Here is a 56,827-nt window from a genome sequence, read left to right on the forward strand (position 1 = left end):
CCACATGGCCACCCGCGGCCGCGCCGACGATGGTGCCCAGCCCGGTGGTGGTCATCGCCGCCCGCCACGGCACCCGATAGCCGAAGGAGGCGAGCACCGCCGTGCCCGGGATGTTCTGCGCGGCCATGGTGACGATGTACAGCGGCACCGCGACGCCGATCACCGCCTGCCAGGTCCAGTGCGGTGCGGTCAGCACCAGTCGCGGTGTCATGGCGGCCACGTCCAGGTGGCGGTGCGTCACGGCCATATCGATGCCCGCGCCGATCGCCGCCGTCGCGAATGCCGCCAGCACCGCCCAGCGCGCGGCGAACCGCTGCAACAGCAGCCAGACCACCAGCACCGGCACCACCACCGCCGGGCTGACGGTCACCGCGCGCACCGGAGCGAGGCACAGCGGCACCAGCACTCCGGCCAGCATCGCCTGCGCGATCTCCACCGGGATCGCCGCGATCACTCTGCCCAGCCGCGACCAGAATCCGGTGAGCACGATCAGCACGCCGGTCACCACGAACGCGCCGATCGCCGCCGCCCAGCCCCCGGCCACCGCGCCGGTGCTCGCCAGCAGCGCCGCACCCGGCGTGGACCAGGCCAGCGTGATCGGTATCCGGAATCGCCAGGCCAGCAACAACATTCCGACGGCCTGGGTGACACACACCACCGCCAGCCCGGACGCCGCCTGCGCGGGCGTCGCCCCCATCTTGGTCAGCCCGGCCAGCACCACCGCGAACGAACTGGTGAACCCCACCAGCGCGGCCACCACCCCGGCCCCGATCGCATGCCCGGCCCGGCCCGGCGGCGTGCCACCCGCGGATCGCACCGGTGGCCCCGCTTCGGGAGAGAGGGCTGTGCCGGAACTCGCCCCGGGGGGCGCCACGGAATCCGTGGCGACTGTCCCGCCGGACGGCGGCGGCCCGATCGTGCCCGGCGGCGTGCCGAACTGCTCCGGTGCGCTGCCGGACGCGGCGCCGACGGGGGCGGCCTCGCGGGATTCGGCGTCGGCGGAAGTGGTCATCGTGTCATGGTCGACGACCGCCGCCGGTGCGGTCACCGGCCAATTGCTCGAAACTGGCCCGTTTTCGAAGGAAAGGGTGCGGGATTCAGCGGGCCGTGCCGTTGGCGGTGGCCAGCCGGGCCAGCAGGGGAGCGGTGCGCGGGCCCACGAACTGCTGCATCACCAGTGCCATGTTGGTGCGCTCCACGCCGTCGATCTCGAGGATGCGGCCCGCCACTCGATACAGGTCGTCCGCGTCCCGGGCCACCACCCGCACGGTGAGATCGGTCTGGCCGGTGAGCCCGCAGACCTCGATGACCTCGGGGACCCGGGCCAGCTCGGCGACCACCGCGGCCAATTTGTGCTGATCGGCGACGACCGAGACGAAGGCGGCCAGCGGATAGCCGAGCGCGCGCGGGTCGACCCGGCGTTCGAAACTCGCCAGCACCCCGGCGGATTCCCAGCGGGCCAGCCGCGCCTGCACGGTGTTGCGGGACAGCCCCAGCCTGGCGGCCAGTTCCACGCCGGTGGCGCGGGGATTGGCGACCAGCTCCAGCAGCAGTCGCGCATCTGTCGCGTCGACCACGGCCCCGACCTGTTCTGCACTGGACATGTTCCGCAGTATGACAGGGTCCGCACCCTCTTTGTCGAGCATTCTGCGCAGTTACGCGGTTGGTGCTTGCACAATCCGCTCAATGGGGGATGCTGTGTGGTGAAGGACACCATTGCACACCGCGACGGCCGGCGACCCCGGCCCGACCCGGAGGCGGCCGCTGCGTCACCCACGCGGGGCCCCGTGATCGCCCGGATGGGCGAGGAGGCGATGACATGACCGACCCGAGCGCTTATCCGGTGCAGTTGGTCCAGCCCGACGGGCAGCGCGTGCTCGATCGCGAGCACGCCGCGCTGGTGGCCGATGTCGGCCCGGAGCGGTTGCGGCAGTTGTACGAGGACATGGTGGTCGCCCGCCGCATCGATACCGAGGCGACGGCCCTGCAACGGCAGGGGCAGCTCGGGCTGTGGCCGCCGTTGCTGGGGCAGGAGGCCGCGCAGGTCGGGTCCGCGCACGCCCTGCACGCCGACGACTACGTGTTCTGTAGCTATCGCGAGGCCGCGGTGGCCTACTGCCGCGGCGTCGATCCGGCCTCGATCACCCGGATGTGGCGCGGCGTCGCGCACTCCTGCTGGGAGCCGGACGAGATCAACATGACCAATCCGGCGATCGTGGTCGGCGCGCAGGGACTGCACGCTACCGGATACGCCTACGCCGCCCATCTGGACGGCGCCGAGATCGCGGTGGTCGCCTACTTCGGCGACGGCGCCACCAGCCAGGGCGATATCGCCGAGGCGCTGGGTTTCGCGGCATCCTGGAGCGCGCCGGTGGTGTTCTTCTGCCAGAACAACCAGTGGGCGATCAGCGAGCCGGTGGGGGTGCAGAGTGCGACCCCGATCGCACGGCGGGCCTACGGATACGGCATGCCGGGGGTGCGGGTCGACGGCAACGACGCGCTGGGGGTGCTGGCGGTGACCCGGCAGGCGGTGGCGCGGGCGCGGGCCGGCGGCGGGCCGTCGTTCATCGAGGCGATCACCTACCGGATGGGCCCGCACACCACCGCCGACGATCCGGCCCGCTACCGCACGGCCGCGGAGCTGGAACTGTGGCGCCGCCGCGATCCGATCGACCGGATGCGCCGGCTGCTGGAGCGGGAACAGCTGTGGGACGGCGCTTTCGAGCGCCGGGTGCGGGACCGCTCGGACGCCGTGGGCGAGTTGGTGCGCAGCGCCACCATCGGCATGCCCGATCCCGCGCCGGCCGCGTTGTTCGACCACGTCTACGCGACACCGCATCCGCTGATCGACGAGGAACGGCGGCAGTACACCGCATACCTGGAGGGAGTCCGATCATGATGATCACCTTCGCCGCCGCTCTGAACACGGGCCTGCGCCGCGCCCTGGAAGACGATCCCAAGGTGGTGCTGCTCGGCGAGGACATCGGCCGGCTCGGCGGCGTCTTCCGGGTCACCGACACGCTCCAGAAGGATTTCGGCGACAACCGGGTGATCGACACCCCGCTGGCCGAATCCGGGATCATCGGAACGGCTTTCGGGATGGCGCTGCGCGGCTACCGGCCGGTCTGCGAGATCCAGTTCGACGGTTTCGTGTATCCGGCCTTCGACCAGATCGTCTCCCAGGTCGCGAAGATCCACTACCGCACCGGTGGCACGGTGTCCGCGCCGCTGACCGTGCGCATCCCGTTCGGCGGCGGAATCGGTGCGGTGGAACATCATTCGGAGTCGCCGGAGGCGTACTTCGCGCACACCGCCGGCCTGCGGGTGGTCTCGCCGAGCACCCCCGCCGACGCGTATCTGATGATGCGGCAGTCGATTTCGCTACCCGACCCGGTGATCTTCCTGGAACCGAAGCGGCGCTACTGGGACAAGGCCGAGGTCGACTTCGCGGCCCTGGACGCCGACCCGTTCCCGCTGCACCGGGCCCGGATCTGCCGCGCGGGCACGGACGCCACCGTGGTCGCCTACGGCGGCATGGTCCGCACGGCGCTGACCGCCGCGGAGATCGCCGCCGGCGAGGGGCACGATCTGGAGGTGATCGACCTGCGCAGCCTGTCGCCGGTCGACTTCGACACCGTGGAGAGTTCGGTGCGCCGCACCGGCCGGTTGATCGTCGCGCACGAGGCGCCGGTGTTCGCGGGGCTGGGTGCGGAGATCGCCGCCCGGATCACCGAGCGCTGTTTCTATCACTTGGAGGCCCCGGTCCTGCGCGTCGGTGGCTTCGACATCCCCTATCCCCCCGCTAAGCTCGAACGGCACCACCTGCCCGACCCCGACCGCATCCTCGACGCGGTCGATCGAACGTTTGCGTGACACCGTCCGACCGCCCGTTCAGACAGAGGTGCCCCTTGCCGAACGACTCGGAAAACCGTGTGGTGGAAGACCAGCGTCAGATCCAGGAGTTCCGGCTCCCGGATCTCGGTGAGGGCTTGGCCGATGCGGAACTGATCTCCTGGACCGTGGCCGTCGGCGACACCGTGACGCTGAATCAGACCATCGCCGAGGTCGAGACGGCGAAGGCGCAGGTGGCGCTGCCCAGCCCGTTCGCCGGCACAGTGGTGGAGCTGCTGGCCCGGCCCGGCGATACGGTCGCGGTCGGCGCGCCGCTGATCCGGGTGGCGGCGGACGGTCCGGCAGGCGCCGCCGCCGCGCCGCGGAGCGCCGAATCCGGCGGCGCCGCACCGGATTCCGGTGGCCGGCGAGCGGTACTGGTGGGCTACGGCCCGGAGGAGGAGACGGTTTCCCGCCGCGTCCGCCCGGTGGTGAGCGGGTCCGACGGCGCGGAGCTGCCCGCCTATCCGGAGTTCGCCTCGCGGCAGGCCGCCACCCCGGCGGCCCGGAAACTGGCCCGGGAACTCGACATCGATCTGGCATTCGTGACCGGCTCCGGTCCCGGCGGCGCGGTCACCGTGGAGGACGTGCGGCAGGCGGTCCCGGTGTCCCAGCCGTTGCACCGCCCCGAGGATCAGGACACCGGGTCGCGGCCCACGCCCGCGCCGCCGGCCATGCGGCCGGAGGACAGCCCGGCCCGCCCGGCCCCCGTCGAGCGGGAGACCAGGATTCCGATCAGCGGCGTCCGCAAGCGCACCGCCGCCGCGATGGTGACCAGCGCGCACACCATCCCGCAGGCCAGCGCCTTCGTGACCACCGATTTCACCGCCTCGATGGAACTGCTGGACCATCTGCGCAACACCGCCTCGTTCAGCGGTCTGTCGCTGACGCCGCTGGCCCTGGTGGCCAAGGCGACGCTGGCGGCGCTGGCCGAATTTCCGGGCATCAACTCGTTCTGGGACGAGGAGAACCGGGAGATCGTCACCAAGCACTATGTGAACCTGGGTATCGCGGTGGCCACCGACCGCGGACTGCTGGTGCCGACGGTCAAGGAGGCGCAGACCCTGACCCTGCGCGACCTCTGCCGCGACATCGGCTGGCTGGCCGAGACGGCCCGCTCCGGCGCCGCCGCCCCGGCGGATCTGCTCGGCGGCACCTTCACCATCAGCAACGTCGGCGTCTTCGGCGTGGATGTCGGTGTGCCACTGGTGAATCCGGGCGAGGGCGCGATCCTGTGCCTGGGCTCGATCCGGAAACGGCCGTGGGTGTACCGCGACGAGCCCGCGGTGCGCTGGGTCACCACCCTGGGCCTGAGCTTCGACCACCGGATGATCGACGGTGAACTGGGTTCCCGCTTCCTGTCGACCGTGGCGTCGCTGCTGGAGGACCCGCTGACCCTGCTGGGCCGGGTCTAGTCCTGCGGCCGGAGCGCAGCGGAGGCCAGGACTTCGGCGGCCTGCCGGATCACGGCCGGGATCTCGATCGGCTTGCGGGTCGTCTCGTCGACGTAGACGTGCACGAAGGTGCCGGTGGCGGCGTGCTCCAGGCGGTCGCCGTCCACTCGGAAGATGGCCAGGTCGTAGGTGATGCTGGAGCGGCCCAGCCGGGCGATGCGCAGGCCGACGCGGAGGTCGTCGGGGAAGCTCAGCGAGCCCAGGAACCGGCAGGAGGTTTCGGCGACCACGCCGATGGCGGGCAGGTCGCGGATGTCGGTGCCGGTCGCGTGCATCAGCCAGGCGTTCACCGCGGTGTCGAAGTACGAGTAGTACGTCACGTTGTTGACGTGGCCGTAGTGGTCGTTGTCGGCCCACCGGGTGGGGACCGGCCAGAGCACCGGGTAGTCGTCCTGGGTCGTCACCAGGCTGACAATAGCCGCCCGTCGTGGGGCCGCATTGCGTGCCGCGGCGGACAGCGCTAGATTTAGTTTGACGTCCTACTATTGGGATTGCAATCGATGCGCGGTGGAGGAAATATGGCCGACCTGCATGTACCGGTGCATCCGGTGCGCTTCGTCACCTCGGCGGCGCTGTTCGACGGGCACGACGCGGCGATCAACATCATGCGGCGGATCCTCCAGGCGCAGGGCGCCGAGGTGATCCACCTCGGGCACAACCGTGCCGTGCACGAGGTGGTCGACGCGGTGCTCACCGAGGATGTGCAGGGCGTGGCGGTCAGCTCCTATCAGGGCGGGCACGTCGAGTACTTCGAATATCTGGCGGCGGCGCTGCGCGAGGCCGGGGCCGGGCACGTGCGGATCTTCGGTGGTGGTGGCGGCGTCATCGTGCCGGAGGAGATCGCGCGCCTGAACGCCGCGGGGGTGCGGATCTTCTCCCCGGAAGACGGTCAGCGGCTCGGCCTGCCCGGCATGATCAACGAGCTGATCCGGGACTGCGACGTGGACCTGGCGCAGCGTCCGGCGCCGGTGGCGGCGACGCTGGCCGGGGAGCACACCGCGCTGGCCCGCACGCTCACCTGCTTGCAACAGGACACCCTGCCGGCCGAGGATCTGGCCGCGCTCACCACCGCCGCGGCCGCCCGGACGGTGCCGGTGCTCGGCATCACCGGCACCGGCGGCTCGGGTAAGTCCTCGCTGACCGACGAGCTCATCCGGCGGCTGCGCACCGACCAGCAGGACAAGCTGCGGGTTGCGGTGCTCGCGGTGGATCCCACCCGCCGGCGCGGCGGCGGCGCGCTGCTCGGCGACCGGATCCGGATGAACGCGCTGGACGGCGACCACATCTACTTCCGCTCGCTGGCCACCCGCGGCGCGCACGAACTGCCCGCCAATATCGACGCGATGATCCTGGCCTGCAAGGCCGCCGGATACGACCTGGTGATCCTGGAGACCCCGGGCATCGGCCAGGGCGACGCGGCCATCGTCGACCACGTCGACGTCGCGCTGTACGTGATGACCCCCGAATTCGGCGCCGCCTCCCAGCTCGAGAAGATCGACATGCTGGATTACGCGGACGTGGTGGCGATCAACAAGTTCGAGCGGCGCGGGGCCGCGGACGCGCTGCGGGACGTGTCGCGGCAGATGATCCGCAACCGGGAGGCGTTCGCGTCCCGGCCGGAGGACATGCCGGTGTTCGGGACCAGTGCCGCGACCTTCAACGACGACGGCGTCACCGCGCTGTATCAGCATCTGATCGACCTGCTCGGCGAGCGCGGACTGTCGCGGGAACCGGGTGCGCTGCCGCGCGTCGAGGTCCGGGCCTCCACCCGGTTCGCGCAGCTCATCCCGCCCGCGCGGGTGCGCTATCTGGCGGAGATCGCCGATGCGGTGCGCGGCTATCACGCCGACACCGCGCGGCAGGTGGTCGCCGCGCAACGGGTGCAGCGGTTCGAGACGGTGCTGGCGGAGCTCGGTGGCGCCGATTCCGCCGGTGCGGCACCGGCTTTCGGTGCGGTGACGGCGGCGCTGCCCGGGACCACCACTGCGGGGCCGCGGGCTGTTACCGCCGCGGCGCTGCCCGGTGCCGCGGAGGCGGCGGCCGCGGTGTCCACGCTGCTGGCGGCGGCCCGCACCGAGCTGACGCCCGGCAACGCGGCTCTGGTCGAGAACTGGCCCGCGGTGGCCGAGTCGTATCGCGGCGAGGAGCAGGTGGTGCGGGTGCGCGATCGCGAGATCCGGACCGCGCTGCGCCGGGTCACGTTGTCCGGCAACTCGATTCCGCGGGTGGCGCTGCCGCGTTACACCGATCACGGTGAGTTGCTGCGCTTCCTGCGCGCGGAGAATCTGCCGGGCCTGTTCCCGTTCACCGCCGGGGTGTTCCCGTTCAAGCGGGACAACGAGGATCCCGCGCGGATGTTCGCCGGTGAGGGCGATCCGTTCCGCACCAACCGGCGGTTCCGGGTGCTGTCGGAGCACGCCGAGGCGAAACGCCTGTCCACGGCCTTCGATTCGGTGACCCTGTACGGCCACGATCCGGCCGAGCGGCCCGACATCTACGGCAAGGTCGGCACCTCCGGGGTGTCGGTGGCCTCGCTGGACGACATGAAGGCCCTCTACGACGGTTTCGACCTGTCCGCACCCACCACGTCGGTGTCGATGACCATCAACGGTCCGGCGCCCACCGTGCTCGCCTTCTTCCTCAACACCGCGATCGACCAAGCGCTGCAACGGTTCTCCGAGACCGAGGGGCGCGAGCCGAGCCCGGACGAGGCGGCCGCGCTGCGCGCGCGGACCCTGTCGACCGTGCGCGGCACCGTGCAGGCCGACATCCTCAAGGAGGATCAGGGCCAGAACACCTGCATCTTCTCCACCGAATTCAGCCTGCGGATGATGGCCGACATCCAGGAATGGTTCGTGCGCAACGGGGTTCGGAACTTCTACTCGGTGTCGATCTCCGGCTATCACATCGCCGAGGCCGGGGCGAACCCGATCAGCCAGCTGGCCTTCACGCTCGCCAACGGATTCACCTATGTGGAGGCGTATCTGGCGCGCGGTATGCACATCGACGATTTCGCGCCCAACCTGTCGTTCTTCTTCTCCAACGGGATGGATCCGGAGTATTCGGTGATCGGCCGGGTGGCGCGGCGGATCTGGGCGATCACCATGCGCGACAAGTACGGCGCCGACGACCGTTCGCAGAAGCTCAAGTACCACATCCAGACCTCGGGCCGGTCGCTGCACGCACAGGAGATGAGCTTCAACGACATTCGCACCACGTTGCAGGCGCTGATCGCGATCTACGACAACTGCAACAGCCTGCACACCAACGCCTACGACGAGGCGGTCACCACGCCGACCGAGGAATCGGTGCGCCGGGCCCTGGCCATCCAGCTCATCATCAACAAGGAGTGGGGGCTCGCGGTCAACGAGAACCCGTTGCAGGGCAGCTTCGTGATCGAGGAGCTCACCGATCTGGTCGAGGAGGCCGTACTCCTGGAATTCGAGCGGATCTCCGAGCGCGGCGGTGTGCTGGGCGCGATGGAGACCGGCTATCAGCGCGGTCGCATCCAGGACGAGTCCATGCGGTACGAGCAGCGCAAACACGACGGCACGCTGCCGATCATCGGCGTCAACACCTTCCGCAACCCGCACGGTGAACAGCATCGGGAACTGGAGCTCGCGCGCGGCACCGAGGACGAGAAGCAGTCCCAGTTGCAGCGCACCCAGGACTTCCGGGACCGTCATCGCGAGGCGGCGCACGAGGCGCTGGCCCGGCTGGAGGCCGCGGCCCGCAGCGACGAGAACGTGTTCGAGGTGCTGATGGACGCGGCCCGGGTCTGCACGCTGCAACAGGTCACCGACGCCTTCTTCACCGTCGGCGGCCAGTATCGCCGCAACGTCTGAGCAACCCACCGCCGCGCGTACCGCTCGTACCCTGGAGGGTGGCGACCTCGCCATCGGCCCGAGCTGCGGCGATCGGCCACCGGGTCGTGTGACAATCGCCGCAGCGGACGGGTAGCCGGACGAAAGGGGCGGTATGGACCTCGCGGGAATCAGCGTCGTGGACGCCCACATCCACCAGTGGGATCCGCTCGGGACGCCGCGGGAGTTCAGCACCCCGGCGAAGCTGCTGCGCTACCTGCCGCTGCCGGTCGATTTCGCCGCGCGACTGACCCCGAAACGGGATCGGGAGTTCGTCGGCGACCCCACCGCGTACCTGCACCCCTACCTGCCCGCCGACTACCGCGCCGATGCCGGCGCGGTCCCGGTGGAGGCGCTGGTGCACATCGAGGTGGAATGGGCCGGGCGGGCGCCGGGGGCGAAGGCCGACGAGACCCGCTGGGTGGCGAGCCTGCCGTTCGGCGTCGACACGCCCGCGCTCGGGGCGATCATCGGCGGCGGCGACCCGACCCGTCCCGGCTTCGCGGACCTGGTCGATGCGCATCGGTCGGCGTCCCCGCTGGTCCGGGGGATCCGCACGATGGTCGCGCATCACCCGGACCCCGATGTGCGTTCGTTCGCGGCGGCGCCCGGCGTGCTGACCTCCTCGGGATTCCTCAACGGATTCGTGGTGCTGGCCGAACGCGGGCTGCACTTCGAGGCGTGGGTGTACTCGCATCAGCTGCCGGAGGTGACGGCGCTGGCGCAGCGATATCCCGAGGTCACGATCGTGTTGAACCATCTGGGCACCCCCGCGGGCATCTTCGGACCGGTGGGCCGCGCCACCGGATCCGGCCAGAACAGCCGGCACGAATTGTTCGCGCGCTGGCGCGAGGATCTCGCGGCGCTGGCGGCACAACCCAATGTGGTCGCGAAGGTCAGCGGCCTGGCCATGCCGGTCCTGGGCCACCTGGTCCCCGTCCGCGGCAACCCGACCCCGGTCGCGGCGCTGCTGGAACGGGTCGCGCCACTGCTGCACCACGCCTTCGACGTATTCGGCGCGCAGCGGCTGATCTGGGGTTCGAACTTCCCGGTGGACAAGCCGATCACCAGCATCGCCAACAGCGCGCAGGTGGTCGTGGACGTGCTCGCCGATCGCGGCGGCAGCGCCGTCGAACTGGATCAGGTGTTCCGCACCAACGCCCAGCAGGTGTATGCGATCGACGCGGACCTGCTGGCCTAGCCGAGGCTGCGGTGGCCACGTTGCGCCGGGCTTCGACGGCCGATCCCGGTCGAGTCGGCGGCTGCCGAGGCCGGACCCGCTTGGTGCGGAAATGTGTAGCGCACGACCGCGGTGCGGAGGCCGTTGCCCCGGTCACCTCCGGCGATGGCTGGGTAGCGGCGCGGTCGCTGCTCCGGGCCGAGGCCACGGTCGTTGCTCGTCAGCCGGGACTGCGGTGGAGTGCGTGGGACAGGTCGGCGCGGGCCGTCACCAGGGACGGGCCGTACCAGGTGAGCTGGCGGCCGGAGACCAGTGCCACGGGCAGGCCCGGAAATGCTTCCGGGCCATCGGTTTCGGTGAAGACGTAGGGTTCGTCCGGGAGGACGGCCAGGTCGATGCCGGTGGTCAGTTCGGTCTCGGTCAGGGTCGGGTAGCGGTCGGGGCGGTCGGCGTGTACGAGGTGCAGGCCGAGGCGGCGAGCCAGGTCGCCGGTGAAGGTGTCGCGGCCGACCACCATCCACGGGTTGCGCCAGATCGGGATGACCGCGCGCACAGCGGGTTCCGGTGGTGGTGCGGCCCAGGCGCGTTCGGCCTCGGCCAGCCAGGGCGGAGGGTCGGCCGCCAGTGCGGTGGTGAAGAGGTTCGCCAGGGCGGTGCAGGCTTCGTCCACGGTGGTGATCCTGGTGACCCACACCGGAATTCCCGCCGCGCGCAGCCGGTCGACGTCCAGGCGGCGGTTCTCCTCCTGATTGCACACCACCAGGTCCGGGGCCAGTTCCACGATGCGGCGCACGTTCGGGTTCTTGGTTCCGCGGACCCGCTCCACCGCGAGCTCGGGCGGGTGGGTGCACCAGTCGGTGGCGGCGATCAGCAGGCCCGGGCAGGTCGCGGCGATCGCCTCGGTCAGCGACGGGACCAGGGAGACCACCCGTCGCACCGGGCGCGGGATGGGCACCGCGGTGCCCAGATCGTCGATCGGGTGCGGCACGGTCACTGCTCCAGCGTGTGATAGATCGCGCGCAGGTCGCGCAGGCCCGCCTCCGCCGTGCGCTCGTCCTCGGCGGTCGCCCGCAGCGCCTGCCGCAGCGGGATCGGGTCGAGATCGTCGACGGCGGAACGGAATTCGGGGGCCGGCAGGGCGGGCAGGGTGGTGGTCTCACCGTAGAGGTCGTCGGAGACGGTCAGGCCGCCGTCGCGTTCCACCCCGCCGATCAGGGTGTCCAGGTCGAGGCCGCGCAGGGTGAGCATCACCGCCGGTTCCTCGTCCAGGCGCTCGGCGATGATGTAGCAGACGGCGGCCACATGTTTGCAGGGCCAGCCGGAATCCGGGCAGGTACAGGCGAAGTCGAGTTCGGCGGCGGTGCCGGGGAGCAGCAGCGGGCTCAGTTCGGGAGGCAGGGTGCCGGAGGCGAGCTGGGCGAGCATGCCGGGCGTGGCGCGCACCAGATTGATCACCTCGTCGAGGCGATCGTCGCGCAACTGCCGCAGGGTGAGCGCCGCGGTGAAGGGGCGGGGCTGGCTGCCCTGTACCTCCGCGGTGACGGCGCCGGGCTCCAGGTGGTAGCTGACCACCTGGCCCGCGCGCGCGTAGGCGCGGCCCCGGGTCAGCCGGCCCGCGTCGGCGACCTGTTCGATCGCGGTCAGGAAGGCGCGGCCCCACCAGCTGCGGGCGAATGCCGTACCGTGCCGGCTGCGCGACTTCACCCCACCACGGACCGGAATGCGCTTGCCGTACTTGCTGAAATCCTCGAACGGGCTCATGCCGCGCCTGCCTCCCCGGATGCCCGCTCGCTCATTCGCCGACCGCCTCCGAGCCCAGGGCGAACAGATTGCGGATCTCGTCGTTGTTCAGCTCGCCGATCCAGTTCTCGCCGGTGCCGACCGTCAGATTCGCCAATTCCTGTTTGCCGCCGAGCATGTCGTGAATCCGCTCCTCGACGGTGTCGACACACACCAGCTTGCGCACCTGGACGTCGCGGCGCTGCCCGATGCGGAAGGCGCGGTCGGTGGCCTGGTTCTCCACCGCCGGATTCCACCAGCGGTCCAGGTGCACCACATGATTGGCGGCGGTCAGGTTCAGGCCGGTGCCACCGGCCTTGAGCGACAACAACATCAGCGGCGGCCCGTCCTCCTCGTGCTGGAACTGCTCGACCATGGTGTCGCGGCCCCGCTTCGACACCCCACCGTGCAGGAACGGGATCCGGGTGCCGAATCGTTCGCTGAGATACGGCGTGATCAGCTCGCCGAACTCACGGAACTGGGTGAACAGCAGGGCCTTCTCGCCGTCGGCGAGTACCGATTCCAGCACGTCCTCCACCAGCGCCAGCTTGCCGGACCGGTGCTGCCCGCGGCGCAGCACCGAGGAGCCGTCGCCGAGGTAGTGAGCGGGATGGTTGCACACCTGCTTCAGCCGGGTGAGTGCGCCGAGCACCGTGCCCTTGCGCGAAATGCCCTCGCCCTTCGAGGTTTTCAGCTTCGCCACCATGTCGTCGACCACCGCCTGATACAGCGCGGCCTGCTCGACGGTGAGGTTGGCGCGGACCGGGATCTCGATCTTGTCGGGCAGGTCGGCGATCACCGCCGGATCGGTCTTCACCCGGCGCAGCACGAACGGGGCGGTGACGGTGCGCAACCGGGTGATGGCGTTCTCGTCGCGTTCGCGTTCGATCGGGATCGCGAAGCGGGCATGGAACTGCGAGGGCTTGCCCAGCAGCGACGGGGCCGCGAAATCCATGATGGACCGCAACTCCTCGAGCCGGTTCTCCACCGGAGTTCCGGTGAGCGCCAGGCGATGTCGCGCGGGAATCTCGCGGGCGGCGCGGGCCTGGCGGGTGGCGGCGTTCTTGATGTGCTGGGCCTCGTCGAGCGCCACCCGGCCCCAGGACTGCCGTTTCAGCGCCTCGACGTCGCGGGCCAGCAATGCGTAGGTGGTGATCACCAGATCGGAATCGGCCACGGCCGCATCGAATTCCGCGCCCACGCGGCGGCCGGCGCCATGATGCACCGTCACCCGCAGCTCGGGGGCGAAGCGCTGGGCCTCGCGCTGCCAGTTGCCCACCACCGACATCGGGCACACCAGCAGGGTCGGGCCGGGTGCGGCGCCGGCCTGTTCGCGCTCGTGGACCAGCAGCGCCAGCACCTGAACGGTCTTGCCGAGGCCCATGTCGTCGGCCAGGATGCCGCCGCAGCCCATCCGGCTCATGGTGGCCAGCCAGGTCAGCCCGCGTTCCTGATACGGGCGCAGCTGCGCGCGCAGTCCCGCCGGCGCCGGAACCGGCTCCACCACCCGGTTCGCGTCGAGCAGGGTCGCCACCCAGCCGGTGGCGCTGACCTCCTCCAGCGGCACCCGCTTCACCTCGGAGCCGGCCACCTCGGCCAGCAGCTGGGCCATCGTGCCCGTGGTGTCGGTGGTGCGGCCGCCGAGATAGGCGGCCGCGGCGGCGAGCACCTCGTGGTCGGCCTGCACCCATTCCCCGCGCAGCTGCACCAGATCCGATTTGGCCTGCACCAGCCGGGTCATCTCCGCGGGGGTCAGCACGGTGTCGCCGAGCGCCAGTTCCCAACGGTAGGAGACCAATCCGTCGAGGCCGACGGTGCTGTCGGTGGCGGCCGGGCTCTGCACCCGCAGCCGCATGCTCGGCGCCACGATCCGCCAGGCCCGGGGTAGCATGAGTTGTACTCCGGCGCTGCGTAATTCGTTTGCGCCGTGTGCGACCAGATCCTGTACGCCGGTGGTGGTGAGCAGGAAGTCGAGACCGCCGGGCGCGCGCGGCAGGTCGCGCAGCCGCGGGTACGCCTGGATCGCCGCCGTCACCCGGTCGCCCGCCAGGCGCAGCGCCGCCGGTTCGCCGATCGGTGGAACGGGTTGTGGCGCTTCGCCTTCCGCGCGCAGGCAGACCTCCAGCCGCCACAGCGTGTCGGCCTCGATGCCGGCATCGGGGCCCTCCTCGGGCTCCACCAGCCGCAGCACCAGTTCGGGCTCGCCGACGGTCAGGCTGGTCCGCCACTGCTCCAGTGCGGTGGACACCCGGTGCGAGCCCGATTCGACGGGCATGTCGGCGAGCAGCGCCGCCACCAGATCGTGGTCCGAGTGCGCCGGATGCGCCGCGGCGGCCAGCGCCAGCCGCACGATCGGATCGGTCAGCTCGGCGACCAGATCCTCCAGTACCGCCGCGGGCCGTCCGGCCACCCGCAGCGCGGGCGGGGTGGCCGCGACCAGTTCCGCCAGCCAGGCCCGCTGTCGCTGCCCGCCGACCAGCCGCCAGCGGGCCCACCACTCGCCGTCGGCCCGGGTCAGCTCCGGCACCACCCGGCCGCCGCGCGCCCAGCGCTGCACCCCTTGCGCGGCGTGCCCGAGGAAGCGCAGGTCGGCGGAGACCGCGGCGGGCGGCAGCCGCTGCAACAACACCTCCGCCGCCCGCGCCGGCGCCAGCGCGTGCGCCGGGACCACCGCCTCCACCGGCCCGTCCGGCCCCGCGTGCAGGACCCGCGCGCGGTGCCGGAAGCGCGCCGACGTCAGCACCTCACCGAGCGGGCCCGGTACCGCGGCGGCGGGATCGCCGTCGCGCCACAGCAGCAGGCCCGACCCCGGCGTCCACAACCCGTGCAGCATCCGCCCATCAAATCAGCCGGTACCGACATCTCCGCCACCGCCTGCCACCGGGCGAATGCGGGCCGGTGCGAATTACTCCGGCGCAATTCGATACCGGCCGCGAGCCACGAATCCGTCGCACCCCACCGCTGCCCCTTTATTTCCGGCTGCGCGCGGAACATACTGGGATATCCGCTGGTCACCGCACGAGCGACGGGCTCGCTCGTGTATTGCGACAACCCGCCGACCGGGTGTTCCCGGCGAGCCCGAATCCGCGGCGCAGCCGGCGTCGCGCAGAGCAGGGGAGGGCAGTGAATCATGACAATTCTGCTCCAGGTTCTCGAGCAGAGTTTCACGCCGACGACGTCGTGGGAGCGCCGAAAATTCACGTTCGTCGACACCTCGAAGATCGTCGGCATGCGCCTCGACGGGCAGTCCGGTGTGTGGCTGGATCTGTCCCGGCCGGGCGAATCACAACGACTGGCGCGGACGGCCGATCCGCATCAGGCGATCACCTTCCTGCTCAGCACGTTCGCGAAGATCGCCGAATGTGAGGAGCGGGGCGGTTCCTGGCTGATCGGCCACGACGGCGTGCACGTCGAATCGGTGCAGGCCATGCGCTACCCGCCGCAGGACGCGGAACTCCCCGCCGACGACCTGCTGGCCCGCGCCTGGCTGTAGCGACGCGCCCGGAACCCTGACACACCGGCGCGAGCGGAGTTGTCGGCCGCCCGGTGTAGAAGTGAGCCGTGCGATCGAGCAGGGGTGGATCGAGGGCCACGCGGGGACACCGTCCCCCGCTATCGCGTCGTGGCCTGGTCACGGCGGTCGTCGCCGTCCTGCTGGCCGGTTGCGCCCTACTCGCGGGTTGTGCGCGCACGCCGGCGACCCCCGCCCCCGGCAGCCCCACGCGGGCCCGGTTGGAGCAACTGCTCACCGAGGTGCGCGTGGTCGAGCACCGGACCCGCCCCGGCGGTTACGACCGTGGCTGCCTGGCCACGCAGGCGTGCGTCTTCGGCCCCGCGTGGTCCGACGGCCGGCACGACTGCGACGCCCGCAACCGGGTGCTCGGCGCCCAGCTGACGGCCGTCCGCTTCCGTCCCGGCAGCCGCGACTGCATCGTGCTCACCGGCACCCTGTCCGACCCGTACACCGGCCGCCGCATCCCCTTCGACCGCGCGCGGGCCCGCGCGGTCCAGATCGACCACGTCTACCCCCTGGCCGCCGCCTGGGATCTCGGCGCCGCGAATTGGTCACTGCCGCAACGCATCCGATTCGCCAACGACGTCGAGGTCAACCTGCTCGCCGTCGACGGCGGCAGCAACGAGGACAAGGGCGACCGCACCCCCGCCGACTGGCTCCCGCCCGCCCCCGCCTACCACTGCTTCTACGCCGGCAAATACCTCACCGCCGCCACCCGCTACGACCTCCCGCTCACCACCGCCGACCACACCGCACTCGCGGCCGTCGCCCGCCACTGCCCCTGACCTGCCGGAATCATCACCGCACCGGAGTTCCTGTGGCTGCTCCGGTCCTGTTCACGGGGCTATGGACTATCTCACAGCAGGCTGTGATGCATGGACATCCGACTATAGATTTATTCATTCAGTGAGAATGTGGCCGGGTGCAGCCTGCCCGCGGTAGGAAGAGGGTGGCCGATGACCGACGATGTGCTCATCGAGAAACAGGACGGGCTGGGGGTGATCACCCTCGCGCGGCCGCGGGCGATCAATGCGCTGAACCACGCGATGGTGCTGGCGATGCTGGCGGCATTGCGGGCGTGGGCCGATGATGGCGAGGTGCGGGCGGTCGTGCTGACCGGGGCGGGGGAGCGCGGGCTGTGTGCCGGTGGCGATCTCGTCGGCATGTACGCGGATGCCAAGGATCGGGTGGGTGGGCCCGATTCGCCGAGCGGGCAGTTCTGGCGGGACGAATACACGCTGAACGCGCTGATCGCCGCGTACCCGAAGCCGTATGTCGCGATCATGGACGGGCTGGTGCTCGGCGGTGGCGTGGGCGTGTCGGCGCACGGCAGTCATCGGGTGGTCACCGAGCGGTCGTCGGTCGGGATGCCGGAGACGGGGATCGGGTTCATCCCCGATGTGGGCGGCACGTATCTGTTGTCGCGGGCGCCCGGCGAAACGGGGACCCATCTGGGGCTGACCGCGGGCCGGATGTCCGCGGGCGATGCGATCGCGGCGGGGTTCGCCGACCATTACGTGCCGTCGGATCGGTTGCCGGCGCTGCTGGCGGCGTTGCGTGTCACCGAGGCGGATGTCGCGATCGCGAAATTCGCCGAGGCCGCACCGGAATCCGAACTGCTCGGGCAGCGTGACTGGATCGACGCCTGTTACGCCGCCGGCAGTGTCGAGGAGATCGTGGCCGCGTTGCGGGTGCATCCGGCGCCGCGGGCCGGGCAGGCCGCCGCGGACATCCTGGCCAAATCGCCGTCCGCGCTGAAGGTGACGCTGCGGGCGCTGCGCGAGGCGCGCGGCGACGCCGGACTGGCCGACGCCCTGAACCGGGAGTTCCGGGTCTCGGTCGCCGGGCTGCGCAGTCACGATCTCGGCGAGGGCATCCGGGCGCAGGTGATCGACAAGGATCGCTCGCCGCAGTGGTTGCCGCCGGACCTGGCCGACGTCAGCGCCGAACTGGTCGACTCCTATTTCATCCCGCTCGGCGATCGTGAACTGGGTCTGGTGGATTCGGGCGCCTCCGCTATCGTCACGAATGTCCGCACCCGATCGGAGGAGCAGTCGTGACCGATTTCGAGACCATCCTGCTGGAGCGCAAGGGCCGCGTCGCGCTCATCACGCTGAACCGGCCGAAGGCCCTGAACGCGCTGAACTCGCAGGTGCTCGTCGACATCACCGCCGCGCTCGACGAATTGGAGCCCGACGAGGGTATCGGCGCGGTCGTGCTGACCGGTTCGGAGAAGGCGTTCGCCGCCGGCGCCGACATCAAGGAGATGCAGTCCAAGTCGTACATGGACATGTTCCTGGCCGACCAGTTCGCGGGCTGGGACCGGTTCACCGCGTTCCGCAAGCCGATCATCGCGGCGGTCTCCGGCTTCGCCCTCGGCGGCGGCTGTGAACTGGCCATGATGTGCGACATCCTGATCGCCGCCGATACCGCGAAGTTCGGTCAGCCGGAGATCAAGCTCGGCATCATCCCGGGTATGGGCGGTTCGCAGCGGCTGACCCGGGCCGTCGGCAAGGCCAAGGCCATGGACCTGGTGCTGACCGGGCGCACGATGGACGCCACCGAGGCGGAGCGGGCCGGGCTGGTGGCCCGGATCGTCCCGGCCGCGGAACTGCTGGCCACCGCGCTCGAGGTGGCGGAGACCATCGCGTCGCTGTCGCTGCCCTCGGTGCTGGTCGCCAAGGAGGTGGTCAACCGCTCGTACGAGACCACCCTGTCCGAGGGGCTGCGTTTCGAGCGGCGGGTCTTCCATTCGCTGTTCGCGACCGAGGATCAGAAGGAAGGCATGGCGGCCTTCGTGGAGAAGCGCGCCGCGAACTTCGGCAATCGCTGAGGTCACGACGAGAAACGGTGCCGATCAGAGCGAGCGGCGGGATTCGAACCCACGTGAACGGATTTGCAATCCGGTACCTCACCACTCGGCCACGCCCGCATCGTCGTGATCATCATGCCGGAGGTCGTCGGCGATACCGAGGATTGCGGTCAGGATGATCGGAATCAATAGACTCGCCGTATGGCGACACCACGTCCACTTCCACTGGATCCGATCGGGGAGGCCCACCGGCAGTGGGACGCGCACGGCTGGGGTGACGTGGCCGACGGCATGGCGGCGGTCACCTCGCTGGTGCGCGCGCAGCAGATCGTGATGGCGCGAGTGGACGAGGCATTGCGCCCAACGGGCTTGACCTTCTCCCGATACGAGTTGCTCATGCTGCTGAGTTTCAGCCGTTCCGGCGCCCTGCCGATGGCGGTCGCCAGCGCGCGATTGCAGGTGCATCCGACAAGTGTGACGAACACCGTGGATCGGCTGGAAGCCGCGAACCTGGTGAAGCGCGTGCCACATCCGAGCGATCGCCGGGCAACGTTGATCGAGATCACCACCGCGGGAAGAGATCTGGTAGGCCGGGCGACCGCGGACCTGAACGACCGGGTTTTCGCCCGCCCCGGCCTGCCGCCGGATCGCCTGCGGCTGTTGCTCACGCTGCTGGCGGAATTCCGCCGTGCCGCGGGCGACTTCGACAGTGGCGACACACCGGCGCGATGGTCGTGACACGCCGCCGTTGATACCTGTCCGATAACTATTGAGCTTCCACCCAGCGACTTTCCCGCGACGCGCTTGGCATTGCGCCGCAAAAGGTTCACCATTGAGCCATGGTGCTGGTCCTCGGGGTATCAGCAGGTGCCGGGGGTGCGCGCGCAATGCTCACGCACTCCGATCAGCCACACCTCCCCCCCATCGATCACTGCACGGTGCCGCGCCCCTCCGGCGCCGGCGTCGACGAAGCGGTTTTCCATGCGATCGAGCTGATGCGCGAGGCCGCTACCAGCCGTGACGAATTCGTCACCGGTATCGCCGTGACGACCCGCTGCCCGACACACGAGGAAGCCGTCCGCGCCGCGGCGGGCCGCAGCCGCCTCACGATCGTCGACGAGCCGTTGGCGCAGTTGCGCTATCTCCGGTTCAGCGGCCGGCTGCCGGCCGAGGGCACGGTACTCATCTACGACCTCGGCGCCTCGGGCCTCACCGTCACCCAGGCCGACTGTCGCACCGATGCCATCCTGGCCGGCCGGCACAGCACCGTCGTCGGCGGCGACGGGCACGACGCGCTGTTGCGCTGGCGCCTGGCCCACGACGGCGTCGCGATCGACCGGCCGACCAGTTGCGCGTACAAGGAGGCCCTCACCGCCTCGCCGGTGGTCACCGCCACCGACCCGCGCACCCATTCGCGAGTCGTGCTGACGCGCAGCGATTTCAACGAGCTGGTCACCGCCGGCATCCACCACTCGGTCTCGTACGTGCGGCAGCTGATCGAGGAGACGGGGGTGCAACCGCAGGCGGTGGCGCTGCTCGGCGGCTGCACCCGCAACCCGGGCATCCGCACGACGGTGGAGGGCCTGCTCGATCTGCCCTCGATCTACGACCCCGAACCGGAATTCGTCTCGGCGCGCGGGGCGGTGCTGATGGCGACCCAGCTGCCCTCGGCGCGCCGGGTGCGCGGGGTGCGGTTCGCCGGGAAGCCTGCCGTGCCCGGGCCCAACGGCGTGTCCAAGCGCAAACTCGTCGCCGCCGCGGCGGTCACCGCCACCCTCGGCGCCACGGTGGCGGGACTGCTGGTGCTGGACCACACCTCGGCCCCCGGCGGCACCCACGGCGGGACCAATCCGAGCCCGATGGAGGTCGCGGGTACGCCCGCGAATCCGCTGAACTCCAAGTAGTCCGGGTTCAGACACCGTCGACGGACAGGGTGGCCTGCATCAATCCCATGGCGGCGGCGCACGGATCCGGTTGTGCGGCATGGTCCCGGTTCTGCACCCACCAGGTGACGGTGCCGGTGTCGGCGGTCGTGACGGCGCAGCTGCCGGGATCGTTGGGATCACGCCAGTACATGCCGCCGAACTTCTTCAGCACCAATTTCTCGATGCGATAACCGAATTGCGCCGCCACCTGGAGATCCTGCTGCAAGGTGTCCTCGCGCAGCCAGGCGTAGGTGAGGTCGATCGTGCCGCCGCCGGGCAGGTCCGCGGTCCAGGTGCAGATGGTCGGCTGGGTCTGCGGCCGCACCTGTGCCACGTGCAGTTGACCGGCGATGACCTGATCGGCCAGCGGCCCGCAGCCCGCCAGGAGATTCGGATCCGCGGCCGACGGCGCCGGGTGGTCGGAGTGGCTGCCGGAACAGCCCGCGAGGGTGGCCGCGAGAATCGTCGCGGCGAGTCCGGCCCGGATCGCCGTGCGGACGAGAATCGCTGTGCGCACGAGATCAGCCTGCCTTCGTGAGGGTGTCGGCGGCGAGCTGCGGCAGGACCGCGCACTGCCGGTCCCGGTCCGGTCCGGCGCCGAGCAGCGTCCAGTCGATGAAATCCCGGCCCCCGGAGTCGACGGCCAGTTCGCACGAGGCCGGGCCGGACCAGGCGATACCCGATCGGCCGGATACGGTCACCGTGGTCGCCTGCCCGGTCACCTGGCCGCGCCGCTCGGCCAGCGAACTACCGCGGAACCAGGCGAACACCACCTGATATCCCGCCCCGGCGGCGCTCCCGGCCGCCCAGGCGCAGCGCAGCGGATTGACCGAAACCTGTTCCAGCCCAGCGATTCCGAGCGTCCGGCCGAGCTCGCCGGTATCGGCGGACCCGCAGCGGCCGATGTCCAGCGCCGGGGAAGCGGCCGGAGCGGCCGTGGTCATCCCGGTCGTGGACGTGCCGCCGGAGTGCGCGCACCCGGCGACCCCGATCGCGATCGCGGCAACCGCCGCCACCCGCTTCCACACGCGGCCCAGGTTACGGGACCCGACGCCATGGGTTCCTGGGAGCCGCCGGGCCCGCCGCGACGCGCTGGTTCAGGCGGCGGTGAGGCCGGACAGGTCGCGCGTCACCACGTAGTTGCGGTCGGCGGTGCTGCCCAGGGTGTATTCCGGTTCCAGACCCAGGTATTCGCCGCGGCTGCGGGTGCTCCAGCGTTTCGCCGCCTCGGTACGGGTCTTGTAGAAGTTCAGCATGTAGCCGCCCTCGTACAGGCGCAGTATGGCGTAGCCGCCCGGATATTCCTTCACCGCGCCGACTTCCACGAAGTCGACCGGGATCGGGAGGTCGGGGCGGCTGCGGTGGTTGCGGTGGCTGTGGCCGGCGTGGTGCAGGAACACCCCGGGTGCGGAGCGGTACAGCGTGTGCAGGGTGGCCGCGTCGCCGCGGTCGAGGATGAAGTCCATGCCGCTCATGTTGGTGGCGCCGGATTCGGTGGTGACCGGATGATGGCCGTAGACCAGCGTCGGGCGGTCGGGATCGGCGGTCAGCACGCCGCGCAGGTGATCGAGCTGTTCCGGTTCGATACTGCCGCCGGCGATGTCGAGTTCGGTGGTGTCCAGGCCGAGCAGGCGCAGGCCGCCCACCGTGTGCTCGGCCAGCCGGCCGCGCGGGGCGAAGCGGTCGCCCCAGCAGTCGTGGTGCCGGTCGTCGGTGTCGGGGGTGCAGCCGTCGTAGTCGTCGCCGAGGTGCGGGCGGTCGTGGTTGCCGCGGACGGCGAACCAGTCGCGGTCCGCGGCGCCCCAGGCGTCCAGCGCCGACCGGACCGTGGCGACCTGGTCGGGCCTGGCCTCGGCGGTCAGGTCGCCCGCGACCAGCAGGTGGTGTACGCCCCGGTCGGGACGCCGCAGATCGTCGAGCAGCGCGGTGAGCATCACCTCCGGATACGGGGGCAGACCGGGTTCCTGGCCGACTCCCGGCGGCAGGTTCTGCCGGATCAGGCCCGCCACCGTCTCGCCGATGTGCACGTCGTTGGACAGCGCGACCGTGCGCAGGTAGCGGCCCGGCGGCGGGATCAGGGTGGTGACCACGCCGAGCGCCTCGGGGGTGCCGGGGCGGCCGGTGATCAGGTTCGGGGCCGCGACCGCGAGCAGGCCGCCGGAGCGCGCCTCGAACCGGTAGCTACGGCCCGGTTCCAGACCCCGGATCTCGGCGTAGTGGTAGGGCGTCGGGGCCGGATCGGCGTAGACCGGCCGGGGTGCGGCGGGTGAATCCGCCGGTGCCAGCGCCACTTCCGTATCGGCGGCCACCGGGGTGCCGTCGGGGGCCCGGGTGGTCCAGGTGAGGATCACCGCGGTGTCGGTGACGGTGACCACCTCGAGGTCGGTGGCGACGACCGGGCCCTGGGCCCGCGCCGGGCCGGTGCCGGTCAGGGCCAGCACGGGCAGGGCGGCGACGGTGGTCGCGAGCGCGCCGAGCACTCGGCGGCGGGTCGGTCCACAGCAACTCATGTCACAGATCCGTTCTCGCTCCTGCCCGTCCAGGCTAGCCGCGGTCCGTGCCGGGCGGGTGCAGTACGTTGGGCAACCGATGCCGATGACGGGCGCGGCTCGGAAGGAGTGTGCGGTGACGCCGGTGCGATGGAGGGCGACCACCGCGGTGGCCGCGGTGCTGACGGTGCTCGCGGCGGCGACGGCGTGTGCGCGTCCGGGGGCCGGCGACGATCGGATCCTCGTCTACGACGGTGGGCCGGAATCGCTGGTCCAGGACTGGGCGCATGCCTTCACCGCGGCGACCGGTATCAAGGTCACGCTGCGCACCGGGGACGACACCGACCTGGGCAACCAGATCGTCGCCGAGGGCGCGGCGTCGCCGGCCGACGTGTTCCTGGCCGCCGACGCTCCGGCGGTGGCGCAGGTCGAACACGCCGGGCTGTTCGCCGCCCTGGACAGGGACACGCTCGCGCAGGTGCCGCCGCGGTACCGCGCCACCACCGGGACCTGGACCGGAATCGCCGCGCGCACACTGGCTTTCGTCTACGACCCGGCGAAGCTCCCGGCCGACCGGCTGCCCGCCTCGCTGCTGGAACTGGCGCAGCCGCAGTGGCGGGGCCGCTGGGGTGCGGACACCGGAGGCGCCGAGTTCCGGGCGGTGGTCGCGGCGGTACTGGCGCAGCAGGGTGAGGCCGCCGCCCGCACCTGGCTCCAGGGTGCGCGGGCGGATGCCGTCACCACCCAGAGTCCCGGGGCGGCCATGGCCGGTGTCGACGCCGCGCGCTACGACGGCGCCCTGGTCTTCGCGGACCACTGGTTCCGGGATCGGGCCGGCGGCGACGATCGCGTGGCCGACCGCTCCGCCGCCGCCGAGCACAGCGACCACACCGCCCCGCACTTCTTCGCGAGCCCCGATCCCGGTGCCGTCGTCTCGGTATCGGCGGGCGGGGTGCTGAAATCGAGCCGGAATCAGGCGGCCGCACAGCAATTCCTGCGGTTCGTCACCGGCGCGGCGGGTCAGCAGCTGTTGCACGACGGCACCGCGATGGAATATCCGGTCGCCGAGAACGTCCCGGCCGCCGGGGCGCTGCCGCCACTGGATCCGCAAGCGCCACAGCTGGATCCGGGCGTCATCGACGCGGCCCAGGTCGCCCGGCTCGTCGCCGTACCCGCCCCGAAGTAGATTCAGATGCCCAGGGGCAGTTGGAGTTGCGTCATGGACGGCCAGAGAACGGGCCAGGGGGCGGTCGGCCATCGGCAGACGAACACGGCGACCCCGCGGTTCACACCCGGGTAGCCGAGCGGGTCGTCGATCCGGCCGGCCGGTTCCACCGATTCGAACTGCCGCCGCAATGCCGGTGCGGCGCTGTCCAATCCGATGTAGAGGACGGTGCGGGCGGTCGCCGGTGGCGGGCCGAAGAAGCCGTAGCCGCGGTTGGGGCTGTAGGTGGCCGGTAGCCGGTAGCGGGGCCCGAATTTCTCCAGCGCGCCTGCCTGCCAATAGTTCTGGGCGATGAGGACGGTGTGGTCGTGGTCGCCCGGCGGCAGTTGCCGGTAGGCCGCCGCGACGCCGGCGGTGAGGTCCTGCCAGCCGCTGGGGCCGTACAGGTCCGACCGCACCGCGAAACCGCTCGGCGAGGTGATGGGCTCGCGCACTCCCGATCGCGGCAAGGGCAGCGCGGCCAGCAGAACCGCGATGATCGCCAGCGATCCGGCGGCCGCGACGACCGCGCCCCGGCGCACCCGGTCCCGCCATCGGGTGTCGTAGAAGGCCGACAGGCCGACCGCGCCGGCGGCGAACACCGCGGGCATCAGCCCGCCGACGTAGTACGGCCGGCCGTGGCCGATCAGGACGACCGCGATCATGGACACGGCGGTGACGAACAGGAATCGGTAGGGCCGCAGCGGCGGCCAGCGCAGCAACTGCCACAGCCCCCAGCCGCCCAGCAGCCCGCCGAGCAGTCCGGCCAGGCCGATGATCTGCGGGATGCAGGCCAGCGGACCGCCTCCCGCGGCGTCCTGTTCGGCGCCGACCACGTGACTCATCGCCAGTTCCGGCCAGCCGTGCGTGGCCTGCCAGTACAGATCGGGTGCGGCCCCGGCGCCGAACACCAGGGCGCCGAGCCAGAAGGCGCGTCGTGTCCACAGTCGCCGGGGCCCGGCGACCATCAGCCCGGCGAGCAGACAGCATAGGGTCACCGGGATCAGCCATTTCACCTGGATGTCCCCGGCCGCAACCAGTCCGACCAGGATCAGCAGACGGTCGTCGCGGGTGCGGATCCAGCGGATCAGCAGCCATACCAGGGTGGCCTGGAGGGTCGCGTCGAGGGAGAAGGTACTCAGCTGTGCCGCCTGGGTCAAGGCCAGCGGCGAGGTGGCGTAGGCGACCCCGGCCAGCAACTGGGTCCGCCGATGGCCGCCGAATTCGTAGGCGATGGCCGCGCTGACGACCACGGCGAGGGCGGCCATGACGATCGCCGGAATCCGGAGCGCCACCGCCGATCCGGGTGCGAGCAGATCCGTGAACCGGGCGAGCAACGGCACCAGCGCGCCCTGATCGGCATAGGCGATGCCGGGCCGGGAACCGGCCGCGACGAAATACAGTTCGTCGCCGAAATAGTCGTAACGCAGGCCCGGAATGGTGAGTGCCGCGGCGGTGAGCACGGCCAGGACCGTCACGCCGGTGCCGCCGAAGCGGGCGCGTGCGGTTTCGGATTCCGTGTTCGGCGTGGCGACGGCAGCAACAACGAGAACCAATTTCCCCCCTATGACCCGGAATTGATCAACCGAAGAGCATATCGAGAGTTACCTCCCATGTCAGCATTCCTGGAAAATATTCATTTCACATTCACCTCGGTACGGCTCTCCACTCCGGGTGCGTCCGGGCGCGTCGACGGTAGCCGGTGTCCGCGATCGCGGGCCCGCCGTTCTCGCTGAACGCAAGGCGCGCGCCCGGCTTGCCTTGCGCCGCCGCCGGGAACGCCTAGGGTGGGTGCCGTGCGAAGGCCGGGAGCGCCCTCGCCCGACGGAGAGGAGCCCGGTGCGCCGCCCGCTGTTCGTCCTGTCCCTGCTCGCCTGTGCCGCATTGGTGATGCCGCTGACCGCGTGCTCGCATGCGTCCGACAATTCCGGGTCCGCGACCGCGGCGACCCCTCAGGAAGGCGCCGGTCCGGCCGCCGGCCAGGGCACGCTGAAGGTGCAGGCCACCACTGGAGCCGAGCAGTACCCGGCCTCCGGCCTCGGGGTCGGGGTGTCGAAGTGCGATTCCAGCGCGTCGCTGGCCACCCTCACCACCGCGGGCCACGAGGGCGCCGCCACCCACGATCTGCCCGGTGGCTGCTATCAGGTGGCGGCGACCGGCGTGCCCTCCGGATGTATGCTCGGCAGCCCGTCACCGGTGAAAGTCGATGTCACACCCGGAAATACCAGCACCGCCAGCTTCCAGCTGAAGTGCGCGTAGCGGCCGGGCCGGTTCACCGTCCTGGACGCCGATGTTCATGCCCGGGCCACCGGCGGGGCTGTGGACATGGGCGGCGTCGCCGGGATCGATTTCTCCCTGGTGATGCGCTGCCACGGCAACAAGGAGGGGCCGTTCGCCGCCGCCGATGTCGATCTCGCCATCCCCGCTCTCGCGGCGGTGGCCTCGGAGACGTTGGGCGAGTTGGTGATCCGGCACTTCGTGCGACTGTGGGAGACGCCACCGGGCGACGAGGTGCTGCGGACGCTGCTGCGGTCGGCGGTCACCGACGACGTGGTCGGCGACCGGGTCCGGGAGGTGTTCGCCGGGCAGGTGATGCCCGCGGTGCTGCGCGTCGGCGATCCGGGCGGCGCTGACGGTGGCGCAATTGCTCGGCACCGCGCTGTGCCGGTACATCCCGCCGGTCGTCGGACTCACCGTCGACCAGCTCGCCGCCGATGTCGGGCCGACCTTGCAGCGCAATCCGACCTCGCCACCACCGGCGTGAGCGCCGCCGTCGGAGTGCCCGGCGCCGGTCTCGCGTGAGTGCCGCCGCCACGGTCCGCGTTGCGCGGAATCAGGCCCCACCTCGGGTGCGCGCTGTCGCACCGGTAGTCGGCTGGGTTCCGAAACTCACTGCGCCACAGGTGGATCCGGTTCAGCGCGGCGCGAGGTACAGGGTCTGGGTGCTGCGGCCGAGCGGGCCCTTCTCGTCGTACAACCGGGATTCGGCCAGTCCGATGCCGGTGCGCTCCGGATAGGTCGCCGCGTCCAGGCATACCCATTCGCCCGCCGGTTCCCGGTGCAGGGTGACGGTGAGGTCGGTGTTGATGAACAGATAGCGGTCCCAGTCGAGGACCGAGCTCACGCCGTTGCCGGAGTCGGCCGCGGCCAGGGCACGCTCCAGCGGGCTGGGTGCCGTGCCCGCGACGATCGGATACCGCAGCCGGATCCAGCACACCGCCGGTCCCGGATCGCGGAACGATCCCGAGACGAACCGGTAGTCGATGCCGGTGTGGAAACCCACCGCCTGATCGGAGGGGAACGGCGTGCGTTCGGTGACGGTCTCCGGGCCCGGATGCGCGCCGGACGGCAGCACCTCGGTGGGCAGGTCGAGTTCCGGGGCCGCCGTGCGCAGTCGCCAGGCGCGGGCGCTGAGCACCGGTCCGCGCTCGGAACTCAATGTGGCGGTGAGCAGTTCGACATTGCGCCCGGAGCGCACCACCTGCGTCTCGGCGGTCAATGGCGCGATCGGCACCGGGCCCAGGATCTCCACCGCCAGCCGCCCGATCCGGAACCCCGCCCGCGGCTCACAACGCTCCAGCACATGCGCCAGCAACGCCGACGGCGGTCCGGCGTGTTGTGCGTCCGGTGACCACGGTCCCCGCGTCAGTTCGGTCGATTCGAACCGGTTCGGGTCCGCCTGGTCCGGGTGGTAGAACGCGTCCATAGTGCCCTCGAACCTACGGGACACCCGGGCCGGCCCGGACAGCGGCACGGCCGGGGAGCGGGCCGCCGGGCCGCACGAGAACCGGCGTCGGACGGTTGATGAACAGTGGCCGAACTGCCTTAACGCCGACCGCTACCGATCTCGAAGATTGTCGGACACAACATTATTCGTCAGGGGCGGGATTCGGTGGACAACAGTCTTCTCGGCGTCATCGTGGCCGTGGCCGGCGTGGTGGTGCCGGTCGGTATTTTCTTCTGGGATTCGGTCGTGCGCGGCCTGAAGCGACTCGGCTACCGCGTGCAGATGGACACCCCGGTGACCGGTGAGGTGGAATCCCGATATTCCGGGGTGCTGACCCAGTTGCGGCCCGCCGCCGCGGCCGGTGGCAAGAGCCCGAAGCTCGGCGATCTGTCCATCGTGCTGATCCGGATGGAGAACAGCGGCTTCACCACCATCGACACCAGCGACTACAAGGTCCCGGACAACGATCCGGTGGGCCTGCACATCGGGTTTCCCCGGCGTCGCGTGATCGGCATGGCCGTCACCGAACTCAGTGATCCCGGATTGCAGCAGAGCCTCGGCCGGGACTCCGGCATCGGCACCCGCGAGGACGAGCAGCGCGACACCGGCTACATCGACCTGCCGCGGGTGCCGCTGAACCGCGGTGAGCACTACAAGGTGCTGGCCATCCTGGAACGGATCTCCGGCGACCGGCACTATCCGCCGCCGGTGGTGTCCGGCGGGCTGAAGGGCGGCAGCCTGCACGAGACCCGCAGTCGCACCGGGCCTTCGGGGCCGGCGCTGGGCCTGGTGGTCTTCTTGATCGCGGTGATCGTCGCGGAGGTCACCTTCTTCCGGCCGGCCCGTCCGCCGCTGGATTGCGCCTCGGGCAGGATCACGGTGACCGGCTCCACCGCCTTCGCGCCGGTGCTCGCGGATGTGGCCCAGTCGTACCAGCACACCTGCGGGAAGGCCACCTTCGGCTTCGACCCGCAGAGCAGCGGCAGTGACGCCGGGCTGACCAGCCTGAACGAGGCCGGAACCCGCAGCGGGCAGACGCCGCCGATCATCGCGTTCTCCGACGGCGAGAAACGCTCCGGCTTCCCGGATCTGCTGGCCCGGCCGATCGCCTTCGTCTTGTTCGCGGTGGTCGTCAATCCGAAGGCGCGGGTGCTGGATCTGACCCGGGCGCAACTACAGGATCTGTACGCGGGCCGGATCACCAACTGGTCGGAGCTCGGCGGCGCGGATCTGCCGGTACGGCTGGTCTCGCGGCAACTGGGCTCGGGCACCCGGACCACCTTCGAATCCCGGGTGCTCGGCGCGGTGGAGGCGGGGGTCAATTCGAAGGATTGCGAGACCGTCTACAACAAGGCGATTCCCGGGCCGCCGCACTGCGAACAGCTCACCACCGACAAGCTGCTGGACACGGTGGCCGCCTCGGACGGTGCGATCGGCTACAGCGAACTGGGTACGGCGACCCTGCGCAGCAAGGATGTGGCGGTGGTCCGCATCGACGGCCAGCCCGCCGATCGTGAGCATGCGCTGCACAACGCGTATCCGTACTGGGAGACCGAATACGCCTACACCTACGGCGAACCGAAGGCCGATTCGCTGATCGCGAGTTTCCTGCGGTATCTCACCGATCAGGTGGGCATCGACATCATCCGGTCGCACGGTGATCTGCCGTGCAGCGAACTGGACAATCCGGTGCTCTGCCATCCGGCGCAACCGTGACACCGGGCCGGTGAACGACAGCGGCCCGGACGGGCTTACGCCGGTCCGGGCCGCTGCTCACCTGTGCCCTCGGCAGGATTCGAACCTGCGGCCTTTTGCTCCGGAGGCAAACGCTCTATCCCCTGAGCTACGAGGGCTGGGTGGACCCGCTCGTCGATCGTTCTCACGTCGTCCGATCGGGCTCCGAAAGCGTATCCTATCCGGCGGCGTGCACCAAAAAGCGGGTCCGACCTGCGTTTCAGCTCATCGGCAGGGGAGTGGCGCCGCGGGCGGTCAACATCCCGGAGATCAACTGCATCTCACTGGTCTGGCTGGCGCTCATGCTCTGGGCGAGGGTGCGCACGGCATCGGTGACGGCGTGATCGATCGCGTAGTCGATCATCGACACCCCACCCTGGTGATGACGCAGCATCAACTGGAGGAACAGCGTGTCCTCGGCCGTGCCGGTCCGGGTCCGCAGCTGTTCCATCTCCTGATCGCTCGCCATTCCGGGCATGGTCGCCATCGGACCCGGCATGGCGTGGGTGGCGCCGTGGTCGTGCTCGTTCATCGCCTCGGTCATCCAGCCCATGTAGCCCTTGGAATCACCGAGCAGCGGCTTGCCCCACAGCTGTAGCCAGCCCTGCATTCGGCCCACCTGGTTCTGCTGGGTGGTCACGATGTCGTAGGCCAGCCGCTTCACGTCGGCGTCGCTGCCGTTGGACAGCTCGAACGCGGCCATCTGCACCGCCTGGGTGTGATGCACCGACATGTCCTGGCAGAAACCGACGTCCACCGCGCTCGGCGCGGCGTCGTCGCCCTTGTCCTGCAACGGCATCCGGGCGATGAGGCCGATGGCGAAGCCGGCCAGCAGCAACCCGACCGCGGCGAGGATCAGCAGCGCGGTCCGCTGCCGCCCGGCCGGATGGCCGGGGGCAGCGGTCGTCACGTCGTCGTCGGAGAGCTCCTCGGACATCTACTGGTTCGATCCGGGCTCGGCGGGCGCGGGTTCGCCGGGCGCGGGCTGGGCGGGCGCCGGCTGGCCGGGGGCGCCACCGGGAACGCCCGGCATACCCGGCAGGCCGGGGATACCGCCGGGCAGCCCCGGCATGCCACCGGGTGTGCCGCCGCTGAGCTCGGTCTGGTCCTGGCTGAGGCCCTTGCCGTCCATCGGGATCGCGCCGGGGCCCGGCGGGGTCGGGTCGAACGGCGGCGGGTTGTCGGTGTTGAAGGTCGGATTCGCGCAGTCCGCGCCGACCTCGGGGTACACGCCGTACTGGTTCAGCCGCAGCGCGCTGATGAATTCGCCGACGCGCTTGTCGTCGGCGCTGCTCAGCTTGAGCTGATGGCCCCAGGACTGCAACGAGACCGCCGAGTCCAGGCCCGGATACGGCGACATCAGCATGTAGGGCTTGCCCTGTACCTGCTGCTTCAGGGTGTCGAGGGCCCCGCCGGAGACCTTGTCCGGGTTGTAGGCGATCCACACCGCGCCGTGCTCCAGCGAGTGCACCGCGTTCTCGGTGCGGATGGCCTTGCCGTAGACCTTGCCGGTGCAGTCCGCCCAGGAGGCGTCGTGCGGGCCGCCGAACGGCGGGCTCTGGTCGTAGGCGACGCGCTGGGTGGCGCTGACGTGCAGCGCGCCCTTGTACTCCTTGGTGACCACGCCGGGGATCTGCAACGAGGGATCCTTCTTCTGCGCGGTCGGGGTGAACTTCTCGGCGTCGGCCTTCTTCTGGTACATCGGCACCAGGTAGACCGCGAGGGCGGCGATCAGCGCGACGATCACCACGGCGGCGCCGATCGTCGGCCAGGGGATCTGGCGCTTGTTGGGTAACTTGCCCCCGCCGCCACCGCCCTTGCGGGCAGGTGACGATTTCGCGGCGGCGCGAATCGCCTTGGCCGATTTGGCGCTGGTGTTCGGCATCGCTTCTGTGCTGCCTCTCGAATGTGCTCTCTGGAGTGCTCGGACAATCCGCGGTGCGGCAACCCGGTGCTGCCGGCCGTGCCCGGACGGTTGCCCGGGAGGTGGCCGCTGGCGGCGCCCACCTGCTCAGACCATAGGATAGAGACTCGTGACTCCAGCTGACCTTGCAGATCTCCTTCGCGCTACCGCGGCGAAGGTGCTCGTCGAACGCGGATCGGACCCCGCCGTTCTGCCCGACGAGGTCAAAGTGGAGCGCCCGCGCAATCCGGAACACGGTGACTATGCCACCAATCTGGCCATGCAGGTGGCCAAGAAGGCGGGCCTGAATCCGCGTGAACTGGCCACCGCGCTGGCGGAGGCGCTGTCCGGCGCCGACGGTATCGAGACCGCGGAGGTCGCCGGGCCGGGCTTCCTGAACATCCGGCTCGCCGCGGCCGCGCAGGGCGCGCTGGTGGCGCAGATCCGGGCCGCCGGGGCGGCCTACGGCACCGGCGACGCGCTCGGCGGCACCCGGATCAATCTGGAGTTCGTGTCGGCCAACCCGACCGGCCCGATCCACCTCGGCGGCACCCGCTGGGCGTCGGTGGGCGACGCGCTCGGCCGGATCCTGGCCACCCAGGGCGCGGACGTCACCCGGGAGTACTACTTCAACGACAACGGCGCGCAGATCGACCGGTTCGCCAATTCGCTGGTCGCCGCGGCCACCGGGCAGCCGACGCCGGAGGACGGGTACGCGGGCGCCTACATCGAGGAGATCGCGGGCACCATCGTCGCGGCGCATCCGCAGGCGCCGGAGCTGCCCGCCGGCGAGCGGCACGAGCTGTTCCGGCGCGAGGGCGTCGAGCTGATGTTCGCGCACATCAGGGCGAGCCTGCACGATTTCGGCACCGACTTCGACGTCTACTTCAACGAGAGTTCGCTGTTCGCCTCCGGCGCGGTCGAACAGGCCGTGGAGCAGCTGAAGGCGTCCGGGAAACTGTACGAGCAGGACGGCGCCTGGTGGCTGGCCTCCACCGAATACGGCGACGACAAGGACCGGGTGGTCATCAAGAGCGACGGCAATTCCGCCTATATCGCCGGTGACATCGCCTATTTCCAGAACAAGCGGGGCCGTGGTTTCGACCTGTGCATCTACATGCTCGGCGCCGACCACCACGGGTACATCGGCCGGTTGAAGGCCGCCGCGGCCGCCTTCGGCGACGATCCGGACACCGTCGAGGTGCTGATCGGCCAGATGGTGAACCTGGTCCGCGACGGGGTGGCGGTCAAGATGAGCAAGCGGGCCGGCACCGTCGTCACCCTGGACGATCTGGTCGAGCTGATCGGCGTGGACGCCGCGCGGTACGCGCTGGTGCGCAGCTCGGTCAACTCCTCGATCGATATCGATCTGGATCTGTGGACCACGCAGAGCAACGAGAACCCGGTGTACTACGTGCAGTACGCGCACGCTCGCACCTGCGCCGTCGGCCGCAATGCCACGGAGTTCGAATTCGCCGGTGTCGCACCGGATTACGGCTTGCTCACCGCCGACGAGGAGGGTGAGCTGATCCGCACCCTGGGCGAGTACCCGGCGATCGTGGCCGGCGCCGCCGCCCTGCGCGAACCGCATCGCGTCGCGCGTTATCTGGAGGAGCTGGCCGGCGCCTACCACCGTTTCCAGACCAACAAGACACTGCGCATCCTGCCCAAGGGCGACGACCCGGTGACCCCGGTGAACGCGGCCCGGCTGGAGTTGGTCGCCGCCACCCGTCAGGTGCTGGGCAACGGCCTGGGCCTGCTCGGTGTCGGCGCGCCGGAGCGCATGTGAGCCCCACGAGAAAGGACCGAGCGTGAGCGCCCACCCGGCGGGACCCCGGCATGCCGAGATCCCGCACGCCCCGAATCTGCCCGAGCGGCCCGACGATCCGGCACGGATGATCGAGCTACCGCCGAATGTCTGGCCGCGCAACGCTTCTCGCGATGCCGACGGCGAGGTCCGGCTGGCCGGCGTGCCGGTGACGGAACTCGCCGAACAGTTCGGCACGCCGCTGTTCGTGGTCGACGAGGACGACTTCCGGTCGCGCTGCCGCGACATGGTCCGGGCCTTCGGTGACAATTCGCGAGTTCACTACGCCTCCAAGGCTTTCCTGTGCGGCGAGGTGGCGCGCTGGGTGCGCGACGAGGGGCTGTACCTGGACGTGTGCTCCGGCGGCGAACTCGCCGTGGCGCTGCACGCCGGCTTCCCGGCCGCGCGAATCGCCTTGCACGGCAACAACAAATCCGTCGCCGAGCTGGAGCAGGCGGTGGAGGCGGGCATCGGGCACGTCGTCGTCGACTCGCTGATCGAGATCCAGCGGCTGGAGGCCGTCGCCGGCCGGCTCGGGGTGGTGCAGGACGTCCTGGTCCGGGTCACCGTGGGCGTGGAAGCCCATACCCACGAATACATCTCGACCGCGCACGAGGACCAGAAGTTCGGCTTCTCGATCGCCGGCGGCGACGCCCTGGAGGCGCTGGCGATGGTGTTCGAGGCGGACAACCTGCGCCTGGTCGGCCTGCACAGCCACATCGGCTCGCAGATCTTCGACATCGACGGTTTCGAGATCTCGGCGCGGCGCATGCTCGGACTGCTGCGCGACGCCAGCGACAAGTTCGGCGTCGAGCGCACCGCGCAGATCCACACCCTGGATCTCGGTGGCGGACTTGGCATTTCGTATCTGCCCAACGACGATCCGCCGCCGCTGGCCGATTTCGCGGCGAATCTGCGCCGGATCGTGGCGGAGGAGGCGGCCCGCGCCGGACTGCCCACGCCGGTGATCGCGGTGGAGCCCGGCCGGGCCATCGCCGGACCGGGCACCGTCACCGTCTACGAGGTCGGCACGACCAAGGACGTGAGCCTCGACGCGGGCGCCCGCCGCCGGTACGTCAGCGTCGACGGCGGGATGAGCGACAACATCCGGCCCGCGCTGTATCAGGCCGAGTACGACTGCCGCCTGGTCTCGCGCTCCAGCGACGCCGCTCCGGTGGTCGCCCGGGTGGTCGGAAAGCATTGCGAGAGTGGCGATATCGTCATCCGCGACACCTGGATGCCGGCCGATGTCGGCCCCGGCGATCTGATCGCGGTGGCCGCGACCGGCGCCTACTGCTACTCGATGTCCAGCCGCTACAACCTGTTGACTCGGCCGGCCGTGGTGGCCGTGCGGGAGGGCCGGGCACGCCCGATCCTCCGCCGGGAGACGGTGGCGGACCTGCTGAGCTTGGAGGTACAGGCATGACCGGTCAGGGCCCGGAGGCGGCAGCGGAGCGTAACCACGGAGGGTCCCCGGTCGTGCCGCAAGAGCACAGCATGACCGGTCAGGGCCCGGAGGCGGCAGCGGAGCGTAACCACGGAGGGTCCCCGGTCATGCCGCAAGAGCACAGCATGACCGGTCAGGGCCCGGAGGCGGCAGCGGAGCACAACCACGGAGGGTCCCCGGTCGTGCCACAAAAACACAGCATGACCGGTCAAGGTGGCTTCGGTACCGATCATCCGATCGGCGTGGCGGTGCTCGGCATGGGCAACGTCGGCACCGAGGTGGTGAAGATCCTGCGCGAGCACGCCGACGAGATGCGGCAGCGCGTCGGCGCGCCGCTGGTGCTGCGCGGGGTGGCGGTCCGGCGCGCGGATGTCGACCGTGGCATCCCGGCCGAGCTGCTCACCACCGATGCCGCGGCGCTGGTCGCCCGCGACGACGTCGATCTGGTGGTCGAGGTGATGGGCGGTATCGATCCGGCCCGCGCCCTGATCGGCTCCGCGCTGCGGGCCGGTAAATCGGTGGTGACCGCGAACAAGGCGCTGCTGGCCGACTACACCGGCGAGCTGGCCGCCGCCGCCGAGCGCAGCCGCGCCGACCTGTACTTCGAGGCGGCGGTCGCCGGCGCCATCCCGGTGGTCCGGCCGCTGATCCAGTCGCTGTCCGGCGACCGGGTGGACCGGGTGGTCGGAATCGTCAACGGCACCACCAACTTCATCCTGTCGGCGATGGCCGAGACCGGCGCCGACTACCACGCGACGCTGGCCGAGGCCACCCGGCTGGGTTACGCCGAGGCCGACCCCACCGCCGATGTCGAGGGCTACGACGCGGCGGCCAAGGCCGCCATCCTGGCCTCGCTGGCCTTCCACACCCGGGTCACCGCGGCCGATGTCTACCGCGAGGGCATCTCGCGGATCACCGCCGAGGATCTGGAGACGGCGTCGGCAGTCGGCTGCACGGTGAAGCTGCTGGCCATCTGCGAGCGGGTGCCCGGTGAGGTGCCGGTGGCCGAGGGCGGCAAGGACCGCGTCTCGGTGCGGGTGTACCCGGCGCTGATCCCGCTGAAGCATCCGCTGTCGTCGGTGAACGGCGCCTTCAACGCGGTGGTCGTGGAGGCGGAGAACGCCGGCCGGCTGATGTTCTACGGGCAGGGCGCCGGCGGCGCGCCGACCGCGTCCGCCGTGATGGGGGATCTGGTGATGGCGGCGCGCAACAAGTTCTACGGCGGCCGGGCACCGGGCGAATCGGTCTATGCTGAGCTGCCGATCGCTCCGATCGGCGACACCCCCACTCGTTATCACGTGAACTTGCAGGTCGCCGACCGCACCGGCGTGCTGCAGGCGGTGGCCGGCGAGTTCGCCGACCACGGCGTCAGCATCTCGACCGTGCGCCAGGAGGGCCACGGCGCGGGTGCCCGCCTGGTGGTGGTGACCCACCACGCACAGGAGTCGGCGCTGGCCGATACGGTGGCAGCGCTGGCCGAGTTGGAGTCCGTCACGTCCGTGACCAGCGTCTTGAGATTGGAAGGCACCGAGGAATGAGTAACACCGGACCGGCTGTCGCCGTAACGGATTCGCGGTCCGCCGCGGTCCACAAGCCTTGGCCGGGCTTGATCGCCGCCTACCGGGACCGGCTCGCGGTCGGCGCCGATTGGGAGCCGGTCACCCTGTTCGAGGGCGGCACCCCGCTGGTTCCGGCGCCGCATCTGTCGAAGCTCACCGGGTGTGAGGTTTATCTCAAGGTCGAGGGCGCCAACCCGACCGGTTCCTTCAAGGACCGCGGCATGACCATGGCGATGACCGACGCCAAGGCCCGCGGCCAGCAGGCGGTGCTGTGCGCCTCCACCGGCAACACCTCCGCCTCCGCCGCGGCCTACGCCACCCGCGCGGGCCTGCACTGCGCGGTGCTGATCCCGCAGGGCAAGATCGCGATGGGCAAGCTGGCGCAGGCGGTCATGCTGGGCGCGAAGATCATCCAGGTGCAGGGCAACTTCGACGACTGCCTGGAGCTGGCCCGCAAGGTGACCTCCGAATTCCCGCAGGTCGGCCTGGTCAACTCGGTGAACCCGGCCCGGATCGAGGGCCAGAAGACGGCCGCCTTCGAGATCGTGGATGCCCTGGGCAAGGCGCCGGACGTGCACGCGCTGCCGGTCGGCAACGCGGGCAACATCACGGCCTATTGGAAGGGCTACAGCGAGTATCACGCCGACGGCATCGCCGGGTCCCGCCCGCGCATGCTGGGCGTGCAGGCCGCCGGGGCGGCGCCGCTGGTGCTCGGTGCGCCGGTGAGCAATCCGGAGACCATCGCCACCGCCATCCGGATCGGCGCCCCGGCGTCGTGGAACAGCGCGGTCGCCGCCAAGGAGGAGTCCGGCGGCGCCTTCCGGGCCGCCACCGACGACGAGATCCTGGCCGCCTACCGCCTGGTGGCCGGCAGTGAGGGTGTCTTCGTCGAACCCGCGTCCGCGGCGAGTGTGGCCGGTCTGCTGGCCGCCCGTGCGGAGGGCTGGCTGGATTCCGGGCTGACCGTGGTCTGCACGGTGACCGGCAACGGCCTGAAGGATCCCGACACCGCGCTGTCGGGCATGCCGGACGTCCAGGCGATCGGGGTCGATCCGGTCGCCGTGGCCCGTGAGCTCGAGCTGGCCTGAGTTGATCCACGATGGCCAGCAGTTGATGACGCGGACCCTGCCGCCGGGTCTGACCGTGACGACACGGGTACCCGCGTCGAGCGCCAACCTCGGCCCGGGATTCGATTCCCTGGGCCTCGCGCTGGGCGTCTACGACGAGATCGTCGTGCGTACGACCGATTCGGGGCTTACGATCCGGGTGGAGGGTGAAGGAGCGGACGACGTGCCGTGGGGTCCCTCACACCTGGTGGTGCGTGCGATCGAAAGGGGCCTGGAATCGGCGGGAGTCTGGGCCGATGGGTTGGATGTGGTGTGCCGCAATGTGATTCCGCACTCGCGGGGGCTGGGGTCCTCGGCGTCGGCGGTGGTGGGCGGCCTGGCCGCGGGGCGCGGCCTGGCCGTCAAGTTCGATCCCGAACTGGCTTGTAGCAACGACGATTTGGTGCAACTGGCGGCGGAATTCGAGGGTCATCCCGACAACGCGTCCGCCAGTGTGCTCGGCGGTGTGGTGGTGTCGTGGACGGAGACCGATCGCGAGGGCGACACCGGGATGAACGGTGCCGCGGAACACCATATGCGCAGGTACCGGGCGGTCCGGCTGGATCCGCACCCGGCGCTGCGCGCGACGGTGCTGGTGCCCGAGGAGCGGTCCTCGACCGCGCACACCCGTGGCCTGCTGCCGGAAACGGTGCCGCACGGCGACGCCGCCTTCAACGTCAGCCGGGCCGCGCTCGCGGTCGTCGCGCTGACCGAACGTCCCGACCTGCTGCTGCCCGCTACGGCGGACCGGCTGCACCAGGGGTACCGGTCGTCGGCGCTGCCGCTGACGACCGTGTGGATCGATCGGTTGCGGGCGGCGGGCATCGCCGCGATGGTGTCGGGCGCGGGGCCGACGGTGCTGGCGCTGAGCACCGCAGAATTCCCCGCTGAGCTGCGGGAACTGGCCGCTGCGGACGGTCTGCGGGTATGGCATCCGGAGATCTCCGGCGGGGTCCGGGTGGATTGACCGGCGCGCCTGCCTTGCAGGTGGCACTGGTGGGGGCTATCCTGAGGGCGTCCGTACATCGTGCGCGTCAGACGCCGGTGCTTCATTTGGGCAATCGCTCCAGCAGGCTCCTTGGTCAGGCTCGAGGCAGGCAGACAGCACAGGCCGATTCGGCCGGCTGGCTGTGAGTGTCTCGAATCCCGAGGCAGCACTGGAATGATCTCTCCCACCTTCGTGAACCGGTGGCGAAGCCGCCGGTCCGGCGAGGCAGGCGAATACGGCATCCGAGCCCGGCGCAGTGACCGGGCTTCGGGACGGAACCCTCGAGTTAGCGCACGGCAAATCGAGGGAAGGAAAGGATCTCCGTGACAGATACGGACCTGCTCGCGACACCCGGGGTGGAAACCGATGAGAATTCCTCGGAGGGCCGCGAAAGTGACTCCGGACAGATTGCGAAAATGAGCGAACACACCGACGTCGCACGATCGGGGCTGACTGGAATGTTGTTGCCGCAGTTGCGTGCGCTTGCCGGAGAGCTCGGTATCCGAGGCACATCCGGAATGCGCAAGGGCGATCTGATCGCCGCAATCAAAGAGAACCAGGCCACTGCGAGCACCAAACCGGTTCGCGGTGGTCGTGGCGAGGCGAAGGCGGTAGGGAAGGCCGAGGCGCCGGTGGCGAAGGCCGAGGCGGCCGTGAAGACGGCGCCGGCCGCGAAGGCCGAGGCGGTGGTGAAGACCGAGGCGAAGGCCGAGCCGGCCGTGAAGGAGCCCGCCACCAAGCCGGTGCGGGAGCGCCGCGCCCGGGCCGAGCAGCCCACGCTGGACAGCGTCATCACCGAGTCGGCGCCCGTGAGCCACGCCCCGGCCGAGACGGCCGAATCCCCTGCCCGCCCGGCTGATTCGGGTGAGGACAACGGCCGTGACGGTGGCCAGCGCGGCCGGGGCCGGCAGCGTCGCAGCGGCCGCGAACAGCGTGCCGCCGCCGTGACCGGTACCGAGTCGGCCGCCGAGGCGCGGACCGAGGAGTCCAAGCCGGAGGCCGAGGGCGAGCGCCGTCGCAACCAGAACGGTGGCCAGCAGAACGGTCAGCATTCCGGCGGCCAGCAGAACGCCGCCGCGGGGCAGTCCGGCCAGAACGGCACCGGTCGCGGTGCCCGCGACCGTGATCGTGATCGTGATCGTGACCAGGGTGGCGACGACGAGGACGGCCGCGGCCGGCGGGGTCGCCGCTTCCGGGAGCGCCGGCGCGGCCGGGATCGCGAGGGCGGCGAGAACCGCGGTGGCGGCAACGAGGTCGAGATCCGCGAGGACGACGTCCTGCAGCCGGTCGCCGGCATTCTGGACGTGCTCGACAACTACGCGTTCGTGCGGACCTCCGGCTATCTGGCCGGCCCGAACGACGTCTACGTGTCGATGAACCTGGTTCGCAAGAACGGCCTGCGCCGCGGTGACGCCATCACCGGCGCGGTCCGCGCGCCCCGCGAGGGCGAGCAGGCCAACCAGCGGCAGAAGTTCGATCCGTTGGTGCGGCTGGACACCGTGAACGGCAGCGATGTCGACGCGGCCCGGCGGCGGCCGGAGTTCAACAAGCTGACCCCGCTGTACCCGAATCAGCGCCTGCGGCTGGAGACCCAGCCCAACAAGCTGACCACCCGCGTGATCGATCTGATCATGCCGATCGGCAAGGGCCAGCGCGCCCTGATCGTGTCGCCGCCGAAGGCGGGTAAGACCACGATCCTGCAGGATGTCGCCAACGCGATCGCGACCAACAACCCCGAGTGCTACCTGATGGTGGTGCTGGTCGACGAGCGTCCGGAAGAGGTCACCGACATGCAGCGCTCCGTGCGCGGCGAGGTGATCGCCTCCACGTTCGACCGGCCGCCGAGCGATCACACCTCGGTCGCCGAACTCGCCATCGAGCGGGCGAAGCGGCTGGTGGAGATGGGTCAGGACGTGGTGGTGCTGCTCGACTCGATCACCCGGCTGGGTCGTGCGTACAACAACTCCTCGCCGGCCTCGGGCCGTATCCTCTCCGGTGGTGTCGACTCGACCGCGCTGTACCCGCCCAAGCGGTTCCTCGGCGCGGCCCGCAACATCGAGAACGGTGGCTCGCTGACGATCATCGCCACCGCCATGGTGGAGACCGGTTCGACCGGTGACACGGTGATCTTCGAGGAGTTCAAGGGCACCGGCAACGCCGAGCTCAAGCTCGACCGCAAGATCGCCGAGCGCCGGGTCTTCCCGGCCGTGGACGTCAACCCGTCCGGCACCCGCCGCGACGATCTGCTGATGTCCCCGGACGAGGCCGCCGTCCTGCACAAGCTGCGGCGCGTGTTGTCGGGGCTGGACTCGCACCAGGCCATCGATCTGCTGATCGACCGCCTGAAGAAGTCCAAGAGCAATGTGGAGTTCCTGATGCAGATCACCAAGACTGCTCCGGGCGCTCTGGACGACTGATTCCCGGTCGTCGCCACAGCGGCTCCGCTCCGGCGGGGCCGCTGTGGCGTTTCCGGGTGCTGGAATATCCACCCCACGGCGGCGGACGCGCTGATCAGGAACATCACGATCAGCGTGGTGGCGCCGGTGAGCCCGCCGGTGGGCGTCGCGGTGGCGGTGAACTGGAATTCCGGATCGACGGGGGTGGGTGCGACGGCGGCGGGCGGGCTGCCGCCGGAGGCGGTGCAGGCGCCCGCGGCCGCGGTCAGCACCAGCCCGGCGAGCACCACACCGGCGAGCAGTTCGGTCGCGTGCCTACCCCCCGGCAGCACGCGGCCCGGTCGACGGTCGGTCAGGATTCGGGTGCTGCGGGATTCCACCGCGGTCACCCCCCGCGTGGCATGGCGATTCACGGCTGTCCTTCCTCCGGAGATCGCACGGTTCTCGATGGAACGAGACTCTATGAACGGCGGTGTTCATATTCTTGAGTAGCCGACTACTCGACTTCAGCGTGGCTCGAGAGCTGCGCTGATCGCGCGCCCGTACTTCCGGGGGGAGGCGCCCGCCCCCGGGAACAATCGGCCCGGGGGAGGTGTTTCAGGATCGTGGGAGCGGCTCTGGCATACTGGTCCGCTGGTGCGCCTGCGGATCCGCGGGCCATCCCCGTCCGGGGGCGATGCCCACGGGCTCCCCGGAAAAAGATCCCGCCTGGTCGGCTCCGGTTCACGTCCTCGGTTTCCTCGAGGGCGACCCGGCGGCCATTTTCGAAAGGACACCCATGAAGGCAGGAATTCACCCGACTTATGTGGCGACCACGGTCGTCTGCGGTTGTGGCAACACGTTCGAGACCCGCAGCACCAAGGAGTCGGGCCACATCACCGTCGAGGTTTGCTCGCAGTGCCACCCGTTCTACACGGGCAAGCAGAAGATCCTGGACACCGGCGGCCGCGTCGCCCGGTTCGAGGCCCGCTACGGCAAGCGCGCGAAGAAGACCGACGACGCCAAGTAGCAACTCCACCGACGCCCGTCCTGCCCCGCAGGCCGGGCGTCGGCGCGTTTGCGCTGCCCTCTGTGGCATCAGCCGCGAACATGCGACGCCGGAGGCGGCGCCGAAAACTAAGGAGCACAGGTGATGGCCGACAAGACGGCCCCGTCCGCGATCGACGACACCCTGGCCGAATACGCCGGGCTGGAGGCGCAGCTGGCCGATCCGGCGCTGCACGACAACCCGGGTGAGGCCCGGCGCGTCGGCAAGCGGTTCGCCGAGCTGGCTCCGGTCATGTCCACCTACACCAAGTTGCAGACCGCCCGTGACGATCTCGACGCCGCGCGCGAGCTGGCCGCGGACGACGCTGCCTTCGCCGCCGAGGTCCCGGAGCTGGAGGAGCAGGTGGAGACCCTGTCGAAGGCCCTCACCGATCTGCTGGCCCCGCGCGATCCGCACGATGCCGACGATGTGGTGCTCGAGGTGAAGTCCGGCGAGGGCGGTGAGGAGTCGGCGCTGTTCGCCGCCGATCTGGCCCGGATGTACATCCGCTATGCCGAGCGGCACGGCTGGAAGGTCGAGGTGCTCGACGCCAACATCTCCGACCTGGGCGGCTACAAGGAGGCCACGCTCTCGGTCAAGAGCCGTGAACCCGGCCGGGACGGGGTGTGGTCGCGGTTGAAGTTCGAGGGCGGCGTGCACCGCGTGCAGCGGGTGCCGGTCACCGAATCGCAGGGGCGCATCCACACCTCCGCGGCCGGGGTGCTGATCTACCCGGAGCCGGACGAGGTGGAGCAGGTCCAGATCGACGAATCCGATCTGCGCATCGACGTGTACCGGTCGTCGGGCAAGGGCGGTCAGGGCGTCAACACCACCGACTCGGCGGTGCGCATCACCCACCTGCCCACCGGCATCGTGGTCACCTGCCAGAACGAGCGCTCCCAGTTGCAGAACAAGATCCGCGCGATGCAGGTGCTGTCGGCGCGGTTGCAGTCGCTGGCCGAGGAGCAGGCCGACGCCGAGGCGGCGGCCGGCCGGGCGAGCCAGATCCGCACGGTCGACCGGTCCGAACGGATTCGCACCTACAACTTCCCGGAGAATCGGATCACCGACCACCGCATCGGCTTCAAGGCCCACAATCTGGATTCGGTGCTGGGTGGGGAGTTGGATGCCCTGCTGGACGCACTGGGCGAGGCCGATCGCGCCGCGCGACTAGCCGCCGAATGAGGTTGTGCGGACCGCCGCCATTTCGCCGACCCGCCTTCTCACCTGCACGGACGCTGTCTGAGAGTGCCGTGAGAGGTCTGTGAGATGTTGGCTTCAAGGGCTGTGCCGCGGGCTGCGGCGGCGCACAGTTGATCATGTGAAGCATGCCGACATGTCGTACCAGCGCAGCGGCCCCGGCCGACGGGGTGGCTCGGTGTGCTGGACTGCCGGAAGAGGTCGAATCATGACTGACGTTGTCGTCGAGTCGGGCACAGTGAATTCCGTGAGTCGTGTGCCCTTGCGTTCCACCGTGGTGGAAGCCACCGAAACCCTCGCCGCCGCCGGTGTACACAGTCCGTACACCGACGCCGAACTGCTCGCCGCGCACGTACTGGGCGTCGAGCGGACCCGGCTCGCGCTGGTGCCCATGCTGACACCGGAACAACTCGCCGAATACCGGCGCCTGGTGGAGCAGCGCGCCACCCGGGTGCCGTTGCAGTACCTCACCGGAGTGGCGGCGATGGGCGAAATCGACCTGTGCGTCGGGCCCGGCGTCTTCGTACCCCGCCCGGAGACCGAGTTGCTGTTCGCCTGGGCGCTGGCGCATCTGGACATGGCCGAGCGCGGGCACCGGCCGACCGTGGTCGACCTGTGCACGGGTTCCGGCGCGCTGGCGCTGGCCATCGCGCACGCCCGTCCCGACACCCTGGTGCACGCCGTCGAACTCGATCCGGTCGCCCTGAAATGGGCGCAGCGCAATTCCGACCGGCTGGCCGGGGAGGGCGATGCGCCGATCGCGCTCTACGAGGGCGATGCCACCGACCCCGCGGTGCTGGCCGAACTGGACGGCCGGGTCGACATGGTGGTCTCCAACCCGCCGTACATCCCGGCCGGTGCGGAGCTGGACCCCGAGGTGATCGATCACGACCCGCATCTGGCGCTGTTCGGCGGCGCCGACGGCCTGTCGGTGATCCGCCCGATGATCGGCACCATCGCGCGCCTGCTGCGCCCGGGCGGGGTGGTGGCGGTGGAGCACGACGACTCGCACGGCGCCGTCATGGCCGAGCTGTTCGACGCGCACGACGGCTTTCTGGACGTCGCCGAGCACACCGATCTCGCCGGCAAACCCCGCTTCATCACCGCCCGGCGCATGCCCACCACCTGATCCGAGTCGCCGTCGCGGAATTCCGTGGCGGCGTTCGGCTGGTAATTACCTCTGGTTCAGAGGTATTCTCGACACTGTGAGTCGCTCATCCGGATCCGGCAGCGCCGCGGCCGACGCGGAGCTGGTCGGTGTGCTGCTGGGCTCGTTCGGGCGGTTCCGGCGGCAGGTGGCCCGGCTGGCGGGCCGGTCGTTCGACCGGTCCGGGGTCAGCGATTCACAGGCGGAGTTCCTGCGCCTGGTCGGGCGCAATCCGGGTATCTCGGTCAAGGCCGCCGCGACCGAGATGGGCCTCGCGGCCAACAGTGTCTCCACCTTCGTCACGGCGCTGGTGCAGGCGGATCTGCTGGTCCGCGAACAGGATCCGGCCGACCGCCGGGTCACGCGGTTGAGCCTGCCCCGGCCGGTCCAGCGGCTGGTGGACGAAACTCGCAGGCGCCGACACGGTTTCATCACCTCGGCGCTGGGCGAGCTGACCGCCGCGGAACGCCACGATCTGCTGCGCGGGCTCGCGGTGATCGACAAGTTGACAGATTCGCTGCACGAGCACGAACTAGGAGAGGTGAGCCGGTGACCTCCGATTCCCCTGTCGCCCCGCCTGATCCGGCCGATGTCCCGGCCGTGGAATGCATCGGGCTGACCCATCGCTACGGCGAGCACACCGTGGTCGACCACCTGGACCTGCGTATCGACCGCGGTGAGGTGTTCGGCCTGCTGGGCCCCAACGGGGCCGGCAAGACCACCACCATCCGGCTGCTGGCCACCCTGATGCCGGTGCAGTCCGGCACCGTCCGGGTGCTCGGCTTCGAGGTGGGCAAGCGCGACACCGACATCCGGTACAACCTCGGCTACGTCCCGCAGCAGCTGTCGATCGAGGCCACGCTGACCGGGCGGCAGAACGTCACCTGGTTCGCCCGGCTGTTCGATGTGCCGCGCGCGGAGCGGGCCGAACGGGTCGACGAGGTGCTGGCCGCGATGGACCTGCTGGACGTGGCCGACCGGCTGGCCGCCGGTTATTCCGGCGGCATGGTGCGCCGGCTGGAGCTGGCACAGGCGCTGGTCAACCGGCCGGCCCTGCTGATCCTGGACGAGCCGACGGTGGGCCTGGACCCGATCGCCCGCGACAGCGTCTGGGAGCGGGTCCGCGAACTGCGCGACCGGTTCCACACCACGGTCCTGCTGACCACGCACTACATGGAGGAGGCCGATGTGCTGTGCGATCGAATCGCACTGCTGCACAAGGGTGTCCTGCAATCCGTGGGCGCCCCCGCCGCGCTGAAGGCGGCGCTGGGCCCCGAAGCCACCCTGGAGGACGTGTTCCGGCACTACGCGGACGCGGGCCTGGGTGAAGGCAACGATTCCGAGGGAGGACTGCGCGGTGTCCGAAGCACACGTCGAACCGCTCAGCGGGCCGGCTGAGTTCCCGCCGCTGCGGCACGCACCGCAGGGCCCGGCACGATTGGTCGTGCTGGCCTCGCGGATCGGCACGTTCGCACTGATCGAACTGCAGAAACTGCGCCACGACCGCACCGAACTGGTGACCCGCGCGGTGCAGCCCGCCTTGTGGATGCTGATCTTCGGCACCACGTTCTCGCGGTTGCACAGCATTCCCAGCGGCTCGCTGCCCTATCTGGATTTCCTCGCGCCGGGCATCATCGCGCAGTCGGCGCTGTTCATCGCGATCTTCTACGGCATCCAGATCATCTGGGACCGCGACGCCGGGATCCTGAACAAACTCATGGTCACCCCGACCCCGCGATCGGCGCTGATCACCGGCAAATGTTTCGCCGCCGGAGTGCGCTCGGTCGCCCAGGTGGTGATCATCGTGGTGCTGTCGCTGCTGATGGGCGTGCACATGACGCTCAATCCGCTGAAGCTGCTCGGCGCGGTGATCGCCGTGATGCTGGGCGCCTCGTTCTTCTCCTGCCTGTCCATGACGATCGCCGGGCTGGTCGGCCAGCGCGATCGGCTGATGGGCATCGGGCAGGCCATCACCATGCCGCTGTTCTTCGCCTCGAACGCGCTGTACCCGCTGGACCTCATGCCGGGCTGGTTGAAGGTGATCAGCCACATCAACCCGCTGAGCTACGAGGTGGAGCTGCTGCGCGGCCTGCTGGTCGGCGCGAGTTACCGGATCTGGCTGGACCTGGGCGTGCTGGTGCTCGCGGCGGTCGTCGGAATAGTCTGCGCCTCTTCGCTTCTGGGACGGCTCACGCGGTGATCGCGCGGCCCGCGGCAGCCGGAACCCACGCCCCGCCCGCCCGTGCGGCAGCGCCGAAGCAATAGACTCTGCGCCGTGAGTACCGTCTACGACTGCTCCGATCCCGATTCCCGATCCGCGGGTGTGACCGCCGCGCGGACCACGTTGAAATCCGGACGGCTGGCCGTCATCCCGACCGATACCGTGTACGGACTGGCCGCCGACGCGTTCGACTCCGCGGCGGTGAGCGCGCTGCTCGCGGCCAAGCGGCGCGGCCGGGACATGCCGGTCCCGGTCCTGGTGGGGTCGTGGAACACCATCGACGGCCTGGTGTTCTCGGTGCAGCAGCAGGCGCGGGACCTGATCCGGGCGTTCTGGCCGGGCGGGCTGAGCCTGGTGGTGCAGCAGGCGCCCTCGCTGGCCTGGGACCTCGGCGACGCCCGTGGCACGGTGATGCTGCGGATGCCGCTGCACCCGGTCGCGCTGGAACTGCTGCGCGAGGTGGGCCCGCTGGCGGTGTCCAGCGCGAACGTGTCCGGTAGTCCCGCGGCCACCACCGTCGACGAGGCCCGCGATCAGCTCGGCGAGCTGGTGGGCGTGTATCTGGACGGCGGCAAGGCCGAGCACGGCATCGCCTCGACCATCGTCGACCTGACCGGCGATCGGCCGCGGGTGCTGCGTGCCGGTGCGGTCACGGTGCCGCAGGTCGCGGAGGTGCTGGGCGTCCCCGTCGACGAACTGACCGCGGAGCCGACGCGGTGACGGCCTGGTAGATGGTGTTCAGTCAGGGCGCGGTCGTCCCACTGCGCGAGCTGTTGCTGGTCCTGCTGGTCTCGGCGGTGGTGACGCTGCTGGCGGTCGGCGGGGTGCGGGTGCTCGCGATCGCCTTCGGCGCGGTGGCCATTCCCCGGGAACGGGATGTGCACGTCAAGCCGACGCCGCGGATGGGCGGTGTCGGCATGTACGTCGGGGTGGTCGCGGCGGTGTTGTTCGCACACCAGTTGCCGGCACTGCGCCGCGGTTTCGATTTCGCGCCGGATATTCCGGCGGTGCTGGTGGCGGGCACGCTGATCGTGCTCGTCGGCATCGTCGACGACCGCTGGGGTCTGGACGCGCTCACCAAATTCGTCGGGCAGATCACCGCCGCCGGAGTGATGGCGGTGATGGGCCTGAGCTGGGTGGTGATCTACAACCCCTTCAACAACTCCACGGTGGTACTGGACCAGTTGCAGGGCGGCCTGGCCACCGTCCTCATCACGGTCACCATGATCAACGCGATGAATTTCGTGGACGGTATGGACGGATTGGCGGCCGGGCTGGGATTGATCGCGGCCGCGGCGGTTTTCGTGTTCTCCATCGGGTTGCTCTACGAACAGGGTGGCTCCACCGACACCTATCCGCCGGCGTTGCTGGCGGCGGCGCTCGCCGGTGCCTGCCTGGGATTTCTGCCACACAATTTCCAACCGGCCCGGATATTCATGGGGGATTCCGGCTCGATGCTGATCGGCCTGATGCTGGCCGCGATCTCCACCGGCGCCTCCGGTCGAATTCCGCTGCAAGGGTACGGGCCGCGCGACATCGTGGGCCTGTTGTCGCCGCTGTTCCTGGTGGGTGCGGTGATGTTCATTCCGGTCCTGGATCTGGTGCTGGCCATCGTGCGCCGGGTGCGGGCGGGGGTCAGTTTCTCCACGCCGGACAAAATGCATCTGCATCATCGGCTGCTCCAGATCGGCCATTCCCAGCGTCGCGTGGTGCTGCTGATCTACTTGTGGGTCGGCATGCTGGCATTCGGGGCGGTCGGTACGTCGCTGATGGATCGCCGGCTGGTGTTGCTGCTGCTGGCCGCGGGCCTGCTTTTCGCCCTGCTGGTGACCGCGGTGCCGTCGTTGCGGGTGGCCGTGGGATTACGCCGCCGCCCGCCGCCGGAGTGAGTGCGAAGTCTGGGCAGTGAGTGCGGCGCCGTGAGCAAATCGAGCGCTACGCGGCGGTGGAAACCGCCGCGGGTACAGTTGGCAGCCGTGAACGCCGAATCCCAGCCCTCCACGCCGCAACCCGCTCCGGGGCCGGTGAGCGCCCCGCGCGCCGACGACGCGGCGTTGCGCGCCGCCCTGCGCCACGGCGTGGCCGGGCTGGTGGCGCTGGTGGTGGTCGCGGCCGTGGTGGCGACGATCGTCGCGGGCCTGCCGGGGCTGTGGGGCGCGCTGATCGGCGCGGCCATCGGCGGCTTTTTCATCCTCGCCACCGCCGTGGTGGTGCTGCGCACCGCGACGCTCGATTCCGGCGTCCAGGGCATGGTGATGCTGGCGAGCTGGGTGGGGAAACTTCTGGTCGTGGTGATCGTTGTGGCCGTTCTCAAACACTTCGACTTTTATAGCCGTGGTGCATTATTCCTGACGGTACTGGGTTCGTTGCTCATCGTGCTGGGGGCGGAAACGTATGGCCTGCTGCGCCAACGGGTTCCGTATGTCGGTAGCTGAGGGGGCACCCATCGATCAAGATCGACAATTTGGTATAGGCAACCCCCTACACAGCGTCGTAGATAGCTTGGTAAACTCTTTACCGTAAGCACACGAAACCGGGGGTCGATCGACTAGGATCGATACCGGCAGGTTATGCTTACTGCCGTGCCGGACCTGCATGGTTCGGCTCTGCACCGTCGACGATGTCGCCGACGTACAGACGCCAGGGGCGGAAACTCCGCACAGCTGCTGACGAACTTCGAGCCGACTCGAGTCGACCACCAGATCGTCAATGTCCGATCGAACCGTAGGTCTAGCGATAGCCTGCGGCCCGAACACGGGAGAGAACGCTGAGCGTCACCACCTTGGCCGGCGAGTTTCACGCGCCGTCCCTAGATGACTTCTTCCCGAAGGCTGTGCTCTTCCAGGGAACGGTCTTCGAGCTGGACCGATTGATGCTCATTCGCATCCTCATGTCGGCAGTGCTGATCGCGGTCATGCTGGCCGCATTCCGGCGCCCCCAGATCGTCCCGCGTGGTCTTCAGAACATCGCCGAAACCGGCCTGGTGTTCGTCCGCGAGCAGATCTGTGACGAGGTGCTCGGCAAGGAAACCGGCAAACGGTATTTCCCGCTGATCGCCACGATCTTCTTCTCGGTGCTGTTCTTGAACTTCTCGGGTGTCATCCCGTTCCTGAACATCTCCTCCAACGCGCGTATCGGTATGCCGTTGGTGCTGGCCGTGATCGCGTACGTCGCGTTCAACTACATCGGCATCAAGAAGTACGGCTTCTGGAAGTACATGCGCTCGTCCATCGTGGTGCCCAATGTGCCGCCCGCGATGCACGTGCTGCTGATTCCGATCGAGTTCATCTCGACCTTCGTCCTGCGCCCGTTCACGCTGACCGTCCGTCTCATGGCGAACATGCTGGCCGGCCACATCATGCTGGTGCTGTTCTTCAGTGCGACACAGTTCTTCCTGTTCGACGGTGCGGCGTGGATGAAGGGCCTGTCGCCGTTCTCGTTGCTCGGCGGCTTCGCCTTCACGCTCTTCGAGCTACTGGTGATCTTCCTGCAGGCGTACGTCTTCGCGTTGCTGACCGCGGTCTACGTCGGGCTCGCGCAGCACGCCGACGCTCACTGACTCGCACAAGAACTGACCCACACGCCGTCGGGCGGGTGGGCAACAGAAAGGGATAAGAAAACTCATGAGCCTCTCGTACGTGGCCACCACCCTCGCCGACAATGCCCCGAAGGCGACGGGTTACGGCGCGATCGGATACGGCCTGGCGGCCATCGGCCCCGGCATCGGCGTGGGCATCGTCGTCGGTAAGGCGATCGAGGGCATCGCCCGGCAGCCCGAGCTGGCCGGCCAGATCCGGACCAACATGTTCCTGGGCATCGCCTTCACCGAGGCGCTGGCCCTGATCGGCCTCGTGGCCGGCTTCATCTTCTGATTGCCATGAACGGGATGTATCTGCTCGCGGCGGACGACAGTGGGTCCTCGGACCACAACCCTCTGCTCCCCGAGTCATACGACATCTTCTGGTCGGCGATCGTCATCGTCGTCATCGGGTTCGTCTTCTACAAGTACGTGATCCCCCGGTTGACGAAGGTGCTCGACGAGCGCTCGGAGAAGATCGAAGGCGGTATCGCCAAGGCGGAGGCCGCGCAGGCACAGGCGCAGCAGACGCTGCAGCTGTACCAGCAGCAGCTCGCCGAGGCTCGCCTCGAGGCGGCGCGTATCCGCGAGGACGCGCGCACCCAGGGTCAGCAGATCCTGGCCCAGATGAAGGCCGACGCGCAAGCCGAGGCCGACCGCATCGTCGCCGCCGGGCATTCCCAGCTCGAGGCGCAGCGGCAGCAGATCGTCACCGAGCTGCGTGGCGAACTCGGCCGCACCGCGGTCGATCTGGCCGAGAAGATCATTGGCCAATCTGTGTCGGATGCGGCCAAACAGGCGGCGTCGATCGACCGGTTCCTCTCAGAATTGGATGAGCAGGCCGGCATCGGAGTCGGACGGTAGCGCAACCTGAGCGGGTCAGCGGCCGAAGGCGGTACGCGGAGTGACCACCGAGGCCGCCCCGCGAAGGTAAAACCATCACAGTGAAAGTGGGAAGCATGTACGCAGCGAGCCGTGAGGCGAGTTCCCGTGCTCGGGAAGCTCTTTCGGCCGCACTGGCCGGGAGCGACACCGTCGCCGCCACGACGGGTTCCGAATTGTTCGCCGTTGTCGCCGTGCTCGACGACCAGCGCTCGCTGCGTGTGGCGCTCGCGGACAAGTCGGTATCCGGTTCGGCGCGTGCCGAACTGGCCGAACGCCTTTTCGGCGGCAAGATCAGTGCGGCCACCCAGGCCGTGCTGACCACGGCCGTCGCCGAGAACTGGTCCCGCACCGGGGACCTGGTCGACACTCTGGAACTGCTCGGCCAGGAGGCGCTGCTGCGCGCCGCGGCCGATCGTGGCCGCCTCGACGTCGTCGAGGACGAGTTGTTCCGCCTCAGCCGCATCGTCGAGGCCAATCCCGATCTGGAGCAGGCCCTGGCCGACCGTGGCAAGCCCGCGCAGGCCAAGCGCGATCTGATCCAGCGCCTGCTGAACGGCAAGGTGCGAGACGTCACGCTGGAACTGATCGAGCAGGCGGTGAGCCGCCGGCGTGGCGATATCGGCGCGGCGTTCGACCACCTGTCCGATCTGGCGGCGTCGCTGCGGCAGCAGGTCGTCGCGCACGTGCGCGCGGCGGTCGATCTGACCCCGCAGCAGCGGGAACAGCTGGCGGCCTCCCTGCAGCGCCTCTACGACAAGCAGATCACCGTGCACGTGCAGGTCGATCCGAGCCTGCTGGCCGGTGTCGTCGTGCACATCGGCGACGACGTGATCGACGGCAGTGCCCTCGGCCGGCTGCAGCGCCTGCGTCAGTCCCTGACCTAGCGGCCCACCGACACGGCGCTTAACCTACCGACAATCCAGACCAGACAGCGAGAGCAGGAACAACCATGGCGGAGCTGACGATCTCCACCGATGAGATCCGTAGCGCGATCGAGAGCTACACCCAGTCCTACACGCCCGAGACCTCCATCGAGGAGATCGGCGTCGTCACCGACACCGGTGACGGTATCGCCCACATCAGCGGCCTGCCGTCGGCGATGGCCAACGAGCTGCTCGAATTCCCGGGCGGTGTGCTGGGTGTCGCGCTGAACCTCGAGGACACCTCGATCGGTGCGGTCATCCTGGGTGAGTTCGACACCATCGAGGAGGGCCAGCAGGTCCGCCGGACCGGCGACGTGCTCTCGGTCCCCGTCGGCGACGCCTTCCTCGGCCGCGTGGTGAACCCGCTGGGCCAGCCCATCGACGGTCTCGGCGACATCGCCGCCGACGAGCGTCGCGTGCTCGAGCTGCAGGCCGCCACCGTGCTCGAGCGGCAGCCCGTCGGCGAGCCGCTGGCCACCGGCATCACCGCCATCGACGCCCTGACCGCCATCGGCCGCGGTCAGCGTCAGCTGGTCATCGGCGACCGCAAGACCGGCAAGACCGCCGTCTGCGTCGACGCCATCCTGAACCAGAAGGCCAACTGGGAGACCGGCGACCCGGCCAAGCAGGTCCGCTGCATCTACGTCGCCATCGGCCAGAAGGGCTCCACCATCGCCGGTGTGAAGACCGCGCTGGAGGCGCACGGTGCGATGGAGTACACCACCATCGTCGCGGCCCCCGCGTCCGACTCCGCCGGCTTCAAGTGGCTGGCCCCCTACACCGGTTCGGCCATCGGCCAGCACTGGATGTACCAGGGCAAGCACGTCCTGATCGTGTTCGACGACCTGACCAAGCAGGCCGAGGCCTACCGCGCCATCTCGCTGCTGCTGCGCCGCCCGCCGGGCCGCGAGGCGTACCCGGGTGACGTCTTCTACCTGCACTCCCGGCTGCTGGAGCGTTGCGCGAAGCTGTCCGACGAGATGGGCGCGGGCTCGATGACCGGTCTGCCGATCATCGAGACCAAGGCCAACGACGTCTCGGCGTTCATCCCGACCAACGTCATCTCGATCACCGACGGCCAGGTCTTCCTGGAGTCCGACCTGTTCAACAAGGGCGTCCGCCCGGCGATCAACGTCGGTACCTCGGTCTCCCGTGTCGGTGGCGCCGCTCAGACCAAGGGCATGAAGAAGGTCGCCGGTTCGCTGCGTCTGGAGCTGGCCTCCTACCGCGAGCTGGAGGCGTTCTCCGCCTTCGCCTCCGACCTGGACGCGGCCTCGCTCGCCCAGCTGGAGCGCGGCGCGCGCTGGGTCGAGCTGCTCAAGCAGAATCAGTACTCGCCGGTCTCCGTCGAGGACCAGATCGTCTCGATCTTCCTGGTCGACGCCGGTTACTACGACTCGGTGCCGGTCGGCGACGTCCGTCGCTTCAACGCCGACCTGGTGGATCACCTGCACCGCAACGCCGCCGCGGCCTTCAAGGCGATCGAGGGTGGCAAGGTGCTCGAGGGCGAGTCCGCCGACCTGATCAAGGCCGAGACCGACAAGTTCAAGAACGGCTTCCTGGCCTCCGACGGCAGCCGGGTCGTGAACGAGGCCGCCGCCGGCGAGCTGGGCCACGAAGAGGTCGAGTCGCTGGCCGTCACCCGCAAGCACGTCGAGAAGTAAGCGATCTGCCCATGGGACCGACGATTCACTACGCGCGAATGAGGGGAGTGTGAGATGCCTAGCGTGCGCGAACTGCGCTCCCGCATTCGTAGCGTGAGCTCGATCAAGAAGATCACCAAGGCCCAGGAGCTGATCGCGACCTCGCGGATCAGCAAGGCCCAGGCCCGGGTGGCCGCGGCCAAGCCGTATGCGGAGGAGATCACCAAGGTACTCGTCGAATTGGCGAGTGCCTCACAGAATCTGACGCATCCGCTGCTGACCGAGCGGGCCGAGCCGACCCGCGCGGCCGTGCTGGTCATCAGCAGCGACCGCGGCATGTGCGGTGGCTACAACTCGAACGTGTTCCGCCGTGCCGAAGAGCTCATGACCACGCTGCGTGGCGAGGGCAAGGATCCGGTGCTGTACGTGATGGGCGCGAAGGGCCTGACGTACTACACCTTCCGCGGCCGGAACCTGTTCGGTTCCTGGACCGGTTTCTCCCAGGAGCCGCACTACTCCAACGCCTCCGCCGCGTGCAACCACCTGGTGGAGGCGTTCATGGCCGGTGGCGAGGGCGAGGTGTCGCTGCCGAATGGTGCGGGGAACATCGCCGGAGTCGACGAGATCCACATCGTCTACACCCGGTTCGTGTCCATGCTGTCGCAGGTGCCGGAGGTGCGCCGGTTGGCGCCGATCCAGGTCACCTACGTCGACGAGAAGTTCGACCTGGGCGACGGCATGTTGCAGGACTCCCCGAGTGCGCAGGTGTCCTCGCTGTACGAGTTCGAGCCCGATGCCGACAAGCTGCTCGGTGCGCTGCTGCCGAAGTACATCAACACCCGGATCTACGCGTCGCTGCTGGAGGCCGCCGCCTCCGAGTCGGCCGCGCGCCGGACGGCGATGAAGGCGGCCACCGACAACGCCACCGAGATGCAGGCCTCGCTGACCCGCCAGGCGAACTCGGTGCGGCAGGCTCAGATCACCCAGGAAATTTCGGAAATCGTCGGCGGCGCGAACGCGCTGGCCTCGAGTTCGAGCGACTAGCCAACCCGCCCTACCCGAATACGGAAGAGAACCAATGACCGCAGCAGTTACCCGAGAAGAAAAGAGCCGGGCGGGCGCCGGCGCTGGCCGCGTCGCCCGGGTCATCGGCCCCGTCGTGGACGTCGAGTTCCCCCGTGGTGCGATCCCCGAGTTGTACAACGCTCTGCACGTGGATATCACGCTGCCCTCGGTGGCCAAGACACTGACCCTCGAGGTGGCGCAGCACCTGGGCGACAACATCGTCCGCACCATCTCCATGCAGCCGACCGACGGCCTGATCCGCGGCGTGCCGGTGTCCGACACCGGCAAGCCGATCTCGGTGCCCGTCGGTGACGTCGTCAAGGGCCACGTGTTCAACGCCCTCGGTGACTGCCTGGACGCGCCGGGCACCGGCCGTGACGGCGAGCAGTGGGGCATCCACCGCCAGCCGCCGCCGTTCGACCAGCTCGAGGGCAAGACCGAGATCCTGGAGACGGGCATCAAGGTCATCGACCTGCTCACCCCGTACGTGAAGGGTGGCAAGATCGGCCTGTTCGGTGGCGCCGGCGTCGGCAAGACCGTGCTGATCCAGGAGATGATCACCCGTATCGCGCGGGAGTTCTCCGGTACCTCCGTATTCGCCGGCGTCGGCGAGCGCACCCGTGAGGGCACCGACCTGCACCTGGAGATGGAAGAGATGGGCGTCCTCCAGGACACCGCCCTCGTCTTCGGCCAGATGGACGAGCCGCCGGGGACGCGTATGCGCGTCGCCCTCTCGGCGCTGACCATGGCGGAGTACTTCCGCGATGTGCAGAACCAGGACGTGCTGCTGTTCATCGACAACATCTTCCGGTTCACCCAGGCCGGTTCCGAGGTGTCGACCCTGCTGGGCCGCATGCCGTCGGCCGTCGGTTACCAGCCGACCCTGGCGGACGAGATGGGTCAGCTGCAGGAGCGGATCACCTCGACCCGTGGTCGCTCGATCACCTCGATGCAGGCGATCTACGTGCCCGCCGACGACTACACCGACCCGGCGCCGGCCACCACCTTCGCCCACCTGGACGCGACGACCGAGCTCTCCCGCCCGATCTCGCAGAAGGGCATCTACCCGGCCGTCGACCCGCTGACCTCGACCTCCCGCATCCTGGAGGCCTCGATCCTGGGTCAGCGGCACTTCGACGTCGCCAACGAGGTGAAGCGAATCCTCCAGAAGTACAAGGAACTTCAGGACATCATCGCCATCCTCGGCATGGACGAGCTCTCCGAGGAGGACAAGGTCCTCGTCGGCCGGGCGCGTCGTCTGGAGAAGTTCCTCGGCCAGAACTTCATCGTGGCCGAGAAGTTCACCGGTCAGCCGGGTTCGGTCGTGCCGCTGGAGCAGACCATCGACGACTTCGACCGCGTCACCAAGGGCGAATTCGATCACCTGCCCGAGCAGGCGTTCAACTCCTGCGGTGGCCTGGACGACGTCGAGGCGGCCGCGAAGAAGATCGCCGGGAAGTAGTCCACCATGGCGGAGATGTCAGTTGATCTGGTCGCCATCGAACGGCGGCTGTGGTCGGGGCAGGCGAGTTTCGTCGGCGCCCAGACCACGGAGGGGCAGATCGGTATTCTGCCCGGCCACGAGCCGGTGCTCGGCCAACTGGTCGAGGGCGGCACGGTGACCATCGTCGATACCGACGGTGCGCGCATCGTCGCCGCGGTCAACGGCGGGTTCTTCTCGGTCGCTCCGGCGAGCCGGGACGGCAGCACGACGTCGACGGTCCGAATTCTCGCCGAGACAGCGGAATTCGCCGAGGACATCGATGTCGAGGCGGCCCGCGCCGTATTGGCCGACCCGAACGCATCCGAACAGGCGCAGGCGGAAGCCCGCGGCCGGGTGCGGGCGGTCGAGGCCGCGACGGCTTGAACGAGGTGATGGCCCCGGGATGATTCCCGGGGCCATCATCGTTTTCGGCCACCGCCCGTTCCGGGCGGGGCCACGGTTTGTAGACTCGCCGCAAGGCCGCTTGTTCGGGGGATGGCAGGCGCCGCAACGGCACAGGGGTTGAGGCGAAGGGACGGACCTGGATTGCGGACCGGGATGGTGCTGCTGATCATTCTGGTGCTGCTGCTCGTCGGTGTGGCGTTGGCTTCCATCTACAGATTCATCATGCTGCGACGCGGCGGTACCTCGGCACTGTTGCGGGTGCTTCCGACCAAGGGCGGTCAGGGCTGGCGGCACGGCCTGATCCGTTACGAAGAGGACCGACTGGTCTTCTTCAAGCTCACCAGTCTCAAACTGGGCCCGGATTCCACGATTCATCGTCGCGGTATCGAGGTCGGTGATCGGCGCGGTCCGGTCGGGGACGAATACGACATCATGACCGACGACATCATCGTGACCGCGGTCTCCGACGGTGA

General features: G+C 69.6%; 53 protein-coding genes, 2 tRNA genes and 1 pseudogene (2 of these 56 running past the window's edge). 40 read left to right on the forward strand and 16 right to left on the reverse strand.

Features of this window, described 5'->3' with window-relative positions:
• Both LBW94_RS33715 and LBW94_RS33720 read right to left on the reverse strand, forming a co-directional pair.
• A protein-coding gene (locus tag LBW94_RS33715; RefSeq protein WP_225061417.1) for a benzoate/H(+) symporter BenE family transporter crosses the window boundary here: on the reverse strand, positions 1–1,012 show its 5' portion. The gene continues 434 nt to the left of window position 1, outside the view; only the first 1,012 of its 1,446 coding nucleotides appear in the window; it begins with the start codon at positions 1,010–1,012; its stop codon lies beyond the left edge, outside the window.
• Between the two features lie 85 nt (positions 1,013–1,097).
• Complete coding sequence (locus LBW94_RS33720; RefSeq protein ID WP_225061418.1) at positions 1,098–1,604, reverse strand: Lrp/AsnC family transcriptional regulator; 507 nt, start codon at positions 1,602–1,604, stop codon at positions 1,098–1,100.
• Positions 1,605–1,819: 215 nt separating this feature from the next.
• Here LBW94_RS33720 and pdhA point away from each other — a divergent pair, with 215 nt between their 5' ends.
• The 3 genes from pdhA to LBW94_RS33735 all read left to right on the forward strand — a co-directional run bounded on the left by pdhA (position 1,820) and on the right by LBW94_RS33735 (position 5,306).
• Positions 1,820–2,899 carry a pyruvate dehydrogenase (acetyl-transferring) E1 component subunit alpha gene (gene pdhA, locus LBW94_RS33725; protein ID WP_225061419.1) on the forward strand — a complete coding sequence of 360 codons (1,080 nt, stop codon included), beginning with the start codon at positions 1,820–1,822 and terminating at the stop codon, positions 2,897–2,899.
• The gene (locus LBW94_RS33730) at positions 2,896–3,873 is read left to right on the forward strand and encodes an alpha-ketoacid dehydrogenase subunit beta (RefSeq protein WP_225061420.1); all 978 of its coding nucleotides are present in this window, start codon (positions 2,896–2,898) and stop codon (positions 3,871–3,873) included. The genes pdhA and LBW94_RS33730 overlap by 4 nt, the downstream gene beginning before the upstream one ends.
• Before the next feature lie 62 nt (positions 3,874–3,935).
• Positions 3,936–5,306 carry a dihydrolipoamide acetyltransferase family protein gene (locus tag LBW94_RS33735; protein ID WP_225061421.1) on the forward strand — a complete coding sequence of 457 codons (1,371 nt, stop codon included), beginning with the start codon at positions 3,936–3,938 and terminating at the stop codon, positions 5,304–5,306.
• Here the strand turns inward: LBW94_RS33735 and LBW94_RS33740 are convergent.
• Positions 5,303–5,749, reverse strand: coding sequence for an acyl-CoA thioesterase (locus LBW94_RS33740; RefSeq protein WP_225061422.1), 447 nt, complete (start codon positions 5,747–5,749; stop codon positions 5,303–5,305). The genes LBW94_RS33735 and LBW94_RS33740 overlap by 4 nt on opposite strands.
• Positions 5,750–5,863: 114 nt before the next feature.
• Between LBW94_RS33740 and LBW94_RS33745 the strand changes: the two genes are divergently transcribed.
• Both LBW94_RS33745 and LBW94_RS33750 read left to right on the forward strand, forming a co-directional pair.
• A complete protein-coding gene (locus LBW94_RS33745) occupies positions 5,864–9,190 on the forward strand; it encodes a methylmalonyl-CoA mutase family protein (RefSeq protein ID WP_225061423.1) in 3,327 nt (1,108 codons plus the stop codon).
• A gap of 133 nt (positions 9,191–9,323) precedes the next feature.
• On the forward strand, positions 9,324–10,409 hold the full coding sequence (locus LBW94_RS33750; protein ID WP_225061424.1) for an amidohydrolase family protein: 1,086 nt from the start codon (positions 9,324–9,326) through the stop codon (positions 10,407–10,409).
• A gap of 199 nt (positions 10,410–10,608) precedes the next feature.
• Here LBW94_RS33750 and LBW94_RS33755 read toward each other — a convergent pair whose 3' ends face one another.
• From LBW94_RS33755 to LBW94_RS33765, 3 genes are read right to left on the reverse strand one after another with little or no spacing between them, the layout of a single operon-like run.
• Positions 10,609–11,382, reverse strand: a complete 774-nt coding sequence (locus LBW94_RS33755; RefSeq protein WP_416277000.1) for a helical backbone metal receptor — start codon at positions 11,380–11,382, stop codon at positions 10,609–10,611.
• Complete coding sequence (locus tag LBW94_RS33760) at positions 11,379–12,149, reverse strand: SWIM zinc finger family protein (RefSeq protein WP_225061425.1); 771 nt, start codon at positions 12,147–12,149, stop codon at positions 11,379–11,381. Before LBW94_RS33760 ends, LBW94_RS33755 begins: the two co-directional genes overlap by 4 nt.
• 31 nt (positions 12,150–12,180) lie before the next feature.
• The gene (locus tag LBW94_RS33765) at positions 12,181–15,000 is read right to left on the reverse strand and encodes a DEAD/DEAH box helicase (RefSeq protein WP_225061426.1); all 2,820 of its coding nucleotides are present in this window, start codon (positions 14,998–15,000) and stop codon (positions 12,181–12,183) included.
• Between the two features lie 297 nt (positions 15,001–15,297).
• Here LBW94_RS33765 and LBW94_RS33770 point away from each other — a divergent pair, with 297 nt between their 5' ends.
• The 4 genes from LBW94_RS33770 (at position 15,298) to LBW94_RS33785 (ending at position 18,514) form a co-directional block, all read left to right on the forward strand.
• Positions 15,298–15,660 (forward strand): hypothetical protein, encoded by a 363-nt coding sequence (locus LBW94_RS33770; RefSeq protein ID WP_225061427.1) that lies wholly within the window; start codon positions 15,298–15,300, stop codon positions 15,658–15,660.
• Between the two features lie 134 nt (positions 15,661–15,794).
• Positions 15,795–16,466, forward strand: a complete 672-nt coding sequence (locus LBW94_RS33775) for an HNH endonuclease family protein (RefSeq protein WP_416277005.1) — start codon at positions 15,795–15,797, stop codon at positions 16,464–16,466.
• Positions 16,467–16,637: 171 nt separating this feature from the next.
• The gene (locus tag LBW94_RS33780) at positions 16,638–17,741 is read left to right on the forward strand and encodes an enoyl-CoA hydratase/isomerase family protein (RefSeq protein WP_225061428.1); all 1,104 of its coding nucleotides are present in this window, start codon (positions 16,638–16,640) and stop codon (positions 17,739–17,741) included.
• Complete coding sequence (locus tag LBW94_RS33785; RefSeq protein WP_225061429.1) at positions 17,738–18,514, forward strand: enoyl-CoA hydratase; 777 nt, start codon at positions 17,738–17,740, stop codon at positions 18,512–18,514. The genes LBW94_RS33780 and LBW94_RS33785 overlap by 4 nt, the downstream gene beginning before the upstream one ends.
• 28 nt (positions 18,515–18,542) lie before the next feature.
• Here LBW94_RS33785 and LBW94_RS33790 read toward each other — a convergent pair.
• Positions 18,543–18,613 (reverse strand) — tRNA-Cys (locus tag LBW94_RS33790).
• A gap of 81 nt (positions 18,614–18,694) precedes the next feature.
• Between LBW94_RS33790 and LBW94_RS33795 the strand changes: the two genes are divergently transcribed.
• Both LBW94_RS33795 and LBW94_RS33800 read left to right on the forward strand, forming a co-directional pair.
• The gene (locus tag LBW94_RS33795) at positions 18,695–19,231 is read left to right on the forward strand and encodes a MarR family winged helix-turn-helix transcriptional regulator (protein WP_225061430.1); all 537 of its coding nucleotides are present in this window, start codon (positions 18,695–18,697) and stop codon (positions 19,229–19,231) included.
• 149 nt (positions 19,232–19,380) lie between these two features.
• The gene (locus tag LBW94_RS33800) at positions 19,381–20,397 is read left to right on the forward strand and encodes an Hsp70 family protein (RefSeq protein ID WP_266272789.1); all 1,017 of its coding nucleotides are present in this window, start codon (positions 19,381–19,383) and stop codon (positions 20,395–20,397) included.
• A 7-nt stretch (positions 20,398–20,404) separates the two neighbouring features.
• Here LBW94_RS33800 and LBW94_RS33805 read toward each other — a convergent pair whose 3' ends face one another.
• The 3 genes from LBW94_RS33805 to LBW94_RS33815 form a co-directional block, all read right to left on the reverse strand.
• Positions 20,405–20,935, reverse strand: coding sequence for a DUF3558 family protein (locus LBW94_RS33805; RefSeq protein ID WP_225061432.1), 531 nt, complete (start codon positions 20,933–20,935; stop codon positions 20,405–20,407).
• A gap of 4 nt (positions 20,936–20,939) precedes the next feature.
• The gene (locus LBW94_RS33810) at positions 20,940–21,446 is read right to left on the reverse strand and encodes a DUF3558 family protein (protein ID WP_225061433.1); all 507 of its coding nucleotides are present in this window, start codon (positions 21,444–21,446) and stop codon (positions 20,940–20,942) included.
• A 69-nt stretch (positions 21,447–21,515) separates the two neighbouring features.
• The gene (locus tag LBW94_RS33815) at positions 21,516–22,928 is read right to left on the reverse strand and encodes a metallophosphoesterase (protein ID WP_225061434.1); all 1,413 of its coding nucleotides are present in this window, start codon (positions 22,926–22,928) and stop codon (positions 21,516–21,518) included.
• A gap of 115 nt (positions 22,929–23,043) precedes the next feature.
• Between LBW94_RS33815 and LBW94_RS33820 the strand changes: the two genes are divergently transcribed.
• Positions 23,044–24,093, forward strand: a complete 1,050-nt coding sequence (locus tag LBW94_RS33820) for an extracellular solute-binding protein (RefSeq protein ID WP_225061435.1) — start codon at positions 23,044–23,046, stop codon at positions 24,091–24,093.
• A gap of 2 nt (positions 24,094–24,095) precedes the next feature.
• Here the strand turns inward: LBW94_RS33820 and LBW94_RS33825 are convergent, their stop codons facing one another.
• Positions 24,096–25,667: an ArnT family glycosyltransferase gene (locus LBW94_RS33825; protein ID WP_225061436.1), complete on the reverse strand. Its 1,572-nt coding sequence runs from the start codon at positions 25,665–25,667 to the stop codon at positions 24,096–24,098.
• Positions 25,668–25,950: 283 nt separating this feature from the next.
• Here LBW94_RS33825 and LBW94_RS33830 point away from each other — a divergent pair, with 283 nt between their 5' ends.
• On the forward strand, positions 25,951–26,370 hold the full coding sequence (locus LBW94_RS33830; RefSeq protein WP_225061437.1) for a hypothetical protein: 420 nt from the start codon (positions 25,951–25,953) through the stop codon (positions 26,368–26,370).
• On the opposite strand, the gene LBW94_RS44515 is transcribed toward LBW94_RS33830, so the two are convergent.
• Positions 26,302–26,484, reverse strand: a complete 183-nt coding sequence (locus LBW94_RS44515) for an FAD-dependent monooxygenase (RefSeq protein ID WP_266272793.1) — start codon at positions 26,482–26,484, stop codon at positions 26,302–26,304. The two genes, LBW94_RS33830 and LBW94_RS44515, sit on opposite strands and share 69 nt — an antisense overlap.
• Between LBW94_RS44515 and LBW94_RS44520 the strand changes: the two are divergent.
• Positions 26,473–26,667 (forward strand): annotated as a pseudogene (locus tag LBW94_RS44520) (TetR/AcrR family transcriptional regulator); the annotation flags it as partial. The gene LBW94_RS44515 and the pseudogene LBW94_RS44520 overlap by 12 nt on opposite strands.
• Before the next feature lie 79 nt (positions 26,668–26,746).
• The gene (locus LBW94_RS44525; RefSeq protein ID WP_416277006.1) at positions 26,747–26,875 is read left to right on the forward strand and encodes a hypothetical protein; all 129 of its coding nucleotides are present in this window, start codon (positions 26,747–26,749) and stop codon (positions 26,873–26,875) included.
• 150 nt (positions 26,876–27,025) lie between these two features.
• On the opposite strand, the gene LBW94_RS33845 is transcribed toward LBW94_RS44525, so the two are convergent.
• Positions 27,026–27,817, reverse strand: a complete 792-nt coding sequence (locus tag LBW94_RS33845) for a thioesterase family protein (RefSeq protein WP_225061439.1) — start codon at positions 27,815–27,817, stop codon at positions 27,026–27,028.
• Positions 27,818–28,003: 186 nt separating this feature from the next.
• Between LBW94_RS33845 and LBW94_RS33850 the strand changes: the two genes are divergently transcribed.
• Positions 28,004–29,554 (forward strand): substrate-binding domain-containing protein, encoded by a 1,551-nt coding sequence (locus tag LBW94_RS33850; protein WP_225061440.1) that lies wholly within the window; start codon positions 28,004–28,006, stop codon positions 29,552–29,554.
• 64 nt (positions 29,555–29,618) lie between these two features.
• Here LBW94_RS33850 and LBW94_RS33855 read toward each other — a convergent pair.
• The 3 genes from LBW94_RS33855 to LBW94_RS33865 form a co-directional block, all read right to left on the reverse strand.
• Positions 29,619–29,691 (reverse strand) — tRNA-Arg (locus LBW94_RS33855).
• A 101-nt stretch (positions 29,692–29,792) separates the two neighbouring features.
• On the reverse strand, positions 29,793–30,509 hold the full coding sequence (locus LBW94_RS33860) for a DUF305 domain-containing protein (RefSeq protein ID WP_225061441.1): 717 nt from the start codon (positions 30,507–30,509) through the stop codon (positions 29,793–29,795).
• Positions 30,510–31,457, reverse strand: coding sequence for a DUF3105 domain-containing protein (locus tag LBW94_RS33865; protein WP_225061442.1), 948 nt, complete (start codon positions 31,455–31,457; stop codon positions 30,510–30,512).
• A 148-nt stretch (positions 31,458–31,605) separates the two neighbouring features.
• Here LBW94_RS33865 and argS point away from each other — a divergent pair, with 148 nt between their 5' ends.
• The 24 genes from argS to LBW94_RS33985 form a co-directional block, all read left to right on the forward strand.
• A complete protein-coding gene (gene argS, locus LBW94_RS33870; protein ID WP_225061443.1) occupies positions 31,606–33,264 on the forward strand; it encodes an arginine--tRNA ligase in 1,659 nt (552 codons plus the stop codon).
• A gap of 22 nt (positions 33,265–33,286) precedes the next feature.
• Positions 33,287–34,708: a diaminopimelate decarboxylase gene (lysA, locus tag LBW94_RS33875; protein WP_225061444.1), complete on the forward strand. Its 1,422-nt coding sequence runs from the start codon at positions 33,287–33,289 to the stop codon at positions 34,706–34,708.
• Positions 34,709–34,929: 221 nt separating this feature from the next.
• Entirely contained in the window at positions 34,930–36,267 is a 1,338-nt protein-coding gene (locus LBW94_RS33880; protein WP_225061445.1) for a homoserine dehydrogenase, read from the forward strand.
• Positions 36,264–37,376 carry a threonine synthase gene (thrC, locus tag LBW94_RS33885; RefSeq protein ID WP_225061446.1) on the forward strand — a complete coding sequence of 371 codons (1,113 nt, stop codon included), beginning with the start codon at positions 36,264–36,266 and terminating at the stop codon, positions 37,374–37,376. Before LBW94_RS33880 ends, thrC begins: the two co-directional genes overlap by 4 nt.
• Before the next feature lie 25 nt (positions 37,377–37,401).
• The gene (gene thrB / locus LBW94_RS33890) at positions 37,402–38,361 is read left to right on the forward strand and encodes a homoserine kinase (protein WP_225061466.1); all 960 of its coding nucleotides are present in this window, start codon (positions 37,402–37,404) and stop codon (positions 38,359–38,361) included.
• A gap of 437 nt (positions 38,362–38,798) precedes the next feature.
• Positions 38,799–40,799 (forward strand): transcription termination factor Rho, encoded by a 2,001-nt coding sequence (gene rho, locus LBW94_RS33895; protein WP_416277001.1) that lies wholly within the window; start codon positions 38,799–38,801, stop codon positions 40,797–40,799.
• A 757-nt stretch (positions 40,800–41,556) separates the two neighbouring features.
• Entirely contained in the window at positions 41,557–41,787 is a 231-nt protein-coding gene (rpmE, locus tag LBW94_RS33900) for a 50S ribosomal protein L31 (RefSeq protein WP_225061447.1), read from the forward strand.
• A gap of 123 nt (positions 41,788–41,910) precedes the next feature.
• Positions 41,911–42,990 carry a peptide chain release factor 1 gene (gene prfA / locus LBW94_RS33905; RefSeq protein WP_225061448.1) on the forward strand — a complete coding sequence of 360 codons (1,080 nt, stop codon included), beginning with the start codon at positions 41,911–41,913 and terminating at the stop codon, positions 42,988–42,990.
• 262 nt (positions 42,991–43,252) lie between these two features.
• Entirely contained in the window at positions 43,253–44,134 is an 882-nt protein-coding gene (gene prmC / locus LBW94_RS33910) for a peptide chain release factor N(5)-glutamine methyltransferase (RefSeq protein ID WP_225061449.1), read from the forward strand.
• A gap of 76 nt (positions 44,135–44,210) precedes the next feature.
• Complete coding sequence (locus LBW94_RS33915) at positions 44,211–44,705, forward strand: MarR family winged helix-turn-helix transcriptional regulator (RefSeq protein ID WP_225061450.1); 495 nt, start codon at positions 44,211–44,213, stop codon at positions 44,703–44,705.
• Positions 44,702–45,550, forward strand: coding sequence for an ABC transporter ATP-binding protein (locus LBW94_RS33920; protein WP_225061451.1), 849 nt, complete (start codon positions 44,702–44,704; stop codon positions 45,548–45,550). The genes LBW94_RS33915 and LBW94_RS33920 overlap by 4 nt, the downstream gene beginning before the upstream one ends.
• 10 nt (positions 45,551–45,560) lie before the next feature.
• Complete coding sequence (locus LBW94_RS33925) at positions 45,561–46,352, forward strand: ABC transporter permease (RefSeq protein ID WP_225061468.1); 792 nt, start codon at positions 45,561–45,563, stop codon at positions 46,350–46,352.
• A gap of 75 nt (positions 46,353–46,427) precedes the next feature.
• Entirely contained in the window at positions 46,428–47,093 is a 666-nt protein-coding gene (locus LBW94_RS33930) for an L-threonylcarbamoyladenylate synthase (RefSeq protein WP_225061452.1), read from the forward strand.
• Positions 47,094–47,104: 11 nt separating this feature from the next.
• Positions 47,105–48,262, forward strand: a complete 1,158-nt coding sequence (locus LBW94_RS33935) for an MraY family glycosyltransferase (protein ID WP_225061453.1) — start codon at positions 47,105–47,107, stop codon at positions 48,260–48,262.
• 87 nt (positions 48,263–48,349) lie between these two features.
• A complete protein-coding gene (locus LBW94_RS33940) occupies positions 48,350–48,808 on the forward strand; it encodes a hypothetical protein (RefSeq protein WP_416277002.1) in 459 nt (152 codons plus the stop codon).
• A gap of 398 nt (positions 48,809–49,206) precedes the next feature.
• Positions 49,207–49,932 (forward strand): F0F1 ATP synthase subunit A, encoded by a 726-nt coding sequence (gene atpB / locus LBW94_RS33945; RefSeq protein WP_225061470.1) that lies wholly within the window; start codon positions 49,207–49,209, stop codon positions 49,930–49,932.
• Between the two features lie 64 nt (positions 49,933–49,996).
• The gene (locus LBW94_RS33950) at positions 49,997–50,245 is read left to right on the forward strand and encodes an ATP synthase F0 subunit C (protein WP_225061454.1); all 249 of its coding nucleotides are present in this window, start codon (positions 49,997–49,999) and stop codon (positions 50,243–50,245) included.
• A gap of 5 nt (positions 50,246–50,250) precedes the next feature.
• Complete coding sequence (locus tag LBW94_RS33955) at positions 50,251–50,814, forward strand: F0F1 ATP synthase subunit B (protein WP_416277003.1); 564 nt, start codon at positions 50,251–50,253, stop codon at positions 50,812–50,814.
• Positions 50,815–50,909: 95 nt separating this feature from the next.
• Positions 50,910–51,719 carry a F0F1 ATP synthase subunit delta gene (locus LBW94_RS33960; protein WP_225061456.1) on the forward strand — a complete coding sequence of 270 codons (810 nt, stop codon included), beginning with the start codon at positions 50,910–50,912 and terminating at the stop codon, positions 51,717–51,719.
• A 65-nt stretch (positions 51,720–51,784) separates the two neighbouring features.
• Positions 51,785–53,422 carry a F0F1 ATP synthase subunit alpha gene (gene atpA, locus LBW94_RS33965; RefSeq protein WP_225061457.1) on the forward strand — a complete coding sequence of 546 codons (1,638 nt, stop codon included), beginning with the start codon at positions 51,785–51,787 and terminating at the stop codon, positions 53,420–53,422.
• Positions 53,423–53,476: 54 nt separating this feature from the next.
• Positions 53,477–54,445 carry a F0F1 ATP synthase subunit gamma gene (locus LBW94_RS33970; RefSeq protein ID WP_225061458.1) on the forward strand — a complete coding sequence of 323 codons (969 nt, stop codon included), beginning with the start codon at positions 53,477–53,479 and terminating at the stop codon, positions 54,443–54,445.
• Positions 54,446–54,479: 34 nt separating this feature from the next.
• Positions 54,480–55,928 (forward strand): F0F1 ATP synthase subunit beta, encoded by a 1,449-nt coding sequence (gene atpD / locus LBW94_RS33975; protein ID WP_225061459.1) that lies wholly within the window; start codon positions 54,480–54,482, stop codon positions 55,926–55,928.
• 6 nt (positions 55,929–55,934) lie between these two features.
• Positions 55,935–56,333, forward strand: coding sequence for a F0F1 ATP synthase subunit epsilon (locus tag LBW94_RS33980; protein WP_225061460.1), 399 nt, complete (start codon positions 55,935–55,937; stop codon positions 56,331–56,333).
• Positions 56,334–56,507: 174 nt separating this feature from the next.
• Positions 56,508–56,827 carry the 5' portion of a DUF2550 domain-containing protein gene (locus LBW94_RS33985; protein WP_225061461.1) on the forward strand. Its footprint extends 97 nt past the window's final position, so the window shows 320 of its 417 coding nt (coding positions 1–320); the start codon lies at positions 56,508–56,510; its stop codon lies off the right edge, out of view.

The sequence above is a fragment of the Nocardia sp. alder85J genome (assembly GCF_020176955.2).
Taxonomy (GTDB): Bacteria; Actinomycetota; Actinomycetes; order Mycobacteriales; family Mycobacteriaceae; genus Nocardia.

Excerpts from the sequence above, each read along its gene's own strand:
- LBW94_RS33720 (WP_225061418.1), bottom strand. The coding sequence starts at position 1,604 with ATGTCCAGTGCAGAACAGGTCGGGGCCGTGGTCGACGCGACAGATGCG.
- pdhA (WP_225061419.1), top strand. The coding sequence starts at position 1,820 with ATGACCGACCCGAGCGCTTATCCGGTGCAGTTGGTCCAGCCCGACGGG.
- LBW94_RS33730 (WP_225061420.1), top strand. The coding sequence starts at position 2,896 with ATGATGATCACCTTCGCCGCCGCTCTGAACACGGGCCTGCGCCGCGCC.
- LBW94_RS33745 (WP_225061423.1), top strand. The coding sequence starts at position 5,864 with ATGGCCGACCTGCATGTACCGGTGCATCCGGTGCGCTTCGTCACCTCG.
- LBW94_RS33750 (WP_225061424.1), top strand. The coding sequence starts at position 9,324 with ATGGACCTCGCGGGAATCAGCGTCGTGGACGCCCACATCCACCAGTGG.
- LBW94_RS33760 (WP_225061425.1), bottom strand. The coding sequence starts at position 12,149 with ATGAGCCCGTTCGAGGATTTCAGCAAGTACGGCAAGCGCATTCCGGTC.
- LBW94_RS33765 (WP_225061426.1), bottom strand. The coding sequence starts at position 15,000 with ATGCTGCACGGGTTGTGGACGCCGGGGTCGGGCCTGCTGCTGTGGCGC.
- LBW94_RS33770 (WP_225061427.1), top strand. The coding sequence starts at position 15,298 with ATGACAATTCTGCTCCAGGTTCTCGAGCAGAGTTTCACGCCGACGACG.
- LBW94_RS33780 (WP_225061428.1), top strand. The coding sequence starts at position 16,638 with ATGACCGACGATGTGCTCATCGAGAAACAGGACGGGCTGGGGGTGATC.
- LBW94_RS33795 (WP_225061430.1), top strand. The coding sequence starts at position 18,695 with ATGGCGACACCACGTCCACTTCCACTGGATCCGATCGGGGAGGCCCAC.
- LBW94_RS33800 (WP_266272789.1), top strand. The coding sequence starts at position 19,381 with ATGCTCACGCACTCCGATCAGCCACACCTCCCCCCCATCGATCACTGC.
- LBW94_RS33815 (WP_225061434.1), bottom strand. The coding sequence starts at position 22,928 with ATGAGTTGCTGTGGACCGACCCGCCGCCGAGTGCTCGGCGCGCTCGCG.
- LBW94_RS33845 (WP_225061439.1), bottom strand. The coding sequence starts at position 27,817 with ATGGACGCGTTCTACCACCCGGACCAGGCGGACCCGAACCGGTTCGAA.
- LBW94_RS33860 (WP_225061441.1), bottom strand. The coding sequence starts at position 30,509 with ATGTCCGAGGAGCTCTCCGACGACGACGTGACGACCGCTGCCCCCGGC.
- LBW94_RS33865 (WP_225061442.1), bottom strand. The coding sequence starts at position 31,457 with ATGCCGAACACCAGCGCCAAATCGGCCAAGGCGATTCGCGCCGCCGCG.
- LBW94_RS33880 (WP_225061445.1), top strand. The coding sequence starts at position 34,930 with ATGACCGGTCAAGGTGGCTTCGGTACCGATCATCCGATCGGCGTGGCG.
- thrC (WP_225061446.1), top strand. The coding sequence starts at position 36,264 with ATGAGTAACACCGGACCGGCTGTCGCCGTAACGGATTCGCGGTCCGCC.
- thrB (WP_225061466.1), top strand. The coding sequence starts at position 37,402 with ATGACGCGGACCCTGCCGCCGGGTCTGACCGTGACGACACGGGTACCC.
- rho (WP_416277001.1), top strand. The coding sequence starts at position 38,799 with ATGAGCGAACACACCGACGTCGCACGATCGGGGCTGACTGGAATGTTG.
- rpmE (WP_225061447.1), top strand. The coding sequence starts at position 41,557 with ATGAAGGCAGGAATTCACCCGACTTATGTGGCGACCACGGTCGTCTGC.
- prfA (WP_225061448.1), top strand. The coding sequence starts at position 41,911 with ATGGCCGACAAGACGGCCCCGTCCGCGATCGACGACACCCTGGCCGAA.
- LBW94_RS33935 (WP_225061453.1), top strand. The coding sequence starts at position 47,105 with ATGGTGTTCAGTCAGGGCGCGGTCGTCCCACTGCGCGAGCTGTTGCTG.
- LBW94_RS33950 (WP_225061454.1), top strand. The coding sequence starts at position 49,997 with ATGAGCCTCTCGTACGTGGCCACCACCCTCGCCGACAATGCCCCGAAG.
- LBW94_RS33955 (WP_416277003.1), top strand. The coding sequence starts at position 50,251 with ATGAACGGGATGTATCTGCTCGCGGCGGACGACAGTGGGTCCTCGGAC.
- LBW94_RS33960 (WP_225061456.1), top strand. The coding sequence starts at position 50,910 with ATGTACGCAGCGAGCCGTGAGGCGAGTTCCCGTGCTCGGGAAGCTCTT.
- atpA (WP_225061457.1), top strand. The coding sequence starts at position 51,785 with ATGGCGGAGCTGACGATCTCCACCGATGAGATCCGTAGCGCGATCGAG.
- LBW94_RS33970 (WP_225061458.1), top strand. The coding sequence starts at position 53,477 with ATGCCTAGCGTGCGCGAACTGCGCTCCCGCATTCGTAGCGTGAGCTCG.
- atpD (WP_225061459.1), top strand. The coding sequence starts at position 54,480 with ATGACCGCAGCAGTTACCCGAGAAGAAAAGAGCCGGGCGGGCGCCGGC.
- LBW94_RS33980 (WP_225061460.1), top strand. The coding sequence starts at position 55,935 with ATGGCGGAGATGTCAGTTGATCTGGTCGCCATCGAACGGCGGCTGTGG.